General features: G+C 36.2%; 44 protein-coding genes, 1 other RNA gene and 1 other annotated feature (2 of these 46 running past the window's edge). Of the genes, 39 read left to right on the top strand and 6 right to left on the bottom strand.

The window, feature by feature from the left end; genetic code table 11:
- The 9 genes from HZI73_RS18445 to HZI73_RS18405 all read left to right on the top strand — a co-directional run.
- Positions 1-10229: the 3' portion of a non-ribosomal peptide synthetase gene (locus HZI73_RS18445; protein ID WP_212694837.1), read on the top strand. The gene continues 6070 nt to the left of window position 1, outside the view; the window shows 10229 of its 16299 coding nt (coding positions 6071-16299); its start codon lies beyond the left edge, outside the window; its stop codon occupies positions 10227-10229.
- Positions 10230-10533: 304 nt separating this feature from the next.
- Positions 10534-10772: a binding site (T-box leader), on the top strand.
- A gap of 129 nt (positions 10773-10901) precedes the next feature.
- A complete protein-coding gene (locus HZI73_RS18440) occupies positions 10902-11921 on the top strand; it encodes a phenylalanine--tRNA ligase subunit alpha (protein WP_212694836.1) in 1020 nt (339 codons plus the stop codon).
- 100 nt (positions 11922-12021) lie between these two features.
- Complete coding sequence (gene pheT, locus HZI73_RS18435; protein WP_212694835.1) at positions 12022-14415, top strand: phenylalanine--tRNA ligase subunit beta; 2394 nt, start codon at positions 12022-12024, stop codon at positions 14413-14415.
- A gap of 974 nt (positions 14416-15389) precedes the next feature.
- A complete protein-coding gene (locus HZI73_RS18430) occupies positions 15390-16271 on the top strand; it encodes a basic amino acid ABC transporter substrate-binding protein (RefSeq protein ID WP_212694834.1) in 882 nt (293 codons plus the stop codon).
- Between the two features lie 546 nt (positions 16272-16817).
- Positions 16818-17534: an amino acid ABC transporter permease gene (locus HZI73_RS18425; protein ID WP_246552209.1), complete on the top strand. Its 717-nt coding sequence runs from the start codon at positions 16818-16820 to the stop codon at positions 17532-17534.
- Positions 17521-18243: an amino acid ABC transporter ATP-binding protein gene (locus HZI73_RS18420; protein ID WP_212694833.1), complete on the top strand. Its 723-nt coding sequence runs from the start codon at positions 17521-17523 to the stop codon at positions 18241-18243. Before HZI73_RS18425 ends, HZI73_RS18420 begins: the two co-directional genes overlap by 14 nt.
- Positions 18244-18489: 246 nt before the next feature.
- The gene (locus HZI73_RS18415; RefSeq protein ID WP_212694832.1) at positions 18490-20073 is read left to right on the top strand and encodes a SpoIID/LytB domain-containing protein; all 1584 of its coding nucleotides are present in this window, start codon (positions 18490-18492) and stop codon (positions 20071-20073) included.
- 91 nt (positions 20074-20164) lie between these two features.
- Positions 20165-21190, top strand: coding sequence for a tRNA preQ1(34) S-adenosylmethionine ribosyltransferase-isomerase QueA (queA, locus tag HZI73_RS18410; RefSeq protein ID WP_212694831.1), 1026 nt, complete (start codon positions 20165-20167; stop codon positions 21188-21190).
- A gap of 453 nt (positions 21191-21643) precedes the next feature.
- A complete protein-coding gene (locus HZI73_RS18405; RefSeq protein WP_212694830.1) occupies positions 21644-24013 on the top strand; it encodes an ATP-dependent Clp protease ATP-binding subunit in 2370 nt (789 codons plus the stop codon).
- A gap of 105 nt (positions 24014-24118) precedes the next feature.
- Here HZI73_RS18405 and HZI73_RS18400 read toward each other — a convergent pair whose 3' ends face one another.
- Positions 24119-24265, bottom strand: coding sequence for a hypothetical protein (locus tag HZI73_RS18400; protein ID WP_212694829.1), 147 nt, complete (start codon positions 24263-24265; stop codon positions 24119-24121).
- A gap of 279 nt (positions 24266-24544) precedes the next feature.
- On the opposite strand from HZI73_RS18400, the gene HZI73_RS18395 reads away from it, so the two are divergent.
- The 4 genes from HZI73_RS18395 (at position 24545) to mnmA (ending at position 27829) form a co-directional block, all read left to right on the top strand.
- Entirely contained in the window at positions 24545-24985 is a 441-nt protein-coding gene (locus HZI73_RS18395; RefSeq protein ID WP_212694828.1) for an RrF2 family transcriptional regulator, read from the top strand.
- A 4-nt stretch (positions 24986-24989) separates the two neighbouring features.
- Positions 24990-26171: a cysteine desulfurase NifS gene (nifS, locus tag HZI73_RS18390; RefSeq protein WP_212694827.1), complete on the top strand. Its 1182-nt coding sequence runs from the start codon at positions 24990-24992 to the stop codon at positions 26169-26171.
- Between the two features lie 108 nt (positions 26172-26279).
- On the top strand, positions 26280-26723 hold the full coding sequence (nifU, locus tag HZI73_RS18385) for a Fe-S cluster assembly scaffold protein NifU (protein WP_212694826.1): 444 nt from the start codon (positions 26280-26282) through the stop codon (positions 26721-26723).
- A gap of 23 nt (positions 26724-26746) precedes the next feature.
- Positions 26747-27829 (top strand): tRNA 2-thiouridine(34) synthase MnmA, encoded by a 1083-nt coding sequence (gene mnmA / locus HZI73_RS18380; RefSeq protein ID WP_212694825.1) that lies wholly within the window; start codon positions 26747-26749, stop codon positions 27827-27829.
- 91 nt (positions 27830-27920) lie between these two features.
- Here the strand turns inward: mnmA and HZI73_RS18375 are convergent, their stop codons facing one another.
- Positions 27921-28919, bottom strand: a complete 999-nt coding sequence (locus HZI73_RS18375; RefSeq protein ID WP_212694824.1) for a patatin-like phospholipase family protein — start codon at positions 28917-28919, stop codon at positions 27921-27923.
- Between the two features lie 83 nt (positions 28920-29002).
- Positions 29003-29818: a histidinol-phosphatase HisJ family protein gene (locus tag HZI73_RS18370; RefSeq protein WP_212694823.1), complete on the bottom strand. Its 816-nt coding sequence runs from the start codon at positions 29816-29818 to the stop codon at positions 29003-29005.
- Positions 29819-30356: 538 nt separating this feature from the next.
- Here HZI73_RS18370 and HZI73_RS18365 point away from each other — a divergent pair.
- The 15 genes from HZI73_RS18365 (at position 30357) to ssrA (ending at position 48289) form a co-directional block, all read left to right on the top strand.
- Positions 30357-32021 (top strand): Na/Pi cotransporter family protein, encoded by a 1665-nt coding sequence (locus HZI73_RS18365; RefSeq protein WP_212694822.1) that lies wholly within the window; start codon positions 30357-30359, stop codon positions 32019-32021.
- Between the two features lie 311 nt (positions 32022-32332).
- Positions 32333-33373, top strand: a complete 1041-nt coding sequence (locus HZI73_RS18360; RefSeq protein WP_212694821.1) for a sugar-binding transcriptional regulator — start codon at positions 32333-32335, stop codon at positions 33371-33373.
- 55 nt (positions 33374-33428) lie between these two features.
- Positions 33429-34418, top strand: coding sequence for a type I glyceraldehyde-3-phosphate dehydrogenase (gap, locus tag HZI73_RS18355; RefSeq protein WP_212698863.1), 990 nt, complete (start codon positions 33429-33431; stop codon positions 34416-34418).
- Between the two features lie 170 nt (positions 34419-34588).
- Positions 34589-35782 carry a phosphoglycerate kinase gene (locus tag HZI73_RS18350; RefSeq protein WP_212694820.1) on the top strand — a complete coding sequence of 398 codons (1194 nt, stop codon included), beginning with the start codon at positions 34589-34591 and terminating at the stop codon, positions 35780-35782.
- A 58-nt stretch (positions 35783-35840) separates the two neighbouring features.
- Positions 35841-36587, top strand: a complete 747-nt coding sequence (gene tpiA / locus HZI73_RS18345) for a triose-phosphate isomerase (protein WP_212694819.1) — start codon at positions 35841-35843, stop codon at positions 36585-36587.
- A gap of 467 nt (positions 36588-37054) precedes the next feature.
- A complete protein-coding gene (gene gpmI, locus HZI73_RS18340; protein ID WP_212694818.1) occupies positions 37055-38593 on the top strand; it encodes a 2,3-bisphosphoglycerate-independent phosphoglycerate mutase in 1539 nt (512 codons plus the stop codon).
- Between the two features lie 182 nt (positions 38594-38775).
- Positions 38776-40095, top strand: a complete 1320-nt coding sequence (gene eno / locus HZI73_RS18335; RefSeq protein ID WP_212694817.1) for a phosphopyruvate hydratase — start codon at positions 38776-38778, stop codon at positions 40093-40095.
- A gap of 232 nt (positions 40096-40327) precedes the next feature.
- A complete protein-coding gene (locus tag HZI73_RS18330) occupies positions 40328-41011 on the top strand; it encodes a PHP domain-containing protein (protein ID WP_212694816.1) in 684 nt (227 codons plus the stop codon).
- 57 nt (positions 41012-41068) lie between these two features.
- Entirely contained in the window at positions 41069-41797 is a 729-nt protein-coding gene (locus HZI73_RS18325) for a copper homeostasis protein CutC (RefSeq protein WP_212694815.1), read from the top strand.
- 148 nt (positions 41798-41945) lie between these two features.
- Complete coding sequence (gene secG, locus HZI73_RS18320; protein WP_330619584.1) at positions 41946-42197, top strand: preprotein translocase subunit SecG; 252 nt, start codon at positions 41946-41948, stop codon at positions 42195-42197.
- A gap of 177 nt (positions 42198-42374) precedes the next feature.
- On the top strand, positions 42375-44537 hold the full coding sequence (rnr, locus tag HZI73_RS18315; protein WP_212694814.1) for a ribonuclease R: 2163 nt from the start codon (positions 42375-42377) through the stop codon (positions 44535-44537).
- 198 nt (positions 44538-44735) lie between these two features.
- On the top strand, positions 44736-45254 hold the full coding sequence (locus tag HZI73_RS18310; RefSeq protein ID WP_212694813.1) for a BsuPI-related putative proteinase inhibitor: 519 nt from the start codon (positions 44736-44738) through the stop codon (positions 45252-45254).
- 334 nt (positions 45255-45588) lie between these two features.
- Positions 45589-47100, top strand: a complete 1512-nt coding sequence (locus HZI73_RS18305) for a DUF4489 domain-containing protein (protein WP_212694812.1) — start codon at positions 45589-45591, stop codon at positions 47098-47100.
- A 304-nt stretch (positions 47101-47404) separates the two neighbouring features.
- Positions 47405-47866: an SsrA-binding protein SmpB gene (gene smpB / locus HZI73_RS18300; RefSeq protein WP_212694811.1), complete on the top strand. Its 462-nt coding sequence runs from the start codon at positions 47405-47407 to the stop codon at positions 47864-47866.
- Positions 47867-47930: 64 nt separating this feature from the next.
- Positions 47931-48289: a transfer-messenger RNA gene (gene ssrA, locus HZI73_RS18295) on the top strand.
- Positions 48290-48388: 99 nt separating this feature from the next.
- On the opposite strand, the gene HZI73_RS18290 is transcribed toward ssrA, so the two are convergent.
- The gene (locus HZI73_RS18290; RefSeq protein WP_212694810.1) at positions 48389-48964 is read right to left on the bottom strand and encodes a flavodoxin family protein; all 576 of its coding nucleotides are present in this window, start codon (positions 48962-48964) and stop codon (positions 48389-48391) included.
- Between the two features lie 106 nt (positions 48965-49070).
- Here HZI73_RS18290 and HZI73_RS18285 point away from each other — a divergent pair, with 106 nt between their 5' ends.
- The 10 genes from HZI73_RS18285 to HZI73_RS18240 all read left to right on the top strand — a co-directional run bounded on the left by HZI73_RS18285 (position 49071) and on the right by HZI73_RS18240 (position 56048).
- Positions 49071-49412, top strand: coding sequence for a winged helix-turn-helix transcriptional regulator (locus tag HZI73_RS18285; protein ID WP_408648286.1), 342 nt, complete (start codon positions 49071-49073; stop codon positions 49410-49412).
- A 261-nt stretch (positions 49413-49673) separates the two neighbouring features.
- A complete protein-coding gene (locus HZI73_RS18280; RefSeq protein ID WP_212694809.1) occupies positions 49674-50555 on the top strand; it encodes a phosphotransferase family protein in 882 nt (293 codons plus the stop codon).
- Between the two features lie 364 nt (positions 50556-50919).
- Complete coding sequence (locus HZI73_RS18275; RefSeq protein WP_212694808.1) at positions 50920-51354, top strand: VOC family protein; 435 nt, start codon at positions 50920-50922, stop codon at positions 51352-51354.
- A 250-nt stretch (positions 51355-51604) separates the two neighbouring features.
- Positions 51605-51853 carry a hypothetical protein gene (locus tag HZI73_RS18270; RefSeq protein ID WP_212694807.1) on the top strand — a complete coding sequence of 83 codons (249 nt, stop codon included), beginning with the start codon at positions 51605-51607 and terminating at the stop codon, positions 51851-51853.
- Positions 51840-52661, top strand: a complete 822-nt coding sequence (locus HZI73_RS18265; protein ID WP_212698860.1) for an alpha/beta fold hydrolase — start codon at positions 51840-51842, stop codon at positions 52659-52661. The genes HZI73_RS18270 and HZI73_RS18265 overlap by 14 nt, the downstream gene beginning before the upstream one ends.
- A 97-nt stretch (positions 52662-52758) precedes the next feature.
- The gene (locus tag HZI73_RS18260) at positions 52759-53265 is read left to right on the top strand and encodes an HIT family protein (protein WP_212694806.1); all 507 of its coding nucleotides are present in this window, start codon (positions 52759-52761) and stop codon (positions 53263-53265) included.
- A 195-nt stretch (positions 53266-53460) separates the two neighbouring features.
- The gene (locus HZI73_RS18255; RefSeq protein WP_212694805.1) at positions 53461-53922 is read left to right on the top strand and encodes a hypothetical protein; all 462 of its coding nucleotides are present in this window, start codon (positions 53461-53463) and stop codon (positions 53920-53922) included.
- A gap of 91 nt (positions 53923-54013) precedes the next feature.
- A complete protein-coding gene (locus tag HZI73_RS18250) occupies positions 54014-54538 on the top strand; it encodes an NUDIX domain-containing protein (protein ID WP_212694804.1) in 525 nt (174 codons plus the stop codon).
- A 199-nt stretch (positions 54539-54737) separates the two neighbouring features.
- Positions 54738-55358: a helix-turn-helix domain-containing protein gene (locus tag HZI73_RS18245; RefSeq protein WP_212694803.1), complete on the top strand. Its 621-nt coding sequence runs from the start codon at positions 54738-54740 to the stop codon at positions 55356-55358.
- Positions 55359-55682: 324 nt separating this feature from the next.
- Positions 55683-56048, top strand: a complete 366-nt coding sequence (locus HZI73_RS18240) for a nuclear transport factor 2 family protein (RefSeq protein ID WP_212694802.1) — start codon at positions 55683-55685, stop codon at positions 56046-56048.
- 122 nt (positions 56049-56170) lie between these two features.
- Here HZI73_RS18240 and HZI73_RS18235 read toward each other — a convergent pair whose 3' ends face one another.
- Entirely contained in the window at positions 56171-56482 is a 312-nt protein-coding gene (locus tag HZI73_RS18235; protein ID WP_212694801.1) for a hypothetical protein, read from the bottom strand.
- Between the two features lie 160 nt (positions 56483-56642).
- On the opposite strand from HZI73_RS18235, the gene HZI73_RS18230 reads away from it, so the two are divergent.
- The gene (locus HZI73_RS18230; RefSeq protein WP_212694800.1) at positions 56643-56984 is read left to right on the top strand and encodes a hypothetical protein; all 342 of its coding nucleotides are present in this window, start codon (positions 56643-56645) and stop codon (positions 56982-56984) included.
- Between the two features lie 260 nt (positions 56985-57244).
- Here the strand turns inward: HZI73_RS18230 and HZI73_RS18225 are convergent, their stop codons facing one another.
- Positions 57245-57671, bottom strand: the 3' portion of a protein-coding gene (locus HZI73_RS18225; protein WP_212694799.1) for a cupin domain-containing protein. It continues 137 nt past the right edge of the window; the window shows 427 of its 564 coding nt (coding positions 138-564); the start codon falls outside the window, past its right edge; the stop codon is at positions 57245-57247.

The raw sequence follows: 57671 nt of genomic DNA, 5'->3' as shown, positions 1-57671 counted from the left end.
TGGTAGAGATATGGCAGGATGTACTGGGAGTAGGAAAAGTAGGTATAAAGGATAACTTCTTTGAACGAGGCGGACATTCATTAAAGGCCACTTCCCTTGTATCAAAAATCCATAAAGCATTTAATGTAGAAGTACCACTCAGGGAAGTGTTCAAAAAACCAACCGTAAAAGAGCTAGCCATATTTATAAAGAGCAGAGAAGAAAGCATATATGCCTCAATAGAGCTCGTGGAGAAGAAAGCCTATTATGAACTATCATCGGCACAAAGAAGACTATATGTATTAAATCAGCTTGAAGGAGCACAGACAAGCTATAATATGCCGAGCGTAATGGAGATAGAGGGAAGTCTTGATAAAGACAGGCTGGAAGAAGCTTTTAAGGAAGTTATAAGAAGACATGAATCCCTTCGGACTTCTTTTGAAGTAGTAGATGGTGAGCCCGTGCAGATGGTACATAGTGAAGCTGAATTTACAATAGATTATGAAGAAGTAAATGAGACAGAAATAGATGAAAAAATAAAGGATTTTGTAAAGGCATTCGACCTATCAAAGGCACCGCTTTTAAGGATGGGCTTATTAAAAGTACAAAAAAATAAGCATATAATGCTCTTTGACATGCATCATATTATATCGGATGGGGTATCAATGAACGTACTCATAAGGGAATTTACACAGATTTATGAAGGAAAGAAGTTTCAAGAGCTTAAAGTACACTATAAAGATTATTCGGTGTGGCAAAATAAGCTGTTAAAATCAGATGACATGAAGAAGCAGGAGGAGTACTGGATAAATCGGTTTAGGGGAGAAGTACCCGTGCTTAGTATGCCTGCCGATTATCTGAGACCATCCATACAGAGCTTTGAAGGCGATCGTATAACTTTTGAAATAGGAATAGAATTAACAAGGAAACTGGAGACAATAGCAAAGGAAACTGAGACAACCATGTATATGGTGCTTCTAGCAGCATACTATACCCTGCTACATAAATATACAGGTCAAGAAGATATGGTGGTTGGCTCCCCAATAGCGGGAAGACCTTACGTAGATATTCAAGAGATAATAGGCATGTTTGTCAATACCCTTGCCATGAGAAATGAGCCAAGGGGAGATAAGAGCTTTAAAGCGTTTCTTAGAGAAGTAAAGGAAAATGCTCTGAGAGCATATGAAAATCAGGATTATCCTTTTGAAGAGCTGGTAGAAAAACTTGACCCAAAGAGAGATATGAGTAGAAATCCACTATTTGATACCATGTTTGTACTACAGAATACAGGCAGTATGGCTATAGAGATTCAAGACCTCAGCTTTAAGCCATACCCTATGGAATACAACATATCACAGTTTGACATGACATTAAGTGGAGAGGAAAGAGATGGGAAGGTATACTTTGACCTTGAATACAGTACAAGGCTATTTAGAAAGGTAACAATAGAAAGATTTGTAGAGCACTATAGAAATATACTGAAAGAAATAGCTGAAAATATAGAAGTGAAGCTTTCAGAAATAGACATGATGTCACGAGAAGAAAGAGAGCAGATCCTGTATGGTTTTAATGATACAAAAGTAGACTATCCAAGGGATAAGACCATACAAGGGTTATTTGAAGAACAGGTGGAAAGGACCCCTGATAATATAGCGGTCGTCTTTGAGGATAAGCAGCTGACCTATATGGAGTTAAATCAAAGGGCAAATCAGTTAGCAAGGATACTAAGAAAGAAAGGCGTAAAGCCTGATGGTATAGTAGGCATCATGGTGGAGCGCTCAATAGAAATGATCGTAGGCATCATGGGCATTCTAAAAGCAGGAGGCGGATATCTGCCAATAGACCCAGAATATCCTATGGAAAGAATAAGCTATATGATGAAAGATAGTCATGCAGAAACATTACTATCACAAGGTAACTACGATAACATAAAATTTGAAGGTGAAATAATAGATATACGAGATGAAAGCATATATGCTGAAGAAGTAAGTAATATTGAAACAGTGAATAACCCAGGAGATTTAGCTTATATCATCTATACATCAGGCTCCACTGGAAAGCCTAAAGGCGTCATGATAGAGCATAGAAGCGTTATCAACCTTACGACTTCTCAAAAGAATGCATTCAAGATAGATGAAAGTGATAGCATATTACAATTCTCATCTATCTGTTCTGACCCTTCAGTAGAGCAAACATTTATGTCATTATTTAGTGGAGCATCTTTAGTATTAATTGATAAGGAAAGAATTTTAGACCTCCATAAATTTGAGGCATATATAGCCGATCACAAAGTAACCCATATAGATTCTGTGCCGATCTTTTTGGATAAGATCATAAGCCATAAAAACTCTAACTTAAAGAGGATAGTTTCAGGTGGCGATATTTGCTCCATAAATCTAGCAAAAAAATGGTATAGAACCGTTGATTTTTATAATGCGTATGGACCTACTGAAACAACCGTTACAGCCATTCAATTATTGGTAAAGGATATGGATGTTCAAGAGGGATTATCCCAATTAAGCATTGGTAAACCAATAGGCAATACAAAAGTATACATATTAAAAAAGAAGAATAAAGTACTACCAATAGGCGTACCAGGAGAACTTTGTATAGCTGGAGAAGGCGTAGCAAGGGGATACCTAAACAGAACCGAGCTAACAAAGGAGAAGTTTGTAGACAATCCATATATAGCAGGAGAAAGAATGTATAAGACAGGTGACCTGGCAAGATGGATGCCCGATGGCAACATAGAATTCCTAGGAAGAGTGGACGAACAGGTAAAAATAAGGGGATATAGAATAGAGCTAAGGGAGATAGAAGCTCAGCTTTTAAAGCATGAAAAAATAAAGGAAGCAGTGGTAGTGGCAAAGGAAGATGAAAGTAATCATAAATATTTGTGTGGCTATATCGTAGTAGAAAATGAACTGAAAGTACAGGCGTTAAGAAAGCACCTAGCTAAGGAGTTACCGGACTATATGATACCTACAAGCTACGTAGAGCTTGACAAGATGCCACTTACAACAAGCGGAAAGATAGATAGAAAGGCACTACCTGAGCCAGATGGCGATATGAATACAGGTGTAGCTTATGTGGCTCCAGAAAATAAAACAGAGGAAAGACTGGTAGAGATATGGCAGGAAGTGCTTAGCGTTGAAAAAGTAGGCATAAAAGATAACTTCTTTGAACGAGGCGGACATTCATTAAAGGCCACTTCCCTTGTATCAAAAATCCATAAAGTATTTAGTGTAGAAGTACCACTCAGGGAAGTGTTCAAAAAACCAACCATAAAAGAGCTAGCCATATCTATAAAAAGCAGAGAAGAAAGCATATATACCTCAATAGAGCCAGTGGAGAAGAAAGCCTATTATGAACTATCATCGGCACAAAGAAGGCTATATGTATTGAATCAGCTTGAAGGAGCACAGACAAGCTATAATATGCCGAGCGTAATGGAGATAGAGGGAAGTCTTGATAGAGATAAGCTGGAAGAAGCATTTAAGGAAGTTATAAGAAGACATGAATCCCTTCGGACCTCTTTTGAAGTAGTAGATGGCGAGCTGGTGCAGATGGTACATAAGGAAGCTGAATTTACAATAGATTATGAAGAAGTAAATGAGACAGAAATAGGTGAGAGAATAAAGGGTTTTGTAAAGGCATTTGACCTATCAAAGGCACCGCTTTTAAGGATGGGCTTATTAAAAGTACAAAAAAATAAGCATATAATGCTCTTTGACATGCATCATATTATATCGGATGGGGTATCAATGAACGTACTCATAAGGGAATTTACACAGATTTATGAAGGAAAGAAGTTTCAAGAGCTTAAAGTACACTATAAAGATTATTCGGTGTGGCAAAATAAGCTGTTAAAATCAGATGGCATGAAGAAACAGGAAGAGTATTGGATAAATAAATTTAGAGGAGAAGTACCCGTGCTTAGTATGTCTACCGATTATCCGAGACCATCCGTACAGAGCTTTGAAGGAGATCGTGTAACTTTTGAAATAGGAGAAGAATTAACAAGGAAACTGGAGACAATAGCAAAAGATACAGAGACAACCATGTATATGGTGCTTCTTGCTGCATATAATACCCTGCTACATAAATATACAGGTCAAGAAGATATGGTGGTTGGCTCACCAATAGCAGGAAGACCCCATGCAGACCTAGAGAATATCATAGGTATGTTTGTCAATACCCTTGCCATGAGAAATGAGCCAAGGGGAGACAAGAGCTTTAAAGAACTTCTTAGAAAAGTAAAGGAAAATGCCTTAAAGGCATATGAAAATCAGGATTATCCCTTTGAAGAACTGGTGGAGAGACTTGACCTAAAAAGAGATATGAGTAGAAATCCACTATTTGATACCATGTTTGTGCTTCAGAATACAGGAAGTATGGCTATAGAGATTCAAGACCTCATCTTTAAACCATACCCTATAGAAAACAACATATCCAAGTTTGACATGACATTAAATGGAGAGGAAAGGGATGGTAAGGTATATTTTGACTTTGAATACAGTACAAGGCTATTTAAAAAGGCAACAATCGAAAGGTTTGCAGAGCACTATAGAAATATACTAGAAGAAATAGCGGAAAATATAGAAGTGAAACTTTCAGAAATAGACATGATGTCATTAGAAGAAAGGGAGCAAATACTGTATGGATTTAATGATACAAAAGTAGACTATCCAAGGGATAAGACCATACAAGGGTTATTTGAAGAGCAGGTGGAAAGGACTCCTGATAATATAGCCGTCGTCTTTGAGGATAGACAACTGACCTATATGGAGCTAAATAAAAGGTCAAACCAGCTGGCAAGAACGCTGAGGGAAAAGGGCGTAAAGGCAGACAGCATAGTAGGCATCATGGTAGAGCGTTCAGTAGAGATGATTATAGGGATATTAGGCATACTTAAGGCAGGAGGCGCATATCTGCCAATAGACCCGGAATATCCTAACAGTAGAATCCAATACATGATAAAGGACAGCGGTGTAAAACTGCTTCTTACAGGAGGAGATGGTGCTTATAGTGTAGATACAGGCTGCTATAGGATAGATGTCTATGATAAGAGGTTATACAGAGGAAAAGCTTCAAACCTAGTCAAGGTAAATCACTCAGAAAGTTTAGCCTATGTCATCTATACATCAGGCTCAACGGGAAAGCCAAAAGGGGTTATGCTTGAGCATAAAGGCATATCTAATTTGAAAAATTACTATAAAACTTCTCTTGGTGTAAAAGCAGAGGATAGAATACTACAATTTGCAAGCAGTTCATTTGATGTATCCGTATTAGAAATAACCATGTCCTTGTTAAATGGAGCAGGATTATACATGGTTGAAAAAGAAATAATAGGAAACATTGCAAAATTTGAGGCATTTATAAATAAAAATAAGATAACCTTTGCTGCTTTATTACCAACATACCTTGTCAATATAGATCCAAATAATATAGAGACATTAAAGGTATTAATAACTGGTGGTTCGACCATATCAGCCCAGATAGTAGAGCGATGGGAAAAGCAGGTTAGATATATAAATTCATATGGACCTACAGAGGGGACAATATGTGCGACAGGATGGGATTCAAGAAGTAGGATTAGTAAGTGTCTTGAGTGTGTGCCAATAGGAAAACCAATAGATAATACCAGGATAAGCATATTAGGAAAAAGTGGAGAATTACAGCCAATAGGTGTGCCGGGAGAACTATGCATAAGTGGAGAAGGCGTAGCAAGGGGATACTTACATAGACCAGAGCTAACAAAGGAGAAGTTTGTAGATAGTCCATTTATAGCAGGAGAAAGAATGTATAAAACAGGTGACTTGGCAAGATGGCTGCCCGATGGCAACATAGAATTCTTAGGAAGAATAGACCATCAGGTAAAAATAAGGGGATATAGAATAGAACTGGGAGAGATAGAAGCTCAGCTTTTAAAGCATGAAAAAATAAAGGAAGCAGTGGTAGTGGCAAAGGATGATAAAAGTATTCATAAATATTTATGTGGCTATATCGTAGTAGAAAATGAACTGAAAGTACAGGCGTTAAGAAAGCACCTAGCTAAGGAGTTACCGGACTATATGATACCTACAAGCTACGTAGAGCTTGACAAGATGCCACTTACAACAAGCGGAAAGATAGATAGAAAGGTACTACCTGAGCCAGATGGCGATATGAATACAGGTGTAGCTTATGTGGCTCCAAGAAATAAAACAGAGGTAAGATTGGCAGAGATATGGCAGGAAGAGCTTGGTCTTGAAAAAATAGGCATAAAGGATAACTTCTTTGAACGAGGCGGACATTCATTAAAGGCCACTTCCCTTGTATTAAAAATCCATAAAGCATTTAATGTAGAAGTACCACTTAGGGAAGTGTTCAAAAAGCCAACCATAAAAGAACTAGCCATATGTATAAAGAACAGAGAAGAAAGCATATATGCCTCAATAGAGCCCGTGGAGAAGCAAGCCTATTATGAACTATCGTCGGCACAAAGAAGACTATATGTATTAAATCAGCTTGAAGGAGTACAGACAAGCTATAATATGCCGTGCGTAATGGCGATAGAGGGAAGCCTTGATAAAGACAAGCTGGAAGAAGCATTTCAGGAAGCCATAAGGCGACATGAATCTCTTCGTACTTCCTTTGAAATAGTAGATGGCGAGCCGGTGCAGATGGTACATAAGGAAGCTGAATTTACAATAGATTATGAAGAAGTAAATGAGGCAGAAATAGATAAGAGAATAAAGCATTTTATAAAGGCATTTGACTTATCGAAGGCGCCACTTTTAAGGTTGGGCTTATTAAAAGTACAAAAAAACAAGCATATAATGCTCTTTGACATGCATCATATTATATCGGATGGGGTATCAATGAACATACTTATAAGAGAATTTACACAGCTTTATGAAGGAAAGAAGCCTAAGAAGCTTAAAGTACACTATAAAGATTATTCCACGTGGCAAAATCAGCTGTTAAAATCAGATGACATGAAGAAGCAGGAAGAATACTGGATAAATAAGTTTAGAGAAGAAGTACCAGTGCTTAATATGCCCACTGATTATCCGAGACCACTCGTACAAAGCTTTGAAGGAGACCATATAGCATTTGAGATAGGAGAAAAGCTGAGGGGTAAGCTGGAAAAAATGGCTAAGGAAACTGAGACAACCCTGTATATGGTGCTTCTAGCAGCATACAATACTCTGCTCTATAAATATACAGGCCAAGAAGATATGGTGGTTGGCTCACCAATAGCAGGAAGACCCCATGCAGACCTAGAGCATATCATAGGCATGTTTGTCAATACCCTTGCCATGAGAAATAAGCCAAGGGGAGACAAGAGCTTTAAAGCGTTTCTTAGAGAAGTAAAGGAAAATGCTCTGAGAGCATATGAAAATCAGGATTATCCCTTTGAAGAGCTGGTAGAAAGACTTGACCTAAAAAGAGATATGAGTAGAAATCCACTATTTGATACCATGTTTGTGCTTCAGAATACAGGAAGTATGGCTATAGAGATTCAAGGCCTGATCTTTAAGCCATACCCTATGGAAAACAACATATCACAGTTTGACATGACATTAAGTGGAGAGGAAAGAGATGGGAAGGTATACTTTGATCTTGAATACAGTACAAGGCTATTTAGAAAGGCAACACTAGAAAGGTTTGCAGAGCACTATAGAAATATTTTAAACGAAATAGCTGAAAATATGGAAGTGAAACTTTCAGAAATAGGTATGATGTCACACCAAGAAAAAGAGCAGATACTATATGATTTTAATGATACAAAAGTAGACTATCCAAGGGATAAGACCATACAAGAGTTATTTGAAGAGCAGGTGGAAAGGACTCCTGATAATATAGCCGTCGTCTTTGAGGATAAGCAGCTGACCTATATGGCGTTAAATCAAAGGGCAAACCAGCTTGCAAGAATGCTGAGGGAAAAGGGCGTAAAGGCAGACAGCATAGTAGGCATCATGGTAGAACCTACAGTAGAGATGATTATAGGTATCATGGGTATTCTAAAGGCAGGAGGCGTATATCTGCCAATAGATCCGGAATATCCTAACAGTAGAATCCAATACATGATAAAAGACAGTGGTGTAAAACTACTTCTGACAGGAAGAGATATTGCAAAAGGGATTGAGGCAGGCTGCCATAGGATAGATGTCTATGATAAAAACTTATATAGGGGAGCAGCGTCAAACGTAGTCAAGGTAAATCACTCAAAAAGCTTAGCCTATATCATCTATACATCAGGCTCAACTGGAAAGCCTAAAGGCGTCATGATAGAGCATAGAAGCGTTATCAACCTTACGACTTCTCAAAAGGAAGCATTCAAGATAGATGAACAGGATAACATATTACAATTCTCATCTATCTGTTCGGATCCTTCCGTAGAGCAAACATTTATGACGTTGTTTAGTGGCGCATCGTTAGTATTAATTGATAAGGAAAGGATTTTAGATCCCCATAAATTTGAGGCATATATAGCCGATCACAAAGTAACCCATATAGATTCTGTGCCGGTCTTTTTGGATAAGATCATAAGCCATAAAAGCTATAGCTTAAAACGGGTAGTTTCAGGTGGCGATATATGTTCCATAGATTTAGCAAAAAAATGGTATAAAACCGTTGACTTTTATAATGCGTATGGACCAACGGAAACCACTGTTACAGCCATTCAATTACTGGTAAAGGATAGTGATGTGGATAAGGAATTATCCCAATTAAGCATTGGTCAACCCATAGGCAATACAAAAGTATACATATTAAATAAAGAGCATAAAGCGCTGCCAATAGGCGTGCCAGGAGAACTGTGTATCAGTGGAGAAGGTGTAGCAAGGGGATACCTAAACAGACCAGAGCTAACAAAGGAGAAGTTTGTAAACAATCCATTCATACCAGGAGAAAGAATGTATAAGACAGGAGATCTGGCAAGATGGCTGCCTAATGGCAACATAGAATTCCTAGGAAGAGTGGATGAACAGGTAAAAATAAGGGGATATAGAATAGAGCTAGGGGAGATAGAAGCTCAGCTTTTGAAACACGAAGAAATAAAAGAAGCTGTGGTAGTGGCAAAAGAAGATGAGAGCAGTAATAAGTACCTGTGCGGCTATATCGTCGTGAAAAATGAAGTGAAGGCACAGGAACTAAGAGAGTACCTCTCCAAGGAACTGCTGGATTATATGATACCGTCATGTTATGTGGAGCTCGACACCATGCCCCTTACTCCAAATGGTAAGATAGACAGAAAAGCCCTGCCAGAAGCAGATGGTAGTATACACACAGGAGCTGCGTATACTGAGCCCACCAATGAAGTCGAAGCAAGACTTGTAAAGCTATGGGAGGAAGTCCTTAAGGTAGATAAAGTAGGCATAAACGATAACTTCTTTGAACTTGGGGGACACTCGCTAAAGGCAGGAGCGATTATTTCAAGCATCTATCGACACTTTAAGGTAGACATACCACTCATGGAGATATTTAAAACTCCCACAATCAAGGCGATTGGTAAGCTCATAACGCATTTAGAGCGAGACGCTATCTTAAAAAATGACAATAACTGTATTTTATTAAATGAGAAACGAAATAAAACCATATTTGCATTTCCACCTATTATTGGAAGCGCTATTGCCTTTAAACATCTTGCAAAATATATGGATTCCCATTCATTATATAGCTTTGACTATATTGAGGATGAAGACAAGATTAAGCAATACGCGGACTTCATCATGAGCATATCTGACGAAGAACCCTATGTCCTAATGGGCTATTCAGCAGGGGGAAATGTGGCCTTTGAAGTAGCAAAGGAACTAGAAAAGAGGCATAAAAAGGTTTCAGACATACTTATGATAGATGCCTATAGAAGGCATCAGGTTGATGCAAAGGAAGAAATAACAGCTTTTAAGAAGGAAGAATTAGAACAAGCCTTCTTACATTTCATACAAGGTGATGAAGGGCATGAAGAAGCAGCTGCCACCATGGATTTCTTTGTATCAAAGGCAATGGATCAAACACAAAAATACATGGCATATTTTCAAACCATGACCAATGAAGGAACAATACATGCCAATATCTATATGCTAAAATCAAATGAAAGTATCGTAGAAGATCCTGAAAGATACTGGGAAAAGGTAACAACAGGTGTTGTTAAAGTCGTTGAAGGCATAGGAAACCATGAACATATGCTTTCTGATTCGACATATGTAAAACACAATGGTAAGCTCATAAGAGCGATATTAGAGGAAATAAAGAGATTGTAAGCTTATGAGATGGCAGTCATATCCCCTCTAAAGAAAAATAATAAGGTATTCAAAAAACCGAGTAAGATTCCTACGATAAAGGGAAATGTTACTCGGTTTTACCTATGGACTTAAACTTTGTACCTATCATTCGTATCTTAATCGTATACGAATAACCAAATGCGGTATCAGAAGGGTTAATAAAATTGTCTAAGTTCGTTTATATTTTTCTTCAGGTCATCAAGTGCTAATCACTATAACTTTTAAATTAACCCTTGACACATGGAGTGAATATGATAGAATATAATCAATTGTATAGTGATTAATAAAAGCAATGACGGTGTCAGTAAGTAATTATTTTCTTATAGAGAGAAAGTGTCATAGGCTGCAAGCACTTTTAAGTTCAGATAATTGCCCAATTTCCCACCTAAGCTGTATTTCTGAATGAGGTAATAAGCCAGTAAGAAATAACGTTAAGCACGTTAAGCTTCCAAGAGCCATGACAGGGATATCTTAGATGTTATGGAATGAGGGTGGTACCGCCGACGATACTCGGTCCCTTACAGGGATGGAGTTTTTTTGTTGTTTTTATATGGTCACAATACAACCTTGTGACAGTGAATGAATACTTTATTCATCTTATATAGATGTGATAATCATTGTACGTAAAAAAGGTTTGAAAGGAGTCATAGCATGAAAGATAAACTACAAGCTATAAAAGAAGAAGCTTTAAAAAGAATTCAAGACGTGTCTGATCTAAAAATTCTTAATGACATTCGTGTTAATTACTTGGGTAAAAAAGGTGAACTAACCAGTGTATTAAGAGGTATGAAAGATTTGTCTAATGAAGAAAGACCTATTATAGGACAATTAGCTAATGAAGTACGTGGCATGATTGAAGACAAGTTAGAAGCAGCAAAAGGTGAATTAGCAAAGAAAGTAAGAGCGAAACAATTAGCAGAAGAGGTTATTGATGTAACCATGCCTGCTAAGAAAAAAACTCTTGGTCATCGTCATCCAATGAACATTGTCCTTGATGATATAAAAGATATCTTTATTGGTATGGGGTATCAGATTGTTGGCGGACCTGAAGTTGAAACAGATTATTATAATTTTGAGGCCTTAAACATTCCAGATAATCATCCTGCAAAAGATGAACAAGATACCTTCTATATTACGAAAGATATTGTCCTTAGAACGGCAACATCTTCCGTGCAAGTGCACACCATGGAGAATCAAAAACCACCCATTAAAATTATTGCTCCCGGTCGCGTGTATCGTTCTGACGAAGTAGATGCGACCCACTCACCAGTGTTTAATCAAATAGAAGGATTAGTCATTGATAAGAACATTACCATGGCTGACCTAAAAGGTGCTTTAGCTGTCTTTGCAACGGAGTTATACGGTGAAGATGTGAAGGTCAGGTTCAGACCCCATCATTTCCAATTCACAGAACCTAGTGCTGAAATGGATATATCCTGTTTTAATTGTGGTGGTGAAGGATGCCGAATATGCAAGGGTGAAGGTTGGGTAGAGATACTAGGTTGCGGCATGGTACATCCAAGAGTTTTAGAGATGTCTGGCATTGATCCCAATGAGTACAGTGGTTTTGCTTTTGGTATGGGAATTGACAGAATTGCCATGTTTAGATACAGTGTGAATGACATCCGTCTCTTTTATGAAAATGACGTAAGGTTTTTATCTCAATTTTAGCGAAGTATGATGGATTAGAATGTGGAGCTCATCATTAGCTCCAACATAGTGAAAGAGAGTAATTGTAACATTCATTATAATGATAAGGAAGGTGTAAAGCATGAATGTACCTATGCAGTGGTTGAAAGACTACGTGAATATAGATTGTGATATGAAAACATTTACAGACAGTATGACCATGTCAGGCTCCAAAGTAGAACGTTATGAAGAATTAGGTCAGGAGATCAGTGGTATTGTCGTTGGTAAAATATTAAAGATAGAGAGGCATCCTGATGCAGATAAGCTTGTGGTCACACAAGTGGATGTTGGACAGGAAGCGCCTATTCAGATTGTGACAGGTGCTAATAATATTAATCAGGAAGACTATGTACCTATTGCGCTATGTGGTTCTAACTTACCTGGTGGTATCAAGATAAAAAAAGGCAAACTTAGAGGCATTGAATCCAATGGTATGATGTGTTCCATAGAAGAATTGGGGTTATCATCAGAGGATTTTCCAGAGGCCCCAGAGGATGGTATCTATATTTTTAATGAACCTCATGAGCTTGGTATGGATGTTAAGCCTCTTTTTGGACTAGATGATGTTGTGGTAGAATATGAAATCACATCGAACCGTCCAGATTGTTTCAGTATTGTGGGTATAGCACGAGAAGCAGCAGCTACGTTTGATCTACCATTTCATTATCCAGAAACGAAGGTGGACGAAATTGCTGGCAATGCAGCAGACCATATTGATATTTCCATTCAGGATGATGACCTATGTGCACGTTTTGCAGGTCGTATTGTGCAAAATGTGAAAATTGGTCCTTCACCAAGCTGGATGAAGAAAAAACTTTTATCATGTGGTGTAAAACCCATTAATAACATTGTGGACATTACTAATTTTGTTATGTTAGAACTTGGTCAACCCATGCATGCCTATGATTTATCCAAACTAGTAGGCGGCAAAATCATCGTTAGACGTGCAGTGGATGGTGAGAAGGCCATGACCCTTGATGGAGAAGAACATGAACTTGATGCCTCCATGCTTGTGATAGCAGATGAAAAGAACCCAGTAGGTATTGCAGGTATCATGGGTGGTGAACATACAAAAGTCACAGAAGAAACAACAACACTGCTATTAGAAGCAGCTAATTTTGATGGTACAAATATCCGTTTCACATCTAGAAAGTTAGGTTTACGATCGGATGCATCCACTAAATTTGAAAAATACTTAGACCCTAATAATATAGAAGATGCCATGAATAGAGCTTGTAGGCTTATCAATATGTTAGGTGTTGGTGATGTGGTATCTGGTATAGTAGATGTGTATCCTCACAAAAGAGAATCAATTGAAGTAGCCTATAATCCAGAGAATATTAACCGTTTACTTGGAACGGATATTAATGAAAGTACCATGGTAGACATATTTGAAAAAATAGAATTAGTTGTTGACCGTGAGGCTAGAAAGGTCACTGTACCTACCTTTAGACCCGATATTGAAAGGGAAGCGGATCTAGCGGAAGAAGTTGCTCGTTTTTATGGTTATAACAATATACCTGCTACCCTTTCGACTGGAACACCAACAGTAGGTAAGAAAAACTATAAGCAAAAGATTGAAGACATCACAAGAAACGTCATGGAGAATTGTGGTATTCATGAAGCCATGACCTATTCTTTTGAAAGTCCAAAGGTGTTTGATAAGTTAAAATTAGATGAAGAGCATCCATTACGTCATGCAGTGAAGATTTCTAATCCATTGGGAGAAGATTTTAGCATGATGCGTACCACAACCATGAATGGTATGCTTACAGCGTTATCCACCAACTACAATCGTCGTAACGAAAGTGCTTATCTCTATGAATTAGCTTATGTGTATTTACCACAAGATGATACACTGACAGAACTTCCAGATGAACGTTTACAATTAACCATTGGTATGTATGGGGGAGTCGACTTCTATGATGTAAAAGGTGTGATTGAAACGCTTTTAGAGCGTGTGGGTATCACAGATGGTTTTAGTTATGAACCACAGACAGAAGTACCTTATCTACATCCAGGTCGTCAAGCTAAGATTACCCTTAATACAAAGAACTTAGGTTTAATAGGAGAAGTTCATCCTGATGTAACGGATAATTACGATATGGACACTCGTGTATATGTTGCTGTCATTGATATGCCTATACTTGTGAAAAAGTCCAGACTTGAACGTTCATACACTGCACTTGCAAAATACCCTGCTATCAACCGTGATATTGCTTTAATTGCTAAAGATGACGTGTTAGTTGGTCAAATTGAAGCCATTATTAAGCAACGTGGAGGTAAGACATTAGAAAGCATCAAGTTGTTTGATGTGTATACAGGTGGACAGATAGAGGAAGGTTATAAGTCCTTAGCCTTTGCCTTAACGTTTAGAGCTTCGGATCGTACGTTAAAGGAAAAAGAAATCAGTAAAACCATGCACAAGATATTAAATGGTCTTGAGACCATGTTGGATGTAAAATTAAGGCAGTAACATACGATGATTAATACAAATAATGTATGCAAAGGGTTAAGCTATAGCTTAACCCTTTGCTTGTATATAGCTTATAATTTATAATGTTTGATCTCTAATAATTCGAAGTTTATTCTTAGATAAAGCTTTTTGCAAATCTGTTTTATACATAACCTCATTAACCAGTGAGTTTATTTTCAACTAGAACCTCATGCCATAAGTGCTGACTAATTTAGACATATTAATAATAAGTTTATACCATATATTTATACCCCTAGCCCCTCACTTACCTAGTAGCTAGATGGATAACGTCAATCCGTGATGTTTAAATAATGGTTAGAAATACTTAGCGAATGGAAAGTTGAATGCCGTAAAGAAACTTAATTGTTAGAGCGTTAGCGAGTTTTAAGTTTTAGGCATTTAACTTGGAGTGAGTTTAGCATTTCTTCCATTATTTAACCTGAACGGATTGACGTTATCCATCTAGCTACGGATGTCTTGTATGTGTATATTACGATACTTTTTTATGATTCTTTCACAGCCATTGCTCATGTAATATCATTCACATATGAAGCTATTGGGATGGGGGAAATGCTATTTTGTGTGGAGTACAAGACGACCGTAGCTAGGGGATGCATACCATAACGTCGTTCAGATTAAAAGAGCCTAAGAAAAACTAAGGTTTGTTTCAGAGGTATTTCCTAAAGCTTACTAACTCCTTACAGTCAGACAAGTAAGCTTTTTAACGGAAATACCTCTTTCACTCACCAAGTTTTTCTAAGACTCTTTTAAAAATCACGACGTTATGGTATGCATCCCCTAGCTACTAGGTTATAGGTGGATTTAGTAAGTGAGAGTAAAAAACTTAGAAAAAAATAATTAGTGCTTGCATTTTTATTCATTATAATGTATAATTATGCTTGTTCATTAGTAAATATACAATGTTGTGTATAAATATAAAAACAACATGGAATTAGGGAAAGGATGTATGTAAGATGAAGAAATTAATGTGTTTATTTTTAATGATGGTGATAACCATGGGGCTAATTGGTTGTGGTCAAGCCAAGGAGGCTTCTAAGGACATAAATGAAAACCAAGAAGTAGATGCGGCAGCTGATGGGGATTCAACAAAAGATTCGGAAGATGGTACAGTGGATAGTGAGGAAGACGATAAAGAAGATGCAGATAAACCTGTAGATGAAGACAAGCAATTTATCGTGATGGGTACGAATGCAGAGTTTCCTCCTTTTGAATACATAGCTGGTGGGGAAGTTACTGGATTTGATGTGGATATAGCTAAAAAAATAGCTGAGAAGTTAGGACTAGAGCTTAAAATAGAGAACATGCAATTTTCGGGTCTTATTGCAGCACTGCAAACGAAAAAGATTGATTTTATTGCTGCAGGTATGACCAATACAGAAGAGCGAGCAAAGTCCGTTAATTTTTCACAAGATTATTTTGAAGCGTCACAAGTCATTATTGTTAAGAAAGATAGTGATGCCGTTAAGGGTAAAGCAGATTTAGAAGGTAAAAAGATAGGTGTTCAACTGGGAACAACAGGTGAAATGGAAGCAAAAGAGATTGCTGACGCCACGGTTGAATCTTATGATGCTGGATTTGCAGCGGTTATGGATTTAGCTAATGGTAAGTTGGATGCAGTGGTTATTGATCAAAAACCAGCTGAGAAATTTGTCAGTAAGAATGATAAAGTGATGATTCTAGAAGAAGAATTAACCAAAGAAGCCTATGCCATTGCTGTCAATAAAGAAGATGACGCATTATTGGATACGATTAATCAAGTGATCCAAGAGCTGCAAGAAAGTGGCGAGTACGATGCACTTTATGAGAAATACTTTGGTGAGCAAGAAGCTGAATAAACTTGGTATATTGAGCTTATGGACATGCGCTGTAAGTTCTCTATATAGATCAGGAGAGTAAAATCTCTTGACAACAATATCCTTTCAACCTTACTTCGTGGTGGTAACACACCATGGAAACTACGTTAGTCAATGTACTAACAATAGGAAAGCGCCTGTAAAGGTTTGCTTTCCTAGCTCCTTAAAAAATGTGTGTCTTTGGCACACTTTTTTATTCTTATAGGAAAGTCCTCTGAATTTAGCATATGAAATAGAAACGTTTTCATATGCGTCAAGGAAACTTTCCTAACGCAACAACTTGCTTCGCAAGATGCGACTTAGTCGGTTTGTTCTTGACTAGTAAAGTTCTTGATAAGGGTGGTACAAGGTTAGAATGGATGGATAGTAGATAGTGAATAAAAGCGTACCTTAAGAGGTGTGTGAATTATATATAAGAGATACAAAGGATTCTTCTATAAGCTAGGTTGACTTATAGTACTGTACGACACTCAATAAATACACATGGTCGTCTAAGAATCGAAAAAAGAGATAAGAAGGTGAGTTAAGGTGAATTGGATATTGTTAGGAAACTCTGGTTTCATGAATTTTATTAATCTCGTTTTTGGACCAGAAGATGGTGCAGGGTCATATTACCGGTACCATTATTGGATAAAGGGAATAAGCTTTGCGTTGCAAGTCACATTATTTGCAGCCATTATTGGTATTGTATTAGGTATATTTATTGCATTACTCAAGCTGTCGAACATCAAAATATTAAAAGTGATAACTAATATATATGTGGATATCATCCGTGGGACACCTGTCTATGTACAATTAATTATTTTCCATATGGTTATTTTTGCTCAAGCAGATATCCCTAGGGTAGCTGTAGGTGCTATTGCTTTTGGTATCAATAGTGCCGCCTATGTTTCGGAGATTATAAGAGCAGGTATACAAGGTCTTGACAAAGGACAAATGGAAGCGGCCAGGTCCTTAGGGATGTCCTATGGCAAAGCCATGCTGTATATCATTATTCCCCAGGCAATAAAGAATATCCTGCCGACATTAGTCAGTGAATTTATTGTCTTATTGAAGGAAACATCTATCGTTGGTATCATTGGCTCTTTTGACATTATGAAAGCGGCAAATACCATTATTTCGCAAACAGGAACAGCCATACAACCCCTTATAACAACAGCTATCATCTACTTATTATTAACAACCACGTTTACATTCTTCATGCGTAAACTGGAAAGGAGGTTAAGAGCTGGTGATACACGTTAAAAACTTACACAAGAAATTTGGAAAACTACATGTCTTGAAAGGCATTGATACTCATATTGAAAAAGGTGAAGTGATTGTCATTATTGGTCCAAGTGGATCAGGTAAAAGTACTTTTTTACGGTGCCTTAATCTATTAGAAGAACCAACAGATGGTCAGATTATATTTGAAGATGTGGATATTACAAGCAAGAGAAATGATATTAACGTACAGCGTCAGAAAATGGGCATGGTATTTCAGCAATTTAATCTTTTTCCACATAAAACAGTAATAGAGAATATCACCTTAGCACCCATTAAGGTTAAAGGCATGAAGAAGGCAGAAGCCAATCAGAAAGCCATGGATCTTTTGACACGTGTTGGACTTGCCGATAAAGCAAAAGCATATCCAAAACAGCTATCTGGCGGGCAAAAACAACGTATTGCCATTGTACGTGCTTTGGCCATGGAGCCGGATGTGATGCTCTTTGATGAACCCACATCAGCACTTGATCCGGAGATGGTAGGGGAAGTGTTAGAAGTGATGCAGCAGTTGGCAGCGGAAGGCATGACTATGGTGGTTGTCACCCATGAAATGGGTTTTGCGCGAGAAGTTGGTACACGGTTATTTTTTATGGATGATGGACAAATTGCAGAAGAAGGAACACCTATGGATGTCTTTACAAATCCTCAGAATGAACGGACGAAGGAGTTTTTTAGTAAAGTACTGTAGGTATATATACAGAATTAAAGATGGGCTGTCTCTTATATTTTTTAGCTTTGACCTAATGTAAGAGACAGCTTCGTCATACGACAATGGATACCTAAATTGTCTATTCAATAGCTATCATTAATGGATAATTTTTACTATATGGGTAAATTGTTGTAGATTTTTAGGGACAGGCACTTTATAATAAGAGTAAGGTGCTTTTTTTCGTGTAACAGAAAAGGTTTTAGGATGATATGTAGGGGGATTAAGATGAAGAAAGTATTTCTATGGGTAAATATCGTACTTATCGTGACCATAACGCTGGTGGGTTCTAACGATTCATACGCAGAAAAAATGAATAATAAGGCATTAAGAATTGGATTGCTGTCTAAGTATCATGCCATCCATTCTTTGACTATGCATAATCAGGCAATAAATATGGGCTATGTGCTTGATGATGAATTTGTGTCGGAGCATGTTTTTATGTCCAATGATGGTTACACCATTAAACCAGCTACCAATACATATCTTGTATCACAGGATGTACAACCCAGTTATATAGCTGTAACACCATTTGTTAATGCCCTTAAAGCAGATGGTTATAAAGCTTATGGTGGTACCATTGGTAAAGGGGTATGGAAAGTATATGTGGAAGTAGCAGATGATAACGAAGCCAAGATTGCTGCGCATAAAATAAAAGCGAAGCACACCTTAACATTAGATACGGTGGGAGATAATGGCTATCGTACCTTGATGACTTTTTCAGGCACGGGCATTATCATGGAAAATGCCAATGAGCATCCTCAGTTTTTATCCATGGACCAAACAGAAGTTCCGGTCATCGACTTAGGCGACCGCCAGTATAGGGGTCGAATGGAAATTGGAAGATATGGTAACTCAGGGGTCTCGGCTGTTAATGTGATTGGTCTAAATGATTATTTATATGGTGTTGTACCTTCTGAGATGCCCAGTAGTTGGCCCATTGAGGCATTAAAAGCACAAGCTGTAGCGGTACGTAATTTTGCAATCTATCATTCAGAAATCATACCTAAATATAAAAATAAGCCATATGTGCTATGTGATACGCAAAATTCACAAGCTTATAAAGGATTTGGTCATGAGTACCCAAGCACCAATAGAGCTGTTAATGAAACAACCAATAGAATGGTTTATTATAATAATAGAGTTGTGCCAACATTTTATTTTTCGACAAGTGGTGGTCATACAGAAAATAGTGAAAATGTGTGGAGTGGAACAATACCTTATTTAAAAGGTATACCTGATTTGTATGAATTAGAGCCTTATAAAGAACCTTGGATTAAGGAACTTACTGCAAGGGATATTGAAGATAAGTTAGCGGGATATGATGTACATATAGGTCAAATTGTAGATGTGATACCCCGTGACTATACGAAGGCAGGGAGGGTTATGGATCTTTGCATCGTGGGTACAAAGGGCGAACACATCCTTAAGAAAGAAACCATGCGGACATGGCTGGGTCTTCATAGTCGTAAATTTGAGGTCGTCCGTGATAAAGATGTATTACGGCATGCGTTTTCCGTTCAAGGTATAGGTGGTGTTTCAGAGCAAGAAAAAGATGGTTTATACGTTGTTGACGCATCAGGCCAACCTAGACAACTCAGTGTAAATACAGAGCAGACGATTGTTATCAGTCAAGACAATATTAACAGCATACCATCTATCCAGGGGAAAAAAGATACCTATTTTTTTGTTGGACAAGGCAATGGTCATGGTGTGGGTATGAGTCAGTCTGGTGCTAAATGTATGGCAGGTGTAGGTTTTGCATACGATGAGATTCTAAAATACTACTATCGGGATATAGAAGTAAGATAAGTCCTTGTGTTTGTAAGGAACTTTTGTTATACTCTTTAAAGTATTAATTATAGACTCTCAATAAAGGGTTTTGAAAGGACTAAAAATTCACATGAAGAGAAAAGATTTTGACTTTCATTTACCAGAAGCATTAATCGCACAAGATCCCTTAGAGGATCGTTCAAGTTCAAGGCTTTTGGTTTTAGATAAAGAAACAGGAAAAATAGAGCATACGATATTTAAAGACATGGTTCAGCTTTTAAACAAAGGTGATTGTCTTGTGTTGAATAATACCCGGGTGTTACCAGCTCGATTAATTGGTAGTAAAGAGGTAACCCATGGTAAAGTGGAGTTTTTATTGCTTAAACGGCTTCAAAACGATCAATGGGAAGTCATGGTTAAGCCAGGTCGTAAAGCGAAACCAGGGGATCGTATTGTTTTTGGTGATGGTGTTCTAAAAGCAGAAATATGTGAAGTAATTGAAGGCGGAAATCGTATTGTTCAGTTTGAATATAAGGGTATTTTTGAACAAGTCTTAGATGAACTGGGACAAATGCCATTACCCCCCTATATTACCCATCAATTAAAAGATAAAGAACGTTACCAGACCGTTTATGCAAAGCATAATGGTTCAGCAGCAGCCCCAACAGCAGGGCTTCATTTTACACCTGAGTTATTGAAAGAAGTTGAAGAAAAAGGGGTAAAAATTGCCTATGTGACCTTGCATGTAGGTCTAGGGACATTTCGCCCAGTAAAAGCAGATGATATCTTAGAACATACCATGCATGCGGAGTATTATTGGGTAGACAAAGAGGAAGCAGACAAGATCAATGAGACCAAGGCCCAAGGTGGACGTGTTATTGCTGTTGGCACAACAAGTAGCCGTACACTGGAATCCATTGCGGATGAGAAGGGGTATGTTAAAGCTACAAAAGGTTGGACAGATATTTTTATATACCCAGGATATACATTTAAAGCCGTTGATGGGCTTATCACGAACTTCCATTTGCCTGAATCGACCCTTATTATGCTCGTGTCTGCTCTAGCTGGCCGTGAACATGTATTACATGCTTATCAAGAAGCAGTAGATAAAGCCTATCGGTTCTTTAGTTTTGGGGATGCCATGTTTATTCATTAATCAATTGTCCATAAGTAGAAGAAAAGGAGGATACGCAGCAAATACTGTGATGTTCTTCTTTTTTAATAGGATAAAAATAATACAATGAGTATATTGATTCAACATCTTAAAATGAAAGATAAGCCACGAAATAAGATTAAAAAATATGGAAGTATGGTATAATTAAGGAAATAAGACGATATAAATAATATTGAATTTGTGAATAAACTGTTAAAACTATAAATAATTAGGGTTATAACTAGACGAATTAAGTGAAATATGTTACTTTAATAAAATAATCTATAATAAGTTGTTTATGAAATATTCGTGTATCATCCATAGGAAATAAAAGATATACAGCTCAAAACTTATGAAGTATAAGTAAGTTGACATAAAGAATTGATTCTTTTAGATCGGAAGATCTAAAGGAAAGTTGTTTAACCATGTTGGTGTTTAGTGTAGGAGATGATAGAGATGAAATGCTCAATGTGTAATGAGAATACAGCCGTCGTATTCGTTTCGAAGATTGTAGATGGCAAACAAGAAAGAATGGGACTATGTTTACCATGTGCCCAAAAGAATGGTATTGCACCACTTGACCAATTAATTGGTCAAAGCGGTATGAGCCCAGATGAATTTGAAAACGTCAATCAGCAGATGATGACCATGTTTGAAAATGTGGATATGGATCAACTGGCAAACTCAATGGAGATGATGGAAGGTAATTCAGATGATGCAGGAGCAGGTAATCCTTTTATGAACCTGTTAAGCAGCGCTTTCTCAGGATTAAAGAATCAATCACCTGAGTACCAACCAGAAGAACATGATGCTATTGACAATGCAAAGCCTAATCCAAATGAAGGTGGAGGCGTCAAAACCAAGAAAAAAACCAAGAAGAAGCCAAAGCGAAAATACTTGGATACGTATGGTATTAACTTAACAGATAATGCTAAAAACGGTCAAGTAGACCGTATCATAGGAAGACACCGTGAAATTGATCGTGTCATTCAGATATTGAATCGTAGGTCGAAGAATAACCCTGTACTCATTGGTGAACCTGGAGTAGGTAAGACAGCTATTGCAGAGGGTTTAGCCGTAAGGATTGTTGAGAATCAAATTCCAGCCAAGCTTATTGGAACAGAAATATACTTGCTTGATTTAACAGCTGTTGTAGCTGGTACTCAATTTCGAGGACAATTTGAAGCCCGCATGAAAGCCATTATCAATGAAGCCAGAGATTGTGGCAATGTTATCCTTGTGATTGATGAAGTGCACAATATTGTTGGAGCAGGTGAAGCAGAAGGCGGTGCTATGAATGCTGCCAATATTCTTAAGCCAGCCCTTGCAAGAGGCGAAATTCAAGTGATTGGGGCAACAACCCTAGAAGAATATCGTAAACACATTGAAAAAGATACGGCTCTTGAAAGAAGGTTCCAACCTGTTATCGTTGATGAACCAAGCATTGAAGACAGTATAGAGATTCTAAAGGGTATAAAAGGTTACTACGAAACGTTCCATAAAGTCATCATATCCGATGACATTATTGACTATGCAGTTAATCTATCAGAGCGCTATATCCATGACAGGTTTCTTCCGGATAAAGCCATTGATGTCATTGACGAAGCCGGTTCTAGAGCTAATTTATTAAATCTAGGATTAGTTGAGTTAGAAGCTTTAAGAAAAGAATTAGCAAGTGTCATTGATGAGAAAGAAAATTCAGCAGCAACGGATGATTACGAAAAAGCTGCTCAATGCAAAGTGCGAGAGTTTAACTTATTATCCCGTATAGAAGAAATTGAGAAAAAATGCGATAACATTGCCATATGCAAAGAAGACATTGCCTATGTCATTGAAGCTTGGACCAAGATTCCTGTACAAAGCATTTCGGAGTCAGAAGCTAAGAAATTGTTAAATTTAGAAGAAAGACTCCATGAGCGTGTTATTGGTCAAGATAATGCTGTCACTCGTTTAGCCAAGACCATTAGAAGAAATCGATCAGGATTTTCTAAACGCAACAAACCCTCTTCCTTCATCTTTGTTGGACCAACAGGTGTCGGTAAGACAGAACTGACGAAAGCACTTGCTCATGAACTCTATGGTACAGAAGAGGCCATGATACGACTGGATATGTCCGAGTATATGGAGAAGCATACGGTAAGTAAACTCATTGGGGCACCTCCAGGATATGTAGGATATGATCAAGCAGGTCAATTAACAGAAAAAGTTAGACGTAAGCCTTATTCCGTCATCTTACTGGATGAGATTGAAAAAGCCCATGTGGACGTGTTTAACATCTTATTACAAATATTAGAAGACGGTCGCTTAACAGACAGTACAGGACGTGTCGTAAGCTTTGAAAACACGGTCATCATTATGACCTCTAACGCTGGTACAGCCCAAAAGACCAATGGTATTGGATTTGGTAAGAATGATTACGGTTCACTGGAGCGCAAATGTCATGAAGCTTTGGAAAAAGTATTCCGACCAGAATTCCTTAATCGGGTTGACGAAACAGTTGTCTTTACAGAATTAACCAAAGATGAGCTTCGGGATATCATTGATCTTATGTTAAGTGAGGTAACCAAAGAAGCAGAGCATAAAAAGATTACCATAGAGATGCAAGAAGGTATTCGTGAATTTATTTTAGAAAAAGGTTATGACCCTAAGTATGGGGCGAGACCACTTAGAAGAACCATTCAACGGTACATTGAGGACGAAATTGCTGAGAGTTATATCCGCGGCCATATAAAAGATGGCGATACGATTACCTTTGGTTTAAAGGATGATAAAACAGTGATTTATGTAAAACCGAAAGGTATTAAATCCATTGAACATGGTCAGTAGTAAATAAAATGCCCCCTATTGGAGAGACTTAAGGTTGTAAAACCAAGAATAGGATGACAACAGTATAGAACCACTAAATCCAGTCATTAGGATTTAGTGGTTCTATTAACGTTCATTCACATCTCCTCCAGCAACTTTTATGTTTATGAGACTAAAACTATTTCCAGTTAAGTTTTTTGATAAAAGCACGGTCAAAAACACGATGGTGACACTTATTAAGCCATAGATGATGCTTTTTGAAATATTTTTCATAGTAACACTCCTTAAAAATGTTGATAATGTTAGTATACCGTTAATGCTTGTCTATGACAAGAATATTTCTAGCATGATTACGAATCATGAGCCTTGTATGACCACTTATCTTTTATTTGGGAGAAGGATGCACAATAAATGTTTCTAAAGTGAATGCTTACGTAGAAAATTGTTTAAAATATTTTGTATACATATATTGACAAGGTAAGAAAAAAATGATACGCTTAAGATGACATTAATTCCTAGCATTATACTAGGAATTGAAATAGAGGTGGTAAGATGAAATTATCCACAAAAGGTCGATATGGATTACGGGCCATGGTTGATTTAGTTCTTAACAGTAAGGAAGAAAATATCTCCCTTAAGAGTATATCGGAACGTCAAAACATATCCATGAATTATTTGGAACATATTATTTCTGTTCTCAAAAAATCAGGTTATGTGAAGAGTACCAGAGGGGCTAAAGGAGGTTACTCCCTCAACAAATCACCAGACGATATTTCTGTTGGTGACATATTAAGGTCTCTAGAAGGTAGTCTTAATCCTGTAGATTGTGCTTTGGTCAATGAAAATAAACAATGTGACGATATGGATTGTTGCATAACAAAGGTAGTATGGAAGAAAATAAGTGATAGTATTAACGATGTAGTGAACAACATATCGCTGCAAGATTTAGTTGATGGTCACAACGACATTCATCAAGAAATACAAAGGAGATAAAGCAATGGAAAAAAGAGTATATTTTGATCATGCGGCTACGACCCCTACTCATCCCGAGGTAGTAGAGGCCATGATGCCATATTTTACACAAAGCTTTGGGAATCCTTCCAGTATCTATGAAATAGCTCAGATAAATAAAAAAGCTATTGATAGCGCAAGGGAGCAGGTAGCAAAACTCATTCATGCAGACCCAATGGAAATATACTTTACAAGCGGCGCAACAGAAGCTGATAACTGGGCCATAAAGGGTATTGCAGAGAGTTATAAGAAAAAAGGTAATCATATCATTACAACAACAACAGAGCATCATGCCGTATTACACACGTGTGAGTATTTAGAAAAGCAAGGGTATGAAGTGACTTATCTGCCGGTTGATGAATACGGTGTGGTTCATATAGAAGATTTAAAAGCAGCAATAAAAGATACAACCATCTTGATTACCATCATGATGGCAAACAATGAGATTGGTACTGTTCAATCTGTTGGTGAGATTGGAGCTCTAGCAAGAGAAAAAGGCATCCTATTCCATACAGATGCGGTTCAAGCAGTAGGGCAGATTCCTGTAGATGTGAAAGACATGCATATTGACTTACTATCCATATCTGGACATAAGCTAAATGGTCCAAAGGGTATTGGTGCATTGTATGTAAAAAAAGGTGTAAGGTTAAAAGCATTTATTCATGGTGGCGCTCAAGAACGAAGACGTCGCGGAGGCACTGAAAATGTTCCGGGGATTGTTGGTCTTGGAAAAGCCATGGAAATAGCAGGAAGTCATATGGAAGCAAAAGCAAAAAGTTTGATTGCATTGAGAGATAAACTCATTGATGGCATCAAAGAAAAAGTACCTTACTGTAAATTAAATGGTCATCCAGAACAGCGTTTACCTAATAATGTGAATTACAGTTTTGAATTTATAGAAGGAGAGTCGTTGCTTATTATGCTGGATATGAAAGGCATTAGTGCATCCAGTGGATCAGCCTGTACATCCGGGTCCCTTGACCCATCCCATGTACTCTTAGGTATCGGACTTCCCCATGAAATAGCTCATGGTTCATTACGTATAACCTTGGGCATGCACAGTTCAGAAGAAGATGTTGATTATCTGTTAGAGGTATTACCGTCCATCGTACAACGACTAAGAGATATGTCACCTCTTTACGAAGATTTTGTTAAAAAACAAGGATAAGTTGATATAACTTATCAATGACTGTATTGAAATAGATGTACAAGAGATTAGAATGTCTCTAGCATGTAACTGTTAATAAGCTTACAAATAATAATAGAGGTGTGGATTATGTATACTAAAAAAGTAATGGATCATTTTACGAATCCTAGAAATATGGGAGAATTACAAGATGCAGATGGTGTAGGTACAGTTGGTAATGCAAAATGTGGCGATATTATGCGTATTTATTTAAAAGTTGAAGATGAAGTGATCAAAGATGTAACCTTCAAAACCTTTGGATGTGGAGCTGCTGTAGCAACCAGTAGTATCGCTACAGAATTAGTAAAGGGCAAAACCATTAGAGATGCTCTGAAGATTACCAATGATGCAGTAGTAGAAGCACTTGACGGATTACCAAAGGCAAAAATTCACTGTTCATTACTAGCAGAAGAAGCCCTTCATGCTGCACTATGGGATTATTCTCAAAAACATGGTATAGAAATAGAAGGTCTTGAACCTCCCAAAGAAGATGTGGGTGAACATCACCATGAAGACGCATTAGAAGAAGCATAAACCATTAAAGAACAGGTGATAAAATGAGCAAGGAAAAAGTTGTAGTTGGTATGTCAGGTGGTGTGGACAGTTCTGTAGCCGCTTATCTACTTAAAGAGCAAGGATATGATGTAATGGGTGTCACCATGCAGATATGGCAAGATGAAGATGTTGAAGCTCAAGAGGAAAATGGCGGGTGTTGTGGACTGAGTGCTGTTGATGATGCACGAAGAGTTGCCAATGCCCTTGATATCCCCTATTATGTCATGAATTTTAAACAAGAGTTTCAAAACAGCGTCATAGACTATTTTGTAGATGCCTATCAAAAAGGTAACACACCTAACCCGTGCATTGCCTGCAACCGCTATGTGAAATGGGAATCCATGTTAAGTAGATGTTTAAAAATTGGAGCCAATTATATAGCTACAGGACATTATGCACAGGTCATCAAGTTACCTAACGGAAGATATACCTTGAAAAAAGCAGTAGGTATTAAAAAAGACCAAACCTATGCACTTTATAATTTGACGCAGCATCAATTAGCCCATACTTTGATGCCTGTTGGTACCTATCCAAAAGAAGAAATTAGAAAAATTGCTGAGAAGATTAATGCACGTATAGCCAAGAAACCAGATAGTCAAGAAATTTGTTTTATACCTGACAATAACTATGCTGCTTTTATTGAAGGTTATACCAATAAAAAAATTCAACCCGGTAATTTTGTTGATGTTGAGGGCAAGGTTATTGGTCGCCATAAAGGCATTATTCATTATACAGTTGGACAACGTAAAGGACTAGGTCTTTCTCTAGGAAAACCGGCTTTCGTGGTTGAAATTAGGCCAGACACCAATGAAGTTGTCATTGGGGATAACATGGATGTATTTTCTGATACGTTATATGCCAACGAATTGAACTTTATGCCTTTTGAGAAACTTGAAACCGACATGCATATAGAAGCAAAGATTCGATACAGCCACCAACCTGCTCCTTGTACCATTTCCATGATAGATGATGAGACAGTAAAAGTTGTATTTGATGAGCCTCAAAGAGCCATTACACCAGGGCAAGCAGTTGTTTTCTATGACGGTGACATGCTCGTAGGTGGAGGCAGTATTATACGTAAGTAGACAAAGGATTAACGGTTATGTTATGAGATATACAAAAGGAGACCTTATATCAGCATGGATATAGGGTCTCCTTTGTCGTATAGTAAAACATCTAGTAAGCATTTAAAACCTTCACTAAACGGTCTATTTTACTTTTATTGGATAAGATTAAAGCAGCAGCTTTACCTTTTAGATGATCCATATTTTTTGCAGTTGCATCATCAAGCTCAGAGGATATATCGTTCAGAGATACTTGAAAACGATACACCACAACATCTGACATATTATCTAAAATCAAGTCTTCACTTTCCACTTGCGAATTCATATACGCCGTCACAAGTGGTACATGATTCAAAGGATTTATCCAACCTAATGCTCCCCATTTCTTAACTTTATTGCAATTATAAGATATAGGTTGTTTACCTGTTCCCAAGGACACAATGAGATACTTCTTACCATGAGAAAAAGTTTTTTTTGCAAAGGAATAGGCGCAGAGAGAAGGATCATTGCAGAATATACCACCATCAACAAAACAGAAAGACTGCCCATTGGTTAATGACTTGATGTTGGCAGCAGGTAAATAGGTAGGAGCTGCAGTTGATGCAAGACCAACATCTCTTAAGAAAAAATTCATGGATGAAGTGGAAGTATTACCATGACGAAAGAGATAGGGTTCCATGGAACACATGTCATACGCAGGAATAAGAAGCTTAGTAAGGGCATCCTCCAAAGTGAAATTTTTCAAGGTTTTTCTTAGGAGTGATTTTAAATTCCTTCCATTGTATTTGGGTCGGAAAATCTGTTTGACACCTTGACTGAATTCCGATTTAGGTTTAGGAAATATTTCTTTTATATCATGAGTATACATATATAAAAGCCTACTCAAGCGTTCCTCATCTGTTAGTTCCTCAGGTGGCTTAGTGAGTAATAGACTAATAAGTGAACCTGTAGAGGTACCAGCCATCACATGAAAAAGCTTATAATAGGGGGTGTGATTACCATGCTTATTCAATTCTTTTCTAAGGTGGTCGAGAAAGACACAAGGGATAATACCTCGAACACCTCCGCCGTCAATGGCTAAGATTTTAATCACTTCATTGTTAGAGGCCATACGAACCACCAAAAAAATTCTTATCTAATTATATACGACCCATCTTGTCTTTTATGACTAACAGATGTATTTGAATATGAATATTATGGCAGTTTAATGAACCTGGGCTTCATGTCTTTAAAAACTGTAAAATATTTAAATCCACAGTGTTCCAGAACATGAAAAGCTTCGTTAAAAGAATAACCAAGGTGCTCTGGTAAGTGAGCATCTGATCCAATGGTGATGATTTCACCGCCTAATTGGGCATAACGTCTAAGGATATCCATGTTTGGGTGTGGTTCTTTGAATGTCTGGCGATATCCAGAGGTATTCAATTCAATACCATGGCCTGTGTCTATTATTTTCTTGAGAATCGCATCGATCAAGTCTTGATGCTCCACATATACCATTTTTTTATCTTCATAGTGTCCGTAACGAATAATATAGTCCAAATGACCATAAACATTATAGTATTGATAGTATGTAACATGATAGAGTATATCTTCCAAGTAACCCTCATAAGCTTCTTGTTTGGTTTTTCCTTCGTAATAGACACCGATATAAGGGTCCATTTTGTTCACCACGTGAGATGAGCCAATAATAAAGTCAAATGGATAAGGCCTTAGATTCTTAAGAATATCATCGTATATATGACGTTGAAGACCTACTTCTATACCGAATATAAGGTCAATATCATTTTTATACTTTTCTTTGCAAGTCATAAAACCCTCATAATACTGTTGAAGGTCCAGTTCAAAGGAAATGTCAGCTAATTCCGTTTGGGGGTAGTCATAATCATAGTGATCCGTTATACAAAGTTGTTGAAAATCATGGTCGATAGCATATTGAATCATCGTTTCCATTGGGGATTTGCAATCACCAGAAAATGATGTATGTGTATGGAAATCGTATATGTGCATGGGTTCACCTTCCTTTTGGCAGCAAACATAATAATTCCTATTATTTGAAGCATACTAATTAATGATTATATGTACAGATATTATCAGCATGTAAGTTTATTAAAACCTAATTTACCTATAATTGCAAGATGTTTTATAACGCTTGGTGTAACATATCATGCATGGCTTTTGGTTTTGTGGAAAATGGGCATTAGCTAGAATGACTAATAGAATTGACTTTTAAAGGAATGAATTATAAGAAAATAACAAGCAAGCCTATCAATAGATAAGAAAGTTAAGATGGTATTCAGCATTATTAACAAAAAGAAAATGCAAAAAAATAATATTTGATAAGAAATTTTTCTTGTTTTTTATGAAAGGCCTATGATACTATTAATGTGTTGTTAATATAAAATTAACAAATTATTTACATTTGATTATCAAAAGGGGATAATCAGAATAGGGTTTTTACACTCCTAGACACAACATTTTTAGCGAACAAAAACTTTATCAAAGAGACATTCAAGATGAATGCTCTTCAGTAGGAGGAAAAAAGGAAATGCAAACAAAGGATTACATATTTATTTTCTTTGCTTTTATCGGTGGTTTTGGGATGTTCTTATATGGTATGCATATCATGGCCGAAGGACTTCAAAAAAGCGCTGGTAACAGAATGAAAAATTTACTAGGTGCATTAACAAATAATCGTTTTTTAGCCGTTACCGTTGGTGCATTAGTGACAGCCATTGTTCAAAGTAGTTCCGCTACCACTGTCATGATTGTAGGTTTTGTTAATGCAGGTTTGTTTAACCTATCACAGGCGGTTGGTGTCATCATGGGAGCCAATATTGGTACAACCATTACCTCATGGATTGTATCCAGTTCTGAATGGTTGGTATTTTTCAAACCATCTAAAATGGCACCATTGGCAATCGGTATTGGGGCCATACTTCTTTTCTTTGCCAAAAGTCAGCGTAAAAAACAAGTTGGAGAAATTATCATAGGCTTTGGTTTGCTGTTTATAGGTCTTGATTTTATGAAGGATGCCATTGATCCTTTTAGTGAATCAGAAGCATTCAAAGAGGCCTTTCGTTTATTTGGTGCTAATCCAATTCTAGGTATTTTAGTAGGTGCACTTGTGACAGCTATTATACAGAGCAGTTCTGCATCAGTTGGTATTTTGCAGGCTGTAGCAACGGTTACATTGGTGCCTTGGAACGCAGCCGTTTATATTATTCTTGGACAAAATATTGGTACATGTGTAACAGCTATGTTGTCCAGTATTGGTGCCAATAAAACAGCTAAGCGAGCAGCATATATTCATTTAATGTTCAATATTATAGGTACAATTCTCTTCGCAGTTGCCTGTATCATATTCTTTAAATTTATCAATCCAGATTTCGGAAATAATACAGCAGTGGATATGGTTGGCATCAGTATCTTCCATACCATCTTTAATATTGGAAACACGGTCATTCTATTCCCATTTGCGGATAAATTGGTTGCATTATCCAAGAAAATTGTACGAGGGGATGATAAAAAAGAAGAAAGTGAAGAGCAAATTGCATTGCGTCACTTAGATGAGAGAATACTTGAAACACCAAGTTTTGCTGTGGAAAATGCCATAAAAGAAGTTGTTCATATGGGATACCTAGCCATTGAAAACACAAGACTGGCAACGAAAGCTATTCTAGATAAAGATATGAAATTGGTAGCAAAAGTCATTGAAGATGAGAAAAACATCAATAAGTTAGAAAGAGTCATTACGGAATATCTGGTAAAAATAAGCAATTCACCCCTTAACGAAAGCCAGCATGAGATTGTAACCAATCTTTTCCATACCGTGAATGATATTGAGCGTGTAGGGGACCATGCAGAGAACATTGCGGAATTAGCTCAATATTATATTGAAAGTGATCTAACTTTCTCAGATAGTGCATACAAGGAATTAGTGGATATATCTGACCGCACAACAGAGACTATAGAATATGCCATTAAAGCAAGAGAAAATGATGACGTAGACTTAATAAGAAAAGTTGAACAAAATGAGGATATTGTAGATGAGCTTGAGGATGAGTTAAGAGAAAAACACATCCGTCGTCTTGCACAAAATATTTGTGATTCAACAACAGGTGTGGTATTCCTTGATCTCATTAGTAATTACGAGAGAATATCCGATCATGCCTTAAATATTGCTTATTATGTAAGAGATGAACTCATTTAAAGAGGTACATTATTGGTATGTGATAAGCCATAACTTATAGCCTTAAACATGATATTGTATGTAGGTGATGTAAAGGGACTGTTTTTCATCAAGCAGTCCCTTAGATAAAAACCAGTGGCAATAGGGGTTACCTTCATTCACAATGTATATTATAGGAATATTTTTATGAAATATGGAAAAAAAACTTGAAATTATAAACATTATTGAGTATAATATAATTGGGATGAAATGGTGGTTAATTCCTTTTTTTTGGATGGACAGGGACTATTATTGCACACTGGGACCAAAAAGGTACCGGAAGGTGATGGCATATGGAAAATATAGTGTTAACACTTAAGCAGATAATTCCAAAGGAAATGGAGATACTTCAAAGACGCTATACGATTTTGAAGGGTATTCATGATTTACAACCAGTAGGCAGAAGAAGTTTATCCCAACGAATAGCCATATCAGAAAAAATTATTCGTAATGAAACCGAATATTTAAAGTCTGTAGGTTATATCCTTGTATCTGGGTCAGGTATGCAGATAACAGAATCTGGACTTATTATTTTGGAAGAACTCATGGAAGTCATGTATCATATGCGAGGTCTTCATGAAATAGAAGAAGAAGTTAGAGCGTATCTTGGTTGTGCCAAGGTTGTTGTTGTACCAGGTGATGCCTCAGAGCGTGAAGAAGTCAAAGAAAACATTGGAAAAGCAGCATCAGAAGTATTGCTGAAACATATTCGTAATGACTGCATTATTGCATTAACAGGTGGGAGTACATCTTATCATGTGATACATGCTTTGAAAAAGCCCAATGTGACGTATGAGAATGTTCTTGTTGTTCCAGCTCGTGGCAGCTTACGTAACCATGTGGAATATCAGGCAAACACCATTGTATCCATGTTAGCGAATAAGCTGGGTATTGGTTATCATTTACTAAACATACCCGATAACCTAAGCAAAAAAGCTTTAGACAGTGTTCGAGAAGAGCCGGAAATTGGGGCGACTATTGCCTGTCTGCTAAAAGCAAATCTTATTTTATTCGGCATTGGAAACGCCGATGAGATGGCTAAAAGAAGGAATTCAGATGAGCAGTTTATGACATTTCTTCATGACAAACAAGCCGTTGCAGAAGCACTGGGTTACTATTTCAACAAAAATGGTGAAATTGTGTATACATCCCGGTCGATTGGTATAAAATTAGAACATGTGATTCAGTCAGCTTATCCAATCGCTGTTGCAGGAGGTTCTAAGAAAGCAGAAGCCATCGTTGCAGTGAAAGACATCATCAAGAAGGGCTCATTGATTATTGATGAAGGCGCTGCAAATCGCATACTGGAAATTAGACAGAATAGTTTAACTTAGTTTATTAACTGTTATACAGTTTAATATAAAAATAATGATTATTAGGAGGAATAAGATTATGGCAAAAATTGCAATTAACGGATTTGGACGTATCGGACGTAACGCATTTAAAGTAGCTATGGAGCAAGGTATTGATATCGTAGCTATCAATGATTTAACAGATGCTGAAACATTAGCTCATTTATTAAAATATGATTCATGCTTCGGAAAATTTGAAGGAACAGTTGAAGTAGCAAACGGTGCTTTAGTTGTTAATGGAAAAGAAGTTAAAGTATTAGCAGAAAGAAATCCTGCAGACCTTCCTTGGGGAGATTTAGGTGTGGATATCGTTATCGAATCTACAGGATTATTTAGAGAAAAAGCAAAAGCTCAATTACATATTGATGCTGGTGCGAAAAAAGTTATCATCTCTGCTCCTGGTAAAGGAACAAAATCAATTGTTATGGGTGTAAACGAAGCAGATTACAACCCATCAGAAGATAATATCATTGATAACGCTTCTTGTACAACAAACTGTTTAGCTCCATTTGCTAAAGTCTTAAACGATACTTTTGGTATCAATAGAGGTATCATGACAACAGTTCATAGTTATACAAATGACCAAAGAATTTTAGATACACCTCATAGTGACTTAAGAAGAGCTCGTGCAGCTGCTGAGTCCATCATTCCTACAACTACTGGAGCTGCTGAAGCGGTTGCAAAAGTTATTCCAGCTTTAAAAGGGAAATTAACAGGTATGGCAATGAGAGTTCCAACACCTACAGTATCTGTTGTAGACTTAACAGTGGAACTTAATAAAGACGTTACAGTTGAAGAAGTAAACAGTGCATTAAAAGCTGCTGCTGATGATAAAGTACTTGGTTACTCTGATGAGCCATTAGTATCCATGGATTATAAACAAGATTCTCGTTCTTCAATCGTTGATAGCCTATCTACACTTGTTATGGAAGGAAACATGGTTAAAGTTCTTTCTTGGTATGATAATGAGTGGGGTTACTCAAACAGAATTATCGACTTAGCTAAATATGTAGCAGATAGACTATAATTCATAAAAATAGATAAGGTAGTATTACCATTTTGACCCAGGCGGGGTCCTCTCTTGTAGGTCAACTATAGGGGAGGACCTTTTTATATAGCACTATAGGCGGTAGAAAGGATATTGCCAAAAATGTAAGAAAATTTTGATTATGAATATCGAAGGGAGACGTGTGATTTATGCTTAACAAAAAAACAGTGGAAGATATACAAGCAAAAGGTAAAAAGGTATTAGTAAGATGTGATTTTAACGTACCATTGAATGATGGAAAGATTACGGATGAAAACCGATTAACAGCGGCATTACCGACCATTAAAAAATTGATTGCAGACGGTGCAAAAGTGATTCTTTGCTCCCATTTAGGAAAGCCCAAAGGTGAGCCTAAGCCCGAGTTGTCCCTTGCTCCAGTAGCTAAGCGTTTATCCCAGTTGTTGGATCAAGAAGTCGTGTTTGCAGCGGATAATTCTGTTGTTGGGGAAAATGCTAAAAAAGCAATCGCTGATATGAAGGAAGGCGACGTTGTCTTACTTGAAAACACACGTTATCGTAAAGAAGAAACAAAGAACGGTGAAGCATTAAGTAAAGAGCTTGGAAGCTTAGCAGATATATTTGTAAATGATGCATTTGGTACAGCTCATCGTGCTCACTGCTCCAATGTTGGTGTAACAGATTATGTGGATACCTGTGTTGTTGGCTATTTAATGCAAAAAGAGATTGATTTCTTAGGGAATGCAGTCAATACACCAGAGAGACCTTTCGTAGCTATTCTTGGTGGAGCAAAAGTATCCGATAAAATTAATGTCATTAATAATCTTTTAGACAAAGTAGATACATTAATTATTGGTGGCGGTATGGCTTATACATTCTTAAAATCCATGGGTAATGAAGTAGGCTTATCCTTACTTGAAAAAGATAAATTGGATTATGCAAAAGAAATGATTGAAAAGGCTGAAGAAAAAGGCGTTAAATTATTATTACCAATTGATCATGTTGTTGCGCAAGAGTTTAAGAACGATACACCTTTCAAAATTGTAAAGAGAGGTCATATTGAGCCAGATTGGGAAGGTCTTGATATTGGACCTGAAACCCGAGAAATTTTTGCAGATGCAGTGAAAGATGCCAAGACAGTTGTTTGGAACGGACCTATGGGCGTATTTGAATTTGAGAATTTTGCAAATGGTACAATTGCTGTGGCAAAAGCATTAGCAGCTACTGATGGTACAACCATTATTGGTGGTGGTGATTCAGCAGCAGCCGTTAACCAACTTGGATTCGGTGATAAAATGACCCACATATCAACAGGTGGTGGTGCTTCACTTGAATTCTTAGAAGGTAAAACATTACCAGGTGTAGCAGCAGCTGATAATAAGTAAATAGATGTATTCTTATGTTAAGTTGAATAGACGATAAATAAATGTGGAGGTTTGTGACATGCGTAAAATGATTATTGCAGGAAACTGGAAAATGAACAAGACACCTAAGGAAGCGTTGGCATTAATTGAAGAATTAAAGCCTTTAGTAAAGAATGATGAAGTGGATGTTGTATTTTGTCCGCCTTATGTATCACTTATGTTAGCAGTAGAAGCTGCAAAAGACTCGAATATTGAAATCGGTGCTCAAAACATGTATTTTGAAGAGGGCGGTGCCTTCACAGGTGAGATTGCCCCTAATATGCTCAAAGAGCTTGGTGTAAAATACGTTATTTTAGGTCATTCCGAAAGAAGAGAGTACTTCGGCGAGACCAATGAAATCGTAAACAAAAAAGTGTTAAAAGCCATTGAGCATGATTTAACACCGATTATTTGTTGTGGTGAAACCCTTGAGCAAAGAGAGCAAGGTATTACGGTTGATCTTGTGCGTACACAAATTAAAGTGGCTTTAAAAGATGTATCAGCAGAAGATGCTAAGGATACAGTTATTGCTTATGAGCCAATTTGGGCTATTGGTACAGGTGTAACGGCTACTTCTGAACAAGCGGAAGAAGTGTGTGCAGCTATTCGTCAAGTGATTGGTGAGATTTATAGTGGCGATGTTGCAGATGCAATTCGTATTCAGTATGGTGGTAGTGTGAATGCTGGTAATGCGAAAGAGTTATTTGCTATGGAGAATATTGATGGTGGATTAGTTGGCGGTGCTAGTTTGAAGGCTGATTTTGGTAAGGTTGTTAATTATAAATAGTTTTGATGGTTATGAACACCTTGGGGTGTTCATAGCCTTATGAGTGATTTTTTTGGTGGTGGTGGTCGACCGTAGGTGGATATGTATCTATAAAAACGCTCATGTTAAATGTCAGCAAGAAGAACTAAAGCGCGCAACACCCTATCATGCTAAACCTTAAAAACTCCTGTTCGTCAAACAATTTAAGGTTCTTAACCCATGATAGGGTTACGCTTGCTAAGTTCTTCTAACTGATATTTAAAAGTCGCTATTTTTATAGATACATACCCACCTACTCGGCTAGAGGATTTGAGTAGTAAAGTTTGTGGTATATGAATAGGATTATTACATGATTTTAACAGTAAATTGATAGAATGTATGTTAAAATCATGTTGAGAACGTAGCATTAGCTGCCTTGGTAGATGTAGTGAGTGGGTCTAGAGGACCCTTGCAAAAGTATTTTATACAGAAGGAGTTACAGTGATATTATGGCAAAGAGACCAACAGTTTTAATGATTTTAGATGGGTTTGGCTTGAATGAGAAGACACAGGGGAATGCGGTTAAGATTGCGAATACACCTCATATGGATAAGATCATGTCCACGTATCCTTGTGTGGAAGGTCATGCCAGTGGATTAGATGTGGGATTACCTCATGGACAGATGGGTAATTCAGAGGTAGGGCATCTTAACATAGGTGCTGGAAGAATTGTATACCAAGAGTTAACACGTATTACAAAAGCTATTGAAGATGGTGATTTTTATGATAATGAAGCATTTTTAGCGGCTATTAAGAATTGTAAAGAGAACGATACAGCATTGCATCTCTACGGGTTATTATCCGATGGCGGTGTGCATTCCCATAATACGCATTTATATGCGTTATTAAAATTAGCTAAGAAACATGGGCTTGAGAACGTATTTGTTCATGCGTTTTTAGATGGTAGGGATACGCCTCCAGCTTCTGGTAAAGATTATGTGGAAACATTAGAAGAAAAGATTCGAGAAATTGGTGTTGGTAAGATTGCAACGATCATGGGACGTTATTATGCCATGGATCGTGATAATCGATGGGAAAGAGAAAAACTGGCTTATGATGCCATGGTTTATGGTGAAGGTAATCAGGCGAAGACTGCTCATGCGGCTGTTTTAGCATCTTATCATGAAGAGGTATATGATGAGTTTGTATTACCAACGGTTATCACGGAAGAGGGTGTGCCTACAGCTAAGATTAGTGCCCATGATGCCATTATTTGTTTTAATTTTAGACCAGATAGAGCGAGACAAATTACACGAGCATTTTGTGATGAAAATTTTGAAGGCTTTGAGAGAACATTCTTCCCATTAACATATGTGTGTTTTACAGATTATGATAAAACCATACCCAATAAGATTGTGGCCTATAAAAAAGTCATGCTTGAGAACACATTAGGTGAATACATGGCTAAAATAGGATTGAAGCAGCTTCGTCTTGCAGAAACAGAGAAATATGCCCATGTAACCTTCTTTTTTAATGGCGGAATTGAAGAACCCTATGAAGGTGAAGATCGCATTTTAGTACCATCACCTAAAGTTGCTACGTATGATTTGCAACCTGAGATGAGTGCACCTGAGGTGTGTGATAACCTTGTGGCATCCATTCAATCAGATAAGTATGACTTAATTATTATTAATTTTGCAAATCCAGACATGGTAGGTCATACAGGTATTGAAACAGCAGCAGTTAAGGCTGTGGAGGTTGTAGACGTATGTGTTGGCAGAACACTAGACGCTTTGCTTGCAGCGGATGGACAGATGTTTATATGTGCAGATCACGGTAATTCAGAGCAGCTTGTGGATTACAAAACAGGTGATCCATTTACTGCCCATACCACAAATCCTGTACCGTTTATTTTAGTGAACGCTAAAGACAACGTAACACTTCGCGAAGGTGGTAAGCTTGCCGATATAGCGCCAACATTACTTGAATTAATGGAACTTGAAAAACCTGCTCAAATGACAGGAGAATCCTTATTAAAGAATAAGTAAACAATCTGCAAAAAATACGACCAAATCCATGTAGTCAAGGTTGATTGGTGTTGCATCATGTTGGTATGAATTTAATGGAATAGATGTTTAAAATAAACACCAATAGCCATACTAATAAAGATATACAAACTATATTTGCATGATATGTTTTTCTTAATAAATATGAAAGGGGCAACAAGCAAATGAAAAGTTATGTAGAGATCATCGATGTATACGCAAGAGAGATACTTGACTCAAGAGCAAACCCTACAGTTGAGGTAGAAGTAGTTACTGAAGATGGATTTATGGGGCGTGCCGCTGTACCATCTGGAGCATCCACAGGTGCTTTTGAAGCTGTTGAGCTTCGTGATGGTGGTGAGCGTTATTTAGGAAAAGGTGTTGCTAATGCAGTGGATAATGTGAATAACATTATTGCTGAAGAAATCATTGGTATGAATGCCCTTGACCAAGTAAAAATTGACCAAAAAATGATTGAACTAGATGGTACACCTAATAAGTCTAAACTAGGTGCTAATGCTATTCTGGGTGTATCCATGGCAGTTGCGAAAGCAGCAGCAGAAGCAGTTGGTATGTCTCTATACCAATATTTAGGTGGTGTCAATGCAAAAGTGATGCCCGTACCAATGATGAACATTTTAAATGGTGGTGAGCATGCAGATAATACAGTTGATATTCAAGAATTTATGATTATGCCTGTTGGTGCATCTTGTTTCAGTGAAGCCCTTAGAATGTGTGCAGAAGTATATCATAACCTTAAGAAAGTTCTTCATGAAAAAGAACTCTCAACGGGTATCGGTGATGAAGGTGGATTTGCACCAGATTTAGCTTCTTCTGAAGAAGCCATTCAAGTAATTATGGATGCTGTTGAAAGAGCAGGTTACCGTCCTGGTGAAGATATTCGTATCGCAATCGATGCTGCGGCTTCTGAGTTATATAATGAAGAAACAGGAAATTACCACTTCCCTGGTGAAAGTAAGATGAAGGGCGAAGAAGTTGTTCGAACATCAGAAGAGATGGTTGACTACTATGAAAACCTTCTTAATAAGTTCCCCATTATATCATTAGAAGATGGTTTGAACGAAGATGACTGGGAAGGTTGGGAGCTCTTAACAGAAAGATTAGGTCAGAGGATGCAGCTAGTAGGTGATGATTTATTTGTGACCAATACAGAAAGATTATCTAAAGGAATCGACTTAGGCGTAGCAAACTCTATCTTAGTTAAAGTTAATCAAATAGGTACATTAACGGAGACTTTTAATGCGATACAGATGGCAAATCGTGCAGGATATACAGCGGTTATTTCTCACCGTTCTGGGGAGACAGAAGATAATACCATAGCAGACATTGTAGTTGCTGTTAATGCAGGTCAGATTAAGACTGGAGCACCTTGTCGTTCTGATCGTGTTGCCAAATACAATCAGTTAATAAGAATTGAAGAAGAGTTAGAAGAATCTGCTGAGTATCTTGGGCTTGATGCTTGGTTCAACTTAGATGAAAAGTAAGACCTTAGAGGGCTGCTCATCACTATTGGTGAGTTAGCCCTTAAATTTTCTTATAACAACATTCTCTAAAGACAGCATATGAAATAGAAGGCGTTCTCATATGCGTCAAGGATACTTCTTAACAAACAAGTTGCTACACAAGATGGGCTGTCTCATAAAAGCAATTTTGTTGCCTAGATATTGACGTTATTTTGCTTTTATGAGACAGCCCCTTTGTTTTAGGAGGATTATCATGTATAAATATGACTTACATATTCACACCCAAGAAACGAGCCCTTGTGGTATGGTATCAGCAGCAGATATGATTAAGATATACCATGAACATGGCTATCAAGGTGTTGTTATTACGGATCATTTACGAAAGATATTTTTTAGAAATAGTAAGGGAGCTACTTGGGAAGAAAAAGTGGATGATTTTCTTACAGGTTATTATGGTGCTGTTGAAGAAGCAAAGAAATATGATATGGATGTGTTGCTTGGTGTAGAAATTGCTTTTATGGAGCATAACGAAAGAGATAATGATTTTTTAATCTACGGTATGTCCGTAGAATTATTAAAAAACACACCACATATTTTGGCATTAGGCCGAGAAGGCATTGGTACTTTTTGTCGGGAGCATAACTTGCTGATCTATCAGGCTCATCCTTTTCGCGATTATTGTTACGTGGAGAATGTTTCACTGTTAGACGGTATTGAAGTTCATAATGGTAACCCAAGGCACAACTCTAATAATAAAGATGCAGAAGCATTAGCCATGGCACATAACCTGTTAATGATAGGTGGTTCAGACTTTCATCAAATTGGCGATGAGGACAGTGGTGGTATTATAACACCCCAGCGGATCCACAACAATAAACAGCTGCTAAGGGTATTACGACATAATGACTATACTGTGTATAGGGGAAAACACCTATAAGACATGGAAACACTTTACTTTGGATGAATATGCTATTTTGGAAGGACAGTGATAGTGATGATAGAAGTATGTGTGGATAGTGTTCAATCTGCTATAAGAGCCTATGAAGGTGGCGCAGACCGACTAGAAGTGTGCAGTAATCTTGTTATTGGTGGTACGACACCACCCATTGCTTTAATTCGAGGTATTAAAAAGCATGTCAATTTACCACTGAATATCTTAGTTCGACCAAGGCATGGGGATTTTTATTATTCGGATTATGAACACGAAGATATGAAGGAATACATCCGAATGCTACATGATGAACATGTCCATGGCGTGGTCATGGGTCTATTGAAGACAGATGGAACCATTGATATAGAGCGGATGCAAGTACTCACAGAACTAGCAAAACCCATGTATATGACATTCCATCGTGCTTTTGATATGCTTCAAGACCCCATGGCTGCTATGGAAGATGTTATTCAGCTTGAAATGGATTGTATCCTTACTTCTGGACAAAAAAGTACAGCTTATGAAGGGCGAGAATTAATAAAAGCCTTGGTCAAAAAAAGCAAGGGTAGAATCGATATTATGCCAGGTGGTGGTGTTACACCAGAAAATTTTATGCAAATCAAAGCCATATGTCAAGTTAATTATATCCACCTATCAGCGAAGAAAGAAATCAGGAGTAAGATGCGTTATCGAAACGATATGGTGAATATGGGCCAGACCTGTGTGGATGAGTTTTCATACTTTGAAACCGATCAAGCTGTTGTTCGTATGGTTAAGAATCTAGATAGTTAATCAAGGGGCATTGTATTGCTAATTAAAGCATATAACGCCCATTTTAGTCAGTAAAACTTTTAGGAGCATATGGACAAGTAAATTGTGGTTGAATTCATTGACGCTTTATGCTAAAATACTACTAGTGTGATATTATATAGGAGGTGTAATGATGGATACTCTAATCATAGTCGTGGGAGTTATATATTTCATCATATGTGCAGCATTAATTACTGTGGTCCTTTTACAAAAAGGAAAAGCAGCAGGATTATCTGGTGCCATTAGTGGAGCAGGTGAAAGCTACTGGGGAAAGAATAAGGCCCGTTCAATGGAAGGTAAATTAGACAACCTTACAAAAGTTGGTGCGGTATTATTTATCGTATTATCTGTTGTATTAAGTTTATTGTTTAAATTCCGTTAATAAATGAAAGCACTTTGCAAATCCGCAGGGTGTTTTTTTATTTATGTTCATGACTACTATAAAAGTATCCTGTTACGCCTTATAATTTTATATGGAATTAACCATACTAAGTAAGAAAAAGAATGTCAGTATTATATCATATTTAAAGGATTGACATAAAAAACAGAAGGTGAATAGATGGAAAAAACAAGAGAAGAGCGTAAAGTAGTATTATTTGATTTAATAAGTCATAAAGATTATCAACCGATGAAAATAAAAGAAATTGCAATGGTTTTGCATGTTAAGCGAGAAGAAAGGGATTTACTTGAAGCGTTATTACAAGAATTGATTGATGAAGGTAGAGTCATACGAACCAAGCGTGGCAAATATGCCCGTCCAGAGACCATGAACATGATTGTTGGACGTTTCATTGCCCATGCAAAAGGGTTTGGTTTTGTGGATATTGAGGGACAGGAGGATGATGTATTTATACCATCACCCTATGTTAATGGTGCCTTTCACAATGACATTGTAGCCATTAAACTCATTAGACGTGAATCAAAAGGAAAGCGACAAGAAGGCGAAATCGTTAAAATCATTAAACGCAGTGATGGACAGGTTATTGGAACCTATGAAAAAAGTAGAAATTTTGGCTTTGTTATTGCTGACCATAAGAAATTTACAAAAGATATTTTTATTTCTAAGGGTAAAAATAAAGGAGCTGTAAACGGTCATAAAGTCGTGGTCAAAATAATTGATTGGGGCAATGAGCGACGGAACCCAGAAGGTGAAATCATAGAGATTATTGGCCATATTAATGATCCTGGAACAGATATTTTGGCTATTGCAAGAAGTTACGAGTTACCCACTCAATTTCCTGATGGTGTGATGCAGCAGGTGGAACATGTGTCTGCCCAAGTGAAAGAAGAAGAAAAACAGGGGCGTATGGATATTAGACACATGCAGATGGTAACCATAGATGGGGAAGATGCCAAAGACCTTGATGATGCCATCACCATTGAAAAGCAAGACGATGGCACATATACCTTAGGTGTACACATAGCAGATGTTACCCACTATGTAACTGAGCGCAGCCCACTGGATAATGAAGCATTAACAAGAGGTACAAGTGTGTACTTGGTGGATAGGGTTATCCCTATGCTTCCACATACATTATCAAATGGTATATGTTCTTTAAACATGGGGGTAGATCGACTTGCATTATCTTGTTTTATGGATATCGATGAAAATGGTCATGTGACCAATCACAAGATAGCAGAGACATTAATTAATGTGGACCAAAGAATGACCTATACTAATGTGAAGAAGATTCTAGAAGAGGAAGATCAAGAAATCACAAAGGTATATGAAGATTTTATACCCATGTTTGAAAATATGCGTGATTTAGCTGCTGTTTTAAGACACAAGCGTAAACGCAGAGGTTCTATTGATTTTGATTTTGTTGAAGCTAAGATTTTATTAAACGATAGAGGAGAACCAATAGATGTGGTATCCTATGACCGTAATGTGGCAACCCGGATTATTGAGGAATTTATGTTACTTGCCAATGAAACCATTGCTGAAGATTTCTATTGGCAGGAACTACCCTTTTTATACCGTTCCCATGAAGAACCAGACCCTGATAAATTAACATCTCTAGGCTCATTTATACGCAACTTTGGTTATCATATAAAAGGGGATGTTACGGATATTCACCCTAAGGAAATCCAGAAATTACTCGTTGAAATAGAAGGAAAACCAGAGGAAGCTATTATCAGCCGTTTGGCACTCAGGTCCATGAAGCAAGCACGATACACGGTAACAAGCGATGGACATTATGGTTTAGCTACTAAATACTACACACATTTTACATCACCCATAAGGCGCTATCCAGATTTACAGATTCATCGTATCATCAAAGAAAACCTTCATGGAAAGCTGGATGAGAAGCGTGTAAGGCATTACCTTGCTATTTTACCTCAAGTAGCCAAGCAAACATCCACAACAGAACGAACGGCAGAAGAAGCTGAAAGAGAGACCATTAAACTGAAAAAAGCACAATACATGGAAAAACACATTGGTGAAACATTCGATGGTGTCATCTCTGGTGTAACAGCATGGGGACTTTATGTTGAACTGGAAAATACTATTGAAGGTTTAGTACATGTAACGGCTCTTAGTGATGATTATTACATTTATGATGAAGGTAAGCATATCTTTATCGGTGAGAGGACAAGTAAGATATACCGCATGGGTGAACCTCTAAAAATTATAGTTGTCAGCGTTAATATAATTGAAAGAACCATTGATTTTGAGATTGCTGATGATGAACTGCAAAACGATCAAGAAGCTAATGAATAATCATTTTATGTATAGAAATATGTTAAAAAGGAACTTTTTATCGATTCCTTCCGTCTAAGAAGTGTAATCATTCATAACATATACATCATGCATGAGACAATGAAATTGTATATGAATCATGAATATAGGTATTTAAATGATAAAGATGAGCACATACCTCACATGTTAAATGATTAGACATCTTAGTAAGGAGGAATAATGATGAAAAAATTATATACAGTTATCGTACTTATAGCTGTACTGACCATCGGTGGTATCGGTTATAATATGCTTCAGGCAAAAGATGAACAAAAACCAGAACAAAAAGGCGATACGAATGAAGTGGTACAGGCATTACTTGATGGAATTCTGGAATATAGATTAACGAAAAATGATGATGGTGAAATAACCATTGCATTAAAAAATGTATCCGAACAACCTTTTACATTAAATTATACAAGTTCTCAAATGTATGACTTCCAACTTTTACAAGATGGTAAAGTGACTTATTTATGGTCTGCTCTTGTTTCATTCGCAGCAGTGATCAGTGATAAAACCTTAGAACCTGGTGAGCAAGAAGTGTATGAAATTGACACAAAAATACTACCAGTTCCTGTTGGTGAATATGAGTTCCAATTCTACTCTGTTGCACAAGAATTGCAACATGAGCCGAAGGTGACAACGAAGATTGATATAAAAGTCAGTAACCAGAGCCCATTGGACCATTCAACGGAGTAAATGCATTAATTAGCAAAGGTAATTATTTATGAATAGATAGTCTTAAAAAGTTGTAAGTAGGAGCACAAGCTCTTGCTTACAACTTTTTAACGTTTAATTAGGATTTTCGGACAGGGGTTCAGTTTTCCTCACCTCCATTATTTTTTTATCAAAAAACTCTATTTTAAGAACTATTGTTTAATACATGATTGGAAAACTTATTTCATCAAAATCATTTACGGTTTAATCTTCCTTCTATTATCAATTATTAATATACAAGCATAATATGTAATATAGTAGCGTAATGCGCAATGATATATTGGCTATAAATAATAACGAAGGAGGTTAACTATTAGTGATTTCAAATAAAGATTGTCAAGATTGTAACTCAGATAATAAATTTGCCATATGCACCCCTATGCAAGCAACATCTCAACATGTTTTACTTGAATGTGGAGATGGGACTGGCTCTATAACCTTTACATCATCTAATGATCCTCCACTTCAACTGGCTCATGTTACTGTTGATACAACTTGCTTAATTAAACCAACGGTTTTAGTAAAGTTTTCTAGTCTTGTCAGTATTGAAAGATTAGATGTTGATGAATCCTTAACAGTAAGGTTAAAATATGAATTATTAAGAGGATGCGAAGATGGAAGCACAATATCTCTAGGAACATGGGTCTATGAAAAAGTTAATTCAGTTTTTTCTGAGTTTACCAATGAAAATAAGGAGTCCTTCAATTTCATCTTTTGTGAATGCACGAATTGCCATCGATGCTGTGAATATTTTGTAACCATTACACCCCTTGAAATTGTAAATGCTAGAGTGGTAGCTAGTGATGGAAGAATGGCGGCTTTATTAGGTTCCATGTGTGACGCTTCAAAGAATGAACTGAAAGAATATGATGATTTCAGGATTAAGCACAAACATAAACCCAAGGAAATAATATTGAAATGTGGGCAGGAAACAGGAAGTGCTGTTTTTAATAATTTAAACGAACCCCCTGTAAGAATAGCAAATGTTTCAATCGATACTACTAGATTATACTACCCTAAAGTACTGATTGAGTTTTCTAGTATCGTTACTTTTTCAGTAGTCAGTCCACCTGGCGACCCTGTTCTATTGCAGTTTGAGCTGTTTAGAGTATGTGATAACGGAGATCCAATATCACAGGGCATTTGGAGATTTGATGTGGATTTTGTGAATCAATCAATAATAGCTTCAAAAGCTTTTGGGTTTATTTTTTGTGAATGTGCTACATGCTTAGGTTGCTGTGATTATTTTGTCATGGTAACGCCCATTGATGTACCAATAGGATTTGCTGAAAATACAATAATTTATGATTCAAGAATAGTTGCACTTGCCCAATCAAATGTAGATAGCGATAAAAAACAGGACATCATCGATGATGAACAGAAAGGTCTTAAGTCTAAAAAGCAATTTTTAGCATGTGGTCAGGGAAATGGAGATTTTACTTTTAATGCATCAAGTGATATTGACTTTCAAATAGCACAGGTTACAATAGATACTACAGGCTTATGTAAGAACAAGGTGAATATCGAGTTTTCAAACCTTGTGAGTTTTGATGAACAGGAAGATTTTATCGCTGCTCGACTACGCTATGAACTGTTTAGAGTTTGTGACGATGGACAGCCAGAACCCAGGGGTGTTTGGGTATGGAGGAGAGAAACTGGTCTTGCAGGAAAAGTTACAGAATCATTTGATTTTACTTTTTGTGAAACGATAGTATGCAAATCGAACTGTTGCACCTATTTTGTAAAAGTTACACCAATTGTAATAGATGGTGGCCAAGTAACCGTTAGTAATGGTAGAATCGCTGCATTGATTCAAGAAAAGAAGTAGGAAAATGATAACCTAACTTTGGACAAACGTTGAAATTAATCGTTTGAAGTGGTAAGTGAAAATGCGTCAAGTTAATTAACTAGAATAAAGCATTGTAGAATGAAAGAGAAATGGTTTTGTGAAGCAACATATGGGAAAGATGTAAGTAGGGGATATGGCTCTTGCTTGCATCTTATTTGCATATGTATGCTAATCATCTTCATGGTAAATGCCTAAGATTGGAATTTTTTGTAGTGAATTACACTTGCATTAATAACGTTTTATGTTATAATATATTTCACGGCAAGTGATAAAGGTGATACTAATGGCAAATAATTATAAATTAATCGCACAAAATAAAAAAGCACGACATGACTATTTTATTGAAGAAACTTACGAAGCAGGCATTGCACTCGTAGGTACAGAAGTAAAATCTCTTAGAATGGGAAAATGCAGTATTAAAGAAAGCTTCATTAAATATGAAAATGGTGAACTTTTTATCATCAATATGCATGTGAGTCCCTATGAAAAGGGGAATATATTTAATAAGGACCCTTTAAGGACCAGGAAGTTGTTATTGCATCGTTATGAGATTAATAAAATTCATGGTGCTGTTACCATAAAAGGTTATACCATTGTGCCTCTAAAAGTATATTTAAAAGGCAGTCGTATGAAAATGGAAATAGGTATAGCAAAAGGTAAAAAGAAATACGATAAACGTCAAGATATTGCTAAGAAAGATCAACGCCGTGAAGCTGAAAAGAAATTTAAAATAAGCAACCTGTAGAAGCATTCTATAACCCATATGCTATCTGCTGGTTAGGTTATTACCTAACACAGATTATATATACGGGGGTGTACTGGTTTCGACGGGGGCATCAGAAGTTTGAGCAGCCATTCGCAGATCTCCGGGCCTGCGTCATCAACCTGGTAATTAAATTAAACGCAGAAAAAAATAATAATTTTGCATTTGCTGCCTAATTAGGCGGCATGTCTCCCTTTAGTAACCCGTAGCTAAGGGTGAGGCACCAAAAGTCACGGGGAACTTCACTCCCAAAGCTTTGAGGGAGATGAAGAATGATGAAGCTACTAAAGTCTAAAGCCTGTCGTTAGGCGTTAGATGGAGGGAATGTCAGTATAACGACTGTAATGGGAGATACTCGAATGGATGGGTCTTCGGACAGGGGTTCAATTCCCCTCACCTCCATTAGAAAAATCCACCACAATTAGGAATGATTGTGGTGGATTTTTACATAGAAGTTCTGGGTTGAAAATGCCTTTATATGTCGTTTTCAAATACTTTAATCTTCTATTCTACTTCTTCTGTGGAACTTTTAAAGTTATCACACAACTTTTTCACTTTTTCTAAATAATTTTTCTTACGTACATCACCTTTTTCTGTTACTCCTGGCACAACTAAAACACCTCGATTTTTCCAACCAGTGAAGGCACATATATCCTTGTAGCTTTGGATAATACCTTGATAACCTTGTTCACTAGGATTTGATCCACATACAATAAATGCACTTTCTTTAATCTTAAGTGGTTTTGGGCATTGAGGAACTTCATAGGCGTAAAATTTATCAATAGCAAGTTTTATTTGTGCAGAAAACCCATACCAATATAAGGGGGTGACAAAAACTATTACATCAGCTGCTTCTAACATAGTCGAAAATACGTTAAAGTCATCGTTAAAAAAACAAGGATGATCTTTACTCCAACATGCATTACATGCTTTGCAAGGCAGAATGTTATGAAAAGCAGCCTCGTATTTTTGAACGCTAAATCCTCTTTCTTGAACCTGTGTGATAAAACTATCGGCCAGTATATCGCTATTTCCACCTTTTCTCGGGCTTCCTGTTACTACAAGTATATTTTTGTTCATCAAATCTCTCCTTCTACATCTTGACTTCATCTTCATCATATAATAAAATAACTAACAAAGTAAGTATGCACTTTTTAGTTAGGTACTATATAGAAGGAGAGTGTTCATCATTTTAAATGGAAATTTTGAAGCTAATACTGAACCCTTTGAATATACATTATCATTGATCGGAGGAAAATGGAAAATGAGAATCCTTTTCTTATTATTACTTCGTAAGGTTTTACGCTATGGGGAGTTAAGAAGATTGTTAAATGGAATAACACATAAAATGCTAAGTAAGCAGTTGAATGATTTACAAAATGATGGTTTAATTATTCGCAAGGAATATCCTCAAATACCTCCAAAAGTAGAATATTCCCTTTCTTCTAAAGGTCTTTCCCTTATGCCTATTTTAACAGAAATGTGCAAATGGGGGCAGCCGTACATCAATGATAATGCGAATATATAGAATTATTGTTAAAGGCCCATAAAGAAAATATAGGTGAAGAAAAACTGTGGAACACCAAGCCTCACCTCCACTAGAAAAATCCATCACAATTAGGAATGATTGAGGTGGATTTTGTATAATATGATATAAGTCGGAGTTTAGGATTAATTGAGGTGAACAATACCATAAATAATAGGGTTATTTGGATATGGACAATGTTATTATAGGGTTCAATAATACATTATTTTTTGCGATTGTATCAGAGCATAAGTAACAGTTGATATGAGAAAGGCAATGAAATTGTATAGAATGGAGGAGAAAGCTGTGTTCAAAATTGGAGAAGGAGAAACATCTGAGGTCTTTAGCATTGGAGGAGGAAAAGTAGTAAAGCTTATTAAAAAGGACATGTATGATGTAAATGAGTTTGAATCAGAATATAAAATAGCTAAATTTATGGGAGAAACAGCTGATTTTACTCCTAAGGTTTTTGATAAGGTATATTTAGATTCAAGGCATGGCTATACAATGGAAGAAATTTCTGGAAGTCTGTTTCAAGATGTAATTGATAAGAATCCTGAAAATTTTAGTCACTATGCCAAGCATTTTGGAAGTGCTCATAGAAAGTTACATAATAAAAAAATCTCTCAAGAACTGGAAAGTCTAAGTTATGTCAATGAATTTATGAGAGAATTTTTAAATAGGAATCAGTCGCTGCCCACAGAGATCAATACATGGCTTAAAGAGTTATTGGAGGAAATACCAAATAAAATTTCTTTGTTGCATGGGGATTTTATGCCATACAACATAATGTGTCAAGATGAAAATCTCATAGTTATTGACTGGGCTGAGCCTTCCATAGGATCATCATTACATGATGTTGCACGGACTATTAATTTTATAGTTGATACAACGAGTTTCCCAAAATCTATAATGACAAAGAATTCAACTGCTTTTGTGAAAGCATATCTAGAAGGGTATTATCCAGATGGCAAAGTGGAAAAAGACCTATTGCATAAGTCCTTCTTAATCAATGCAGCTTCCGAAATCGCTTGGGCTGAGCGTAGTGGACAATGGGATGCGTACTCTGAATACTTGAAGCAATTAATCATTGAAAATTTTGAATCAAACCAAAGCATTTATATTGATTCGTTCAAGCATTTCTAATTCCTTCTCTCATCTGTGGTATAATGAGTGTGGCAGAAAATGTAATAGGAGTTAATTATAATGATTTTCACACATAAGAAGAAAATAATTTTTAATTTAATTGTAATTTTGATAATATTATTTCTTCATGGTGGTCCAGGCTATTCTTTTATAAGTTATGCTAGGAAATTTCTTTTGTCGAAAGGAGTCGATTATTATTGTAGTCGGCTTCTTTTTGATCTCATATTTAATCAGCTGTAATCAATAAAGAGTGCAAAATTGCATCAGCATAGTGCTTATGCTATAATAAATTAAAAGATAATTACGACATTGTATAAGGTAGGACAACCGGCTAGAATTTTATATTATGCGAGGAGTGTTTGTAATGGTTGGCGTAGAAATTGATATGGTTGTTACAGAGAGTTTGAAAGCATTGGAATTATACGAAAAAATATTTGATATCAAGCGTGTTGAGGTTTCAAATTTACCCAAAGGTGAAAACGAAGTTATTTTTACCTTATACGGAGTACACTTTCATATGTTGGATGAAAACCCGAAGTTTGGGTTGAATGCGCCAAACCCAGAAAGGCCCAATACAATTTGGTTTAACATCCTAGTCCCAGACATTAAAGAAACATTTTCAAAAGCAATAAGTTTGGGCTGCATAGAGGTACAATCAGTGATTGATATACCTGATTATGGAGTTTCTAATGCCATATTTACTGACGCTTTCGGCTATCAATGGATGCTGCATCAAATACATAAAGAAGTGAGTCATGAAGAACGCATACGACTTTGGGAAGAAAAAAAGGGATTGTAGGTGAACCAATGTCATTTAGTTAAGAAATCTTCAAAAGAACTTCGTATAAAAAATATACGAGGTTCTTTTGTGTGTGTCCAGCATGTGCACGATCTTAAAGTTGCTTAAAACCTAAAAGGAATAAGTTTTTATTATAGATTTGAGAGGTAACGGTGGTCGGGGTGACCAGTGGATCATTTAACAGTATATTTTCCTTCGCTCATCTATGGTATAATGAGTGTGGCAGAAAATGTAATAGGAGTTAATTATAATGATTTTCAAACATAAGAAGAAAATAATTTTTATTTTAATCGTAATTTTGATAATATTTTTTCCAACTTATACACCTAAAATAAGAGATGAACATTATAGAGTAATAAAGGGTAGTATTGCTGAATTATCTAAGTTAGAGCTTGGCGGTATTAATCAATCGATTATGATAAGAGGGAATAATATAGATAATCCCATAATATTTATTTCTTCATGGTGGTCCAGGCTATTCTTTTATAAGTTATGCTAGGAAATTTCAAAGTCAGTTGGAAAAGAACTTTGTTGTAGTCAATTGGGACCAACGTGGGTCAGGTAAATCGTATGCATTTAATATTGATGATAATACAATGACTCAAAAACAGTTAGAAAAAGATACAGTCGCACTTATAGATTATTTATGTCATAGATTTAATAAAGAAAAAGTATATGTAGTGGGGCATTCATGGGGAACGGTACTGGGAATAGAAACGATTCAAAGTGTACCAGAAAAGGTTATAGCTTATGTTGGTATAGGACAAGTAGTCGATGATATTGATGGAGAAAGGTTATCTTATGAATATGTATTACAAAAAGCAACTGAGGAACAGAATGAGAAGGCATTAACTGAACTAGAAGAGCTAGGAGAACCGCCATATAAAGATAGTAGAAAAGATACATTTGTTCAAAGGAAATGGTTAAAGAAATATGGTGGGTTTGAAATAGAAGTTATTACAGTAAATGAAATAATTAAAGGTAGTTTACTATCACCAGAATATTCATGGATAGATGGTATTAAATTCTTATTAGGTAATTTGTATTCAATCGATACATTATTTATGAACAGAGAAAAAGCAGACTTTAGAAAAAAATATACTACCTTTGAGGTACCCGTTTATTTTTGTGCTGGGAGATATGACTATAATACACCATCAACACTTATAGAGGAATATTATCATATGATAAAAGCACCAAGGAAGGAGTTTTACTGGTTTGAAGAGTCAGCTCATGAACCGCATTTAGTAGAAAAAGAAAAATTCTCAGACATAATGTTAGAAATTCATGATGAAACAATAAAGTAATTTAATTGATAGACCAACATCATGTAAGCAGTATATTACTTTAATAATAACTTGTGGTACAATGACAATTAATAATTTTGTGGAGAGGTGATATAATTTGTATGTTAAAGAGCTATCAGAAAATGATAAGAAAGACCTAATACAAAGGGGTTTAAAAATAAGGGAATTACAAGAAAATAACATATGCTTTGGGTGTCATAATTTTGAACATGGAGATATATTTCCTGATGATGGATTAATTTTCTATGAAGATGAAAAAGTAAGGTGTCAATTTGAAAAATACCCTAGAGCCACGGGACAGACGATTATAGTTTCAAAAGAACATTATGAAGATATCTCTGAAATGCCACTTGACTTAGGTGTACATATATTAAAAATATCAGATGCGATCATTAAACTTCATAAAGAAATTATAGGTGCAGTAAAAGTATATATGTGCACCATATGTGATGGTAAAAGAAATCATTTACATTTTCAACTTTTACCTCGATTAAAGGGAGAGCCCATAGGCTATGGAAATTTTGTCAGAGAAGAAGGCATTCTTATGGATTATCATGAAACAGTAGAACTTTATAAACAGCGAATGAAAGAAATGATACAATAAGGTTAGGAAAATTAATTGTTTTTTATACTTTTGAAAGATTAATAGTGAGTCAAGCTACCCAAATCCATTAACACATATATAACTTTAGCAACTTTTCAATGTACTATTAGGTAAGGTATTATTTAGTAAAAAGGCTAGTTACTAGTCGATAATATTTTTTAGTAATGTTTAAGGAATAATGATTTTGGAGGTTATATGAAATTACAAAAAGCAATAATCTGTTTATTAGTCTTTATGATTGTTTTAACTGGGTGTAGAAAAGAGACTCTTGAATTTGAAGCATTTGCAAATCATATGGGTTTAGTAGAGGAATCAGAATATGGGAAAATAATGATGGAATTTTCAAAGCTAGATGGGGAAGATATTAGATCGTTTAGTACTCAAGAAGGAAAAAAATATGAATTCCAGTATAATTATTTAATTACTGAAGGAGCAATTGAGGTTCAATTTAGAGATTCTCAAGGAAATGTTATTACTAGTATTAATCTATCAGAAGATGAATATAAAGAAGAAAAAGAAAGTTTGCAAGAAGAAAGTAATGGGCCTGTAGAAATACATGAATTTTGTAGAGTTATAAGTGTTAAGAGTAGAGATAAGAGAATTAAGATTGCTCTTATTGGAAAAGAAGCGAAGGGCAATTTCAACATAACGTGGTAGTATGCACAGAGTAGTAACCACATTGCAGAATTTTCTGGTCAAATAGTACTTGACCTATATACGTATAGAACAATTTGTTGGAGGGTCTACGATGATAAAATTAAGAACATGTGCTACAGCATTCATTTTTAATTCTGACAAGGTGCTTATGATGAAAAGAGATGAGAAAAGAGCATTTGCACCCGGTATATGGGCAGCAATTGGAGGTCATCTAGAGCAAGAAGAATTGAACTTACCCAAAGTTGCTTGTTTACGTGAGATTGAAGAAGAAACTGGATTACGTGAAGAACATTTATCAAATCTGGAACTTAAATATATTGTATTTAGGAGACATGATTTAGAAATGCGAATACAATATATTTATTTTGGTCATACAGATAAAACTAATGTTATAGAGTGTAATGAGGGTGAATTATATTGGGTTGATGTATGTGGTGATTTATTCCAGAAAAAGATGACATTTACTACAAGAACGACCTTAGAGCATTATTTTAAGAACAAGAAGAACAAAAAGGATAATAAGATTATTCTTGGATCAGTTACGACTAAAAACAATGTTCCTATAATGAACTGGCAGCATATAGATGATTGGCGTGGAGAAAGTTTACTAGGTTGATATTAATGGTAACTATTATTGTAAAAATTAAAAAGTACATGAATGATAAGAAAGATAATGGAACGTAATATTCTAGGGGATAGATTAAGGGATAGATAAAGCCTGCTACTGTCAGTTGCGGATTTTCAAGACCTAATTGCTAGAGTGCAACTGTAGATATTGGTATACTAAGTGCATTAAATATAAGGAGGTTCTATATATGAGTTTAGGACAAAGAATACAACAACTCAGAAAATCTAAGGGCTTGTCACAAGAGGAACTAGCAGAAAAATTGAATGTATCTCGTCAGTCTATTTCTAAATGGGAATTGGACAATTCAATCCCAGAATTAAATAAAATAGTTTTAATGAGCGAGTTTTTTTTGGTATCAACAGATTACTTATTAAAAGAATCTGAGCACACGAATAACGATTCAGATAACAATTACACTACGGCAAAAATTCTTTTTATTACTTCGATATTCTTTATTGCAGTTGGGTTATTAATTGCTATAGGGGGATGGGATGCGAATCAAGAACTTGAATCCATTGCGGTTGGAATGATTATCCAGATTGTTGGTATTGCAGCATTATTTATTGGCAAAGCAATTTGTTCATCAGTACATATACCCGTTATTATTGTAATGGCGAATATTGCATTGTTTATCTTTATACCAATATCAATAATTACTGATTTAATAAAAGGCTACCCCATCCGCCCATATCCATCTAATCCACCTGAAATAAAATTATTTGTTTTATTATATGGCATTGTATTACTATTGAGTATCATAATAACTGTTACCATTAAACATAATATAACAAATCACAAACGTATTTAAGAATAATGTTCTACTATTTACAGGATAAAATTTAATATAGGTCGTACTATGGTTATTATATAATTAAACATACAATTAACACATAAAAAAGAGTCTATCTAATGATAGATTCTTTTACTTGATTTAAAGTAAGTATTTTGATACTATAAGATTACTAATATACTGAATATTAAAAAAGAATGGAGGTTATTAATATTTACAAATGAATTTTTTAGCACTAATACCTAGATGTTTAATCAGGAGTTGAAAGTAGATCGTTGCAGGTTTTGATGTTAGAGAAAAATGTTAACAGCTTAGATGAAGATTTAGATTGGAGGGAATGAAATGGACGAAAAATTACAAATTAAAAGTATTATAGATCTATACATAAAAGGTAGTCGTACAGGAGATTCATCGTTACTTAAAAGCCTTTTTGCTGAGAATGCTATAATGAGTGGTGATTTGCCTGATGTAAAATTAGAAATTAGTTCACCGAATAGTTTTTTTGAAACCATAGATGGTAAAATTGCTGATGAATCATATGAATGCGAAATTACTGAAATAAATGTAGTAGAAGATATTGCATGGGCAACTTTGAAGGAAAATAACTTATTAGGACTTAACTTCATAAATAATTTTCAATTTCAGAGAAGTGAAAATGAGTGGAAGATCATTTCTAAATTATTTACTTCATGGGTATCGTCAACATAATAAACGCTTATAACAATATATGAGAATTACAATAAAATTGCCCATTTAAGATGGGCAAATTATTCGGCTAAAAATATAATGTAGTTTTTAAACGAATTAATTTAGGAGATTAACTACCTAAATTATGACTCAAAGTAACTAAAGAATTTAATTAGCAATTCACAAATAAATTTCCATATAACAAGAACGATTATGAAAAAAATGATAAATCCAAATATAGCCAATGGTTTATTGGGTACTTCTGTTGAAGTAAACAAATGTTGACCATCTTGAACAAATTCAATTCCTTTCATGTAGGTATGTGTAAGATAAATACCTTTTGCAAATAGATAAGCTTTGAAGGCTATAACTAAAATACCAATATAAAAAATTTTATGCATGACATATGAGACTGAAAGCTTACCTAATGTGAAAAAATCTTTAAAGTTATTCATTATTTATCACCCCTAATATATTGTATCTTTTGGTGATAATAAAAGCAAGACAATAACTGAAATACTATGCTACAACTTTAGCTCCGGGGAAAAAACGTGTAAAAATATGGAGAGTAATATGAAAAGGACAAAATTAATATTTTATTTTCTTGTAATATATATGCTCGTTGGCGGTATTATGGGACTAATAAAAGTTATTGGACCCAATATGTCGTGGTTGAGTTATCGCCATTTATTTAATGCAGATAGTATATATAGAATTTCTATTACGTATATAACCTATTATAGCGTAATAATGGCTATTCTAGAAATTATATCAGCTATTTTACTACTTATGCGAATAAGAATTGGATTCATGTTTGCACTAATAACACTACTTCTAAATGCTGTCGTATGTCTTTTTGCAATAATTATGGGCGATCTATATGCTCTGTTTAGTTTAATTATTCGGCTACTTGGCATTTATGTGTTATTGATTGCTAAGAAATTATTTGCAGATTAAATGAAGAGTATTTGTAATGGTATTAAAGTAGGCGTTAGGCATATTTTTAAAGGAGTAGGAATTTGATAAAATAAGCAAGTTGTCTCATTAACAAAATATCCTAGAAGCTTATAAAAAAACTTCTATTTTCATATGATTAATTAAGAAACTCTCGTACAAAATAAAAATAAGGTGGCAAATATCACTTACCACCTTTTAAGAGTGAATAACCTATGTTTAAATCATATAAAAATTTATACACGAGAACCATAAATCATAAATTAATAATGGCCATGGTTTTCTTCAGCGGCTTCAGCATCTGCTTTGGTTCTATGAATTGTATCACGTGGATGTTCAGGTGGTGCATAGATTGTGTACACTTTGAGTGGACTGTTACCGATATTTGTTACATTGTGCCATTTTCCAGCGGGTATCATAATAGCATAGTCATCATAGACTTCTTCTTGAAAAGATAACATATCTTTACGGTCACCTATTTCAACAAGCGCTTCACCTTGTTCAACACGTATAAATTGGTCAACTGTAGGATGAATTTCTAAACCAATGTCCTCGCCTACGTTAATACTCATTAATGAAACTTGAAGGTTTTCACCTGTCCATAATGTGGAACGGAAAGTATTATTATCCATAGTAGCTTCATCAATGTTAACAACAAATGGTTCTGGGCCATAATCTTTAATGCGCCTA

The organism is Vallitalea pronyensis (assembly GCF_018141445.1).
Classification (GTDB): domain Bacteria; phylum Bacillota; class Clostridia; order Lachnospirales; family Vallitaleaceae; genus Vallitalea; species Vallitalea pronyensis.
Note: the sequence above shows the minus strand (reverse complement) of the source record. Positions and strands in the feature narration are given on the sequence as shown.

Excerpts from the sequence above, each read along its gene's own strand:
- HZI73_RS18325 (WP_212694815.1), top strand. The coding sequence starts at position 41,069 with ATGATAGAAGTATGTGTGGATAGTGTTCAATCTGCTATAAGAGCCTAT.
- HZI73_RS18400 (WP_212694829.1), bottom strand. The coding sequence starts at position 24,265 with ATGAAAAATATTTCAAAAAGCATCATCTATGGCTTAATAAGTGTCACC.
- nifS (WP_212694827.1), top strand. The coding sequence starts at position 24,990 with ATGGAAAAAAGAGTATATTTTGATCATGCGGCTACGACCCCTACTCAT.
- HZI73_RS18245 (WP_212694803.1), top strand. The coding sequence starts at position 54,738 with ATGAGTTTAGGACAAAGAATACAACAACTCAGAAAATCTAAGGGCTTG.
- HZI73_RS18330 (WP_212694816.1), top strand. The coding sequence starts at position 40,328 with ATGTATAAATATGACTTACATATTCACACCCAAGAAACGAGCCCTTGT.
- HZI73_RS18290 (WP_212694810.1), bottom strand. The coding sequence starts at position 48,964 with ATGAACAAAAATATACTTGTAGTAACAGGAAGCCCGAGAAAAGGTGGA.
- smpB (WP_212694811.1), top strand. The coding sequence starts at position 47,405 with ATGGCAAATAATTATAAATTAATCGCACAAAATAAAAAAGCACGACAT.
- secG (WP_330619584.1), top strand. The coding sequence starts at position 41,946 with ATGATGGATACTCTAATCATAGTCGTGGGAGTTATATATTTCATCATA.
- HZI73_RS18235 (WP_212694801.1), bottom strand. The coding sequence starts at position 56,482 with ATGAATAACTTTAAAGATTTTTTCACATTAGGTAAGCTTTCAGTCTCA.
- HZI73_RS18430 (WP_212694834.1), top strand. The coding sequence starts at position 15,390 with ATGAAGAAATTAATGTGTTTATTTTTAATGATGGTGATAACCATGGGG.
- eno (WP_212694817.1), top strand. The coding sequence starts at position 38,776 with ATGAAAAGTTATGTAGAGATCATCGATGTATACGCAAGAGAGATACTT.
- HZI73_RS18415 (WP_212694832.1), top strand. The coding sequence starts at position 18,490 with ATGAAGAAAGTATTTCTATGGGTAAATATCGTACTTATCGTGACCATA.
- HZI73_RS18270 (WP_212694807.1), top strand. The coding sequence starts at position 51,605 with ATGATTTTCAAACATAAGAAGAAAATAATTTTTATTTTAATCGTAATT.
- HZI73_RS18375 (WP_212694824.1), bottom strand. The coding sequence starts at position 28,919 with ATGGCCTCTAACAATGAAGTGATTAAAATCTTAGCCATTGACGGCGGA.
- HZI73_RS18230 (WP_212694800.1), top strand. The coding sequence starts at position 56,643 with ATGCTCGTTGGCGGTATTATGGGACTAATAAAAGTTATTGGACCCAAT.
- HZI73_RS18255 (WP_212694805.1), top strand. The coding sequence starts at position 53,461 with ATGAAATTACAAAAAGCAATAATCTGTTTATTAGTCTTTATGATTGTT.
- HZI73_RS18240 (WP_212694802.1), top strand. The coding sequence starts at position 55,683 with ATGGACGAAAAATTACAAATTAAAAGTATTATAGATCTATACATAAAA.
- HZI73_RS18280 (WP_212694809.1), top strand. The coding sequence starts at position 49,674 with ATGAGAAAGGCAATGAAATTGTATAGAATGGAGGAGAAAGCTGTGTTC.
- HZI73_RS18365 (WP_212694822.1), top strand. The coding sequence starts at position 30,357 with ATGCAAACAAAGGATTACATATTTATTTTCTTTGCTTTTATCGGTGGT.
- HZI73_RS18440 (WP_212694836.1), top strand. The coding sequence starts at position 10,902 with ATGAAAGATAAACTACAAGCTATAAAAGAAGAAGCTTTAAAAAGAATT.
- HZI73_RS18310 (WP_212694813.1), top strand. The coding sequence starts at position 44,736 with ATGATGAAAAAATTATATACAGTTATCGTACTTATAGCTGTACTGACC.
- HZI73_RS18370 (WP_212694823.1), bottom strand. The coding sequence starts at position 29,818 with ATGCACATATACGATTTCCATACACATACATCATTTTCTGGTGATTGC.
- gpmI (WP_212694818.1), top strand. The coding sequence starts at position 37,055 with ATGGCAAAGAGACCAACAGTTTTAATGATTTTAGATGGGTTTGGCTTG.
- HZI73_RS18360 (WP_212694821.1), top strand. The coding sequence starts at position 32,333 with ATGGAAAATATAGTGTTAACACTTAAGCAGATAATTCCAAAGGAAATG.
- rnr (WP_212694814.1), top strand. The coding sequence starts at position 42,375 with ATGGAAAAAACAAGAGAAGAGCGTAAAGTAGTATTATTTGATTTAATA.
- HZI73_RS18350 (WP_212694820.1), top strand. The coding sequence starts at position 34,589 with ATGCTTAACAAAAAAACAGTGGAAGATATACAAGCAAAAGGTAAAAAG.
- pheT (WP_212694835.1), top strand. The coding sequence starts at position 12,022 with ATGAATGTACCTATGCAGTGGTTGAAAGACTACGTGAATATAGATTGT.
- HZI73_RS18275 (WP_212694808.1), top strand. The coding sequence starts at position 50,920 with ATGGTTGGCGTAGAAATTGATATGGTTGTTACAGAGAGTTTGAAAGCA.
- HZI73_RS18250 (WP_212694804.1), top strand. The coding sequence starts at position 54,014 with ATGATAAAATTAAGAACATGTGCTACAGCATTCATTTTTAATTCTGAC.
- mnmA (WP_212694825.1), top strand. The coding sequence starts at position 26,747 with ATGAGCAAGGAAAAAGTTGTAGTTGGTATGTCAGGTGGTGTGGACAGT.
- queA (WP_212694831.1), top strand. The coding sequence starts at position 20,165 with ATGAAGAGAAAAGATTTTGACTTTCATTTACCAGAAGCATTAATCGCA.
- HZI73_RS18395 (WP_212694828.1), top strand. The coding sequence starts at position 24,545 with ATGAAATTATCCACAAAAGGTCGATATGGATTACGGGCCATGGTTGAT.
- nifU (WP_212694826.1), top strand. The coding sequence starts at position 26,280 with ATGTATACTAAAAAAGTAATGGATCATTTTACGAATCCTAGAAATATG.
- tpiA (WP_212694819.1), top strand. The coding sequence starts at position 35,841 with ATGCGTAAAATGATTATTGCAGGAAACTGGAAAATGAACAAGACACCT.
- HZI73_RS18405 (WP_212694830.1), top strand. The coding sequence starts at position 21,644 with ATGAAATGCTCAATGTGTAATGAGAATACAGCCGTCGTATTCGTTTCG.